The 57,671-nt window shown below is 53.9% G+C and carries 51 protein-coding genes and 6 tRNA genes (1 of these 57 only partly in view); 37 read left to right on the forward strand and 20 right to left on the reverse strand.

From position 1 onward, the window contains the following. Nucleotides 1–2 precede the first annotated feature (2 nt). Both OGW13_RS23140 and OGW13_RS23145 read left to right on the forward strand, forming a co-directional pair. A tRNA-Asp gene (locus OGW13_RS23140) sits at nt 3–79 on the forward strand. An 8-nt stretch (nt 80–87) separates the two neighbouring features. Continuing rightward, nucleotides 88–163: transfer RNA gene (locus OGW13_RS23145), tRNA-Trp, on the forward strand. A gap of 104 nt (nt 164–267) precedes the next feature. Here the strand turns inward: OGW13_RS23145 and hdfR are convergent. After that, entirely contained in the window at nt 268–1,101 is an 834-nt protein-coding gene (gene hdfR / locus OGW13_RS23150; protein WP_042998770.1) for an HTH-type transcriptional regulator HdfR, read from the reverse strand. A gap of 118 nt (nt 1,102–1,219) precedes the next feature. Here hdfR and maoP point away from each other — a divergent pair, with 118 nt between their 5' ends. Continuing rightward, on the forward strand, nt 1,220–1,558 hold the full coding sequence (maoP, locus tag OGW13_RS23155; RefSeq protein ID WP_042326051.1) for a macrodomain Ori organization protein MaoP: 339 nt from the start codon (nt 1,220–1,222) through the stop codon (nt 1,556–1,558). A gap of 24 nt (nt 1,559–1,582) precedes the next feature. Here the strand turns inward: maoP and OGW13_RS23160 are convergent, their stop codons facing one another. After that, nucleotides 1,583–3,103, reverse strand: coding sequence for a YifB family Mg chelatase-like AAA ATPase (locus OGW13_RS23160; RefSeq protein WP_109739685.1), 1,521 nt, complete (start codon nt 3,101–3,103; stop codon nt 1,583–1,585). 352 nt (nt 3,104–3,455) lie between these two features. On the opposite strand from OGW13_RS23160, the gene ilvL reads away from it, so the two are divergent. The 7 genes from ilvL to ilvA all read left to right on the forward strand — a co-directional run bounded on the left by ilvL (nt 3,456) and on the right by ilvA (nt 10,007). After that, nucleotides 3,456–3,554 (forward strand): ilv operon leader peptide, encoded by a 99-nt coding sequence (ilvL, locus tag OGW13_RS23165; protein WP_001311244.1) that lies wholly within the window; start codon nt 3,456–3,458, stop codon nt 3,552–3,554. 86 nt (nt 3,555–3,640) lie between these two features. After that, a complete protein-coding gene (ilvX, locus tag OGW13_RS23170) occupies nt 3,641–3,691 on the forward strand; it encodes a peptide IlvX (RefSeq protein ID WP_193762813.1) in 51 nt (16 codons plus the stop codon). 2 nt (nt 3,692–3,693) lie between these two features. After that, nucleotides 3,694–5,340, forward strand: a complete 1,647-nt coding sequence (gene ilvG / locus OGW13_RS23175; protein WP_044267343.1) for an acetolactate synthase 2 catalytic subunit — start codon at nt 3,694–3,696, stop codon at nt 5,338–5,340. After that, nucleotides 5,337–5,600 carry an acetolactate synthase 2 small subunit gene (gene ilvM, locus OGW13_RS23180; protein ID WP_042326055.1) on the forward strand — a complete coding sequence of 88 codons (264 nt, stop codon included), beginning with the start codon at nt 5,337–5,339 and terminating at the stop codon, nt 5,598–5,600. The genes ilvG and ilvM overlap by 4 nt, the downstream gene beginning before the upstream one ends. Before the next feature lie 18 nt (nt 5,601–5,618). After that, nucleotides 5,619–6,548 carry a branched-chain-amino-acid transaminase gene (gene ilvE, locus OGW13_RS23185; protein ID WP_042998773.1) on the forward strand — a complete coding sequence of 310 codons (930 nt, stop codon included), beginning with the start codon at nt 5,619–5,621 and terminating at the stop codon, nt 6,546–6,548. Between the two features lie 61 nt (nt 6,549–6,609). After that, on the forward strand, nt 6,610–8,460 hold the full coding sequence (gene ilvD, locus OGW13_RS23190) for a dihydroxy-acid dehydratase (RefSeq protein ID WP_181627981.1): 1,851 nt from the start codon (nt 6,610–6,612) through the stop codon (nt 8,458–8,460). Nucleotides 8,461–8,462: 2 nt separating this feature from the next. Next, entirely contained in the window at nt 8,463–10,007 is a 1,545-nt protein-coding gene (gene ilvA, locus OGW13_RS23195; protein WP_043001785.1) for a threonine ammonia-lyase, biosynthetic, read from the forward strand. Nucleotides 10,008–10,061: 54 nt separating this feature from the next. Here ilvA and OGW13_RS23200 read toward each other — a convergent pair whose 3' ends face one another. The 7 genes from OGW13_RS23200 to ilvY all read right to left on the reverse strand — a co-directional run bounded on the left by OGW13_RS23200 (nt 10,062) and on the right by ilvY (nt 18,334). Further along, nucleotides 10,062–11,783, reverse strand: a complete 1,722-nt coding sequence (locus OGW13_RS23200) for a DUF7055 domain-containing protein (RefSeq protein WP_287116534.1) — start codon at nt 11,781–11,783, stop codon at nt 10,062–10,064. Further along, nucleotides 11,764–12,918, reverse strand: coding sequence for a glycosyltransferase family 4 protein (locus OGW13_RS23205; RefSeq protein ID WP_287116535.1), 1,155 nt, complete (start codon nt 12,916–12,918; stop codon nt 11,764–11,766). The genes OGW13_RS23200 and OGW13_RS23205 overlap by 20 nt, the downstream gene beginning before the upstream one ends. A 95-nt stretch (nt 12,919–13,013) precedes the next feature. Further along, entirely contained in the window at nt 13,014–13,406 is a 393-nt protein-coding gene (locus OGW13_RS23210) for a GtrA family protein (protein WP_061069426.1), read from the reverse strand. Then, nucleotides 13,403–14,092 (reverse strand): methyltransferase domain-containing protein, encoded by a 690-nt coding sequence (locus OGW13_RS23215; protein WP_044267336.1) that lies wholly within the window; start codon nt 14,090–14,092, stop codon nt 13,403–13,405. Before OGW13_RS23215 ends, OGW13_RS23210 begins: the two co-directional genes overlap by 4 nt. Further along, nucleotides 14,089–15,378, reverse strand: coding sequence for a glycosyltransferase family 2 protein (locus OGW13_RS23220; protein ID WP_287116536.1), 1,290 nt, complete (start codon nt 15,376–15,378; stop codon nt 14,089–14,091). The genes OGW13_RS23215 and OGW13_RS23220 overlap by 4 nt, the downstream gene beginning before the upstream one ends. A 727-nt stretch (nt 15,379–16,105) precedes the next feature. Beyond that, on the reverse strand, nt 16,106–17,299 hold the full coding sequence (fabV, locus tag OGW13_RS23225; protein WP_042998779.1) for an enoyl-ACP reductase FabV: 1,194 nt from the start codon (nt 17,297–17,299) through the stop codon (nt 16,106–16,108). A gap of 132 nt (nt 17,300–17,431) precedes the next feature. Further along, the gene (gene ilvY / locus OGW13_RS23230) at nt 17,432–18,334 is read right to left on the reverse strand and encodes an HTH-type transcriptional activator IlvY (RefSeq protein WP_042998780.1); all 903 of its coding nucleotides are present in this window, start codon (nt 18,332–18,334) and stop codon (nt 17,432–17,434) included. Nucleotides 18,335–18,492: 158 nt separating this feature from the next. On the opposite strand from ilvY, the gene ilvC reads away from it, so the two are divergent. Next, the gene (ilvC, locus tag OGW13_RS23235; RefSeq protein ID WP_044267332.1) at nt 18,493–19,968 is read left to right on the forward strand and encodes a ketol-acid reductoisomerase; all 1,476 of its coding nucleotides are present in this window, start codon (nt 18,493–18,495) and stop codon (nt 19,966–19,968) included. A gap of 122 nt (nt 19,969–20,090) precedes the next feature. On the opposite strand, the gene ppiC is transcribed toward ilvC, so the two are convergent. The 4 genes from ppiC to OGW13_RS23255 all read right to left on the reverse strand — a co-directional run bounded on the left by ppiC (nt 20,091) and on the right by OGW13_RS23255 (nt 24,154). Continuing rightward, nucleotides 20,091–20,372 carry a peptidylprolyl isomerase PpiC gene (gene ppiC, locus OGW13_RS23240; protein ID WP_001140251.1) on the reverse strand — a complete coding sequence of 94 codons (282 nt, stop codon included), beginning with the start codon at nt 20,370–20,372 and terminating at the stop codon, nt 20,091–20,093. A gap of 101 nt (nt 20,373–20,473) precedes the next feature. Then, a complete protein-coding gene (locus tag OGW13_RS23245) occupies nt 20,474–21,619 on the reverse strand; it encodes a glycerate kinase (RefSeq protein ID WP_042998782.1) in 1,146 nt (381 codons plus the stop codon). A 7-nt stretch (nt 21,620–21,626) separates the two neighbouring features. Continuing rightward, nucleotides 21,627–22,895, reverse strand: a complete 1,269-nt coding sequence (locus tag OGW13_RS23250; protein WP_287116537.1) for a GntP family permease — start codon at nt 22,893–22,895, stop codon at nt 21,627–21,629. A gap of 119 nt (nt 22,896–23,014) precedes the next feature. Next, on the reverse strand, nt 23,015–24,154 hold the full coding sequence (locus OGW13_RS23255; RefSeq protein ID WP_044326851.1) for a sugar diacid recognition domain-containing protein: 1,140 nt from the start codon (nt 24,152–24,154) through the stop codon (nt 23,015–23,017). Nucleotides 24,155–24,535: 381 nt separating this feature from the next. On the opposite strand from OGW13_RS23255, the gene rep reads away from it, so the two are divergent. Continuing rightward, nucleotides 24,536–26,560, forward strand: a complete 2,025-nt coding sequence (gene rep, locus OGW13_RS23260; RefSeq protein WP_287116538.1) for a DNA helicase Rep — start codon at nt 24,536–24,538, stop codon at nt 26,558–26,560. Nucleotides 26,561–26,604: 44 nt separating this feature from the next. Here the strand turns inward: rep and gppA are convergent, their stop codons facing one another. Together gppA and rhlB are read right to left on the reverse strand one after the other, a co-directional pair. Next, nucleotides 26,605–28,089: a guanosine-5'-triphosphate,3'-diphosphate diphosphatase gene (gene gppA / locus OGW13_RS23265; protein ID WP_042998786.1), complete on the reverse strand. Its 1,485-nt coding sequence runs from the start codon at nt 28,087–28,089 to the stop codon at nt 26,605–26,607. A gap of 135 nt (nt 28,090–28,224) precedes the next feature. Continuing rightward, nucleotides 28,225–29,493: an ATP-dependent RNA helicase RhlB gene (gene rhlB, locus OGW13_RS23270; protein WP_042998787.1), complete on the reverse strand. Its 1,269-nt coding sequence runs from the start codon at nt 29,491–29,493 to the stop codon at nt 28,225–28,227. 239 nt (nt 29,494–29,732) lie between these two features. Between rhlB and trxA the strand changes: the two genes are divergently transcribed. From trxA to OGW13_RS23370, 20 genes are all read left to right on the forward strand, one after another. Next, on the forward strand, nt 29,733–30,062 hold the full coding sequence (trxA, locus tag OGW13_RS23275) for a thioredoxin TrxA (protein WP_001280776.1): 330 nt from the start codon (nt 29,733–29,735) through the stop codon (nt 30,060–30,062). A gap of 133 nt (nt 30,063–30,195) precedes the next feature. Beyond that, a complete protein-coding gene (locus tag OGW13_RS23280) occupies nt 30,196–30,315 on the forward strand; it encodes a rho operon leader peptide (protein ID WP_071887707.1) in 120 nt (39 codons plus the stop codon). 87 nt (nt 30,316–30,402) lie between these two features. After that, nucleotides 30,403–31,662, forward strand: a complete 1,260-nt coding sequence (gene rho / locus OGW13_RS23285; protein ID WP_002437993.1) for a transcription termination factor Rho — start codon at nt 30,403–30,405, stop codon at nt 31,660–31,662. 238 nt (nt 31,663–31,900) lie between these two features. Next, nucleotides 31,901–33,004 carry a UDP-N-acetylglucosamine--undecaprenyl-phosphate N-acetylglucosaminephosphotransferase gene (gene wecA / locus OGW13_RS23290; RefSeq protein ID WP_042998788.1) on the forward strand — a complete coding sequence of 368 codons (1,104 nt, stop codon included), beginning with the start codon at nt 31,901–31,903 and terminating at the stop codon, nt 33,002–33,004. Nucleotides 33,005–33,015: 11 nt separating this feature from the next. Beyond that, the gene (gene wzzE, locus OGW13_RS23295) at nt 33,016–34,062 is read left to right on the forward strand and encodes an ECA polysaccharide chain length modulation protein (protein ID WP_042998789.1); all 1,047 of its coding nucleotides are present in this window, start codon (nt 33,016–33,018) and stop codon (nt 34,060–34,062) included. Nucleotides 34,063–34,117: 55 nt separating this feature from the next. After that, nucleotides 34,118–35,248, forward strand: coding sequence for a non-hydrolyzing UDP-N-acetylglucosamine 2-epimerase (gene wecB / locus OGW13_RS23300; protein WP_042998790.1), 1,131 nt, complete (start codon nt 34,118–34,120; stop codon nt 35,246–35,248). Beyond that, nucleotides 35,245–36,507 carry a UDP-N-acetyl-D-mannosamine dehydrogenase gene (wecC, locus tag OGW13_RS23305; RefSeq protein WP_287116539.1) on the forward strand — a complete coding sequence of 421 codons (1,263 nt, stop codon included), beginning with the start codon at nt 35,245–35,247 and terminating at the stop codon, nt 36,505–36,507. Before wecB ends, wecC begins: the two co-directional genes overlap by 4 nt. Then, nucleotides 36,507–37,574, forward strand: a complete 1,068-nt coding sequence (gene rffG / locus OGW13_RS23310; RefSeq protein ID WP_054177001.1) for a dTDP-glucose 4,6-dehydratase — start codon at nt 36,507–36,509, stop codon at nt 37,572–37,574. Before wecC ends, rffG begins: the two co-directional genes overlap by 1 nt. A gap of 19 nt (nt 37,575–37,593) precedes the next feature. After that, the gene (rfbA, locus tag OGW13_RS23315; protein ID WP_042998793.1) at nt 37,594–38,475 is read left to right on the forward strand and encodes a glucose-1-phosphate thymidylyltransferase RfbA; all 882 of its coding nucleotides are present in this window, start codon (nt 37,594–37,596) and stop codon (nt 38,473–38,475) included. Next, nucleotides 38,453–39,130: a dTDP-4-amino-4,6-dideoxy-D-galactose acyltransferase gene (gene rffC, locus OGW13_RS23320; RefSeq protein WP_042998794.1), complete on the forward strand. Its 678-nt coding sequence runs from the start codon at nt 38,453–38,455 to the stop codon at nt 39,128–39,130. Before rfbA ends, rffC begins: the two co-directional genes overlap by 23 nt. Nucleotides 39,131–39,134: 4 nt before the next feature. Then, nucleotides 39,135–40,265 carry a dTDP-4-amino-4,6-dideoxygalactose transaminase gene (rffA, locus tag OGW13_RS23325; protein ID WP_044258283.1) on the forward strand — a complete coding sequence of 377 codons (1,131 nt, stop codon included), beginning with the start codon at nt 39,135–39,137 and terminating at the stop codon, nt 40,263–40,265. A gap of 1 nt (nt 40,266) precedes the next feature. Further along, nucleotides 40,267–41,517, forward strand: coding sequence for a lipid III flippase WzxE (gene wzxE / locus OGW13_RS23330; RefSeq protein ID WP_044258285.1), 1,251 nt, complete (start codon nt 40,267–40,269; stop codon nt 41,515–41,517). Beyond that, entirely contained in the window at nt 41,514–42,593 is a 1,080-nt protein-coding gene (locus OGW13_RS23335; RefSeq protein WP_104445866.1) for a TDP-N-acetylfucosamine:lipid II N-acetylfucosaminyltransferase, read from the forward strand. Before wzxE ends, OGW13_RS23335 begins: the two co-directional genes overlap by 4 nt. After that, on the forward strand, nt 42,590–43,942 hold the full coding sequence (gene wzyE / locus OGW13_RS23340) for an ECA oligosaccharide polymerase (protein WP_287116541.1): 1,353 nt from the start codon (nt 42,590–42,592) through the stop codon (nt 43,940–43,942). Before OGW13_RS23335 ends, wzyE begins: the two co-directional genes overlap by 4 nt. A 2-nt stretch (nt 43,943–43,944) precedes the next feature. Continuing rightward, entirely contained in the window at nt 43,945–44,685 is a 741-nt protein-coding gene (gene wecG / locus OGW13_RS23345) for a lipopolysaccharide N-acetylmannosaminouronosyltransferase (RefSeq protein WP_044267311.1), read from the forward strand. 203 nt (nt 44,686–44,888) lie between these two features. Beyond that, nucleotides 44,889–46,274 (forward strand): bifunctional threonine/serine APC transporter ThrP, encoded by a 1,386-nt coding sequence (thrP, locus tag OGW13_RS23350; protein ID WP_287116542.1) that lies wholly within the window; start codon nt 44,889–44,891, stop codon nt 46,272–46,274. A 102-nt stretch (nt 46,275–46,376) separates the two neighbouring features. Next, a tRNA-Arg gene (locus OGW13_RS23355) sits at nt 46,377–46,453 on the forward strand. A gap of 57 nt (nt 46,454–46,510) precedes the next feature. After that, nucleotides 46,511–46,586: transfer RNA gene (locus OGW13_RS23360), tRNA-His, on the forward strand. Between the two features lie 19 nt (nt 46,587–46,605). Further along, nucleotides 46,606–46,692, forward strand: a tRNA-Leu gene (locus OGW13_RS23365). A gap of 41 nt (nt 46,693–46,733) precedes the next feature. Then, nucleotides 46,734–46,810: transfer RNA gene (locus OGW13_RS23370), tRNA-Pro, on the forward strand. 683 nt (nt 46,811–47,493) lie between these two features. On the opposite strand, the gene hemY is transcribed toward OGW13_RS23370, so the two are convergent. Genes hemY through hemC form a run of 4 tightly spaced genes read right to left on the reverse strand, consistent with a single transcriptional unit; the run spans nt 47,494 to nt 51,583 of the window. Next, a complete protein-coding gene (gene hemY / locus OGW13_RS23375; RefSeq protein WP_044258291.1) occupies nt 47,494–48,690 on the reverse strand; it encodes a protoheme IX biogenesis protein HemY in 1,197 nt (398 codons plus the stop codon). A 2-nt stretch (nt 48,691–48,692) separates the two neighbouring features. Then, nucleotides 48,693–49,883 (reverse strand): uroporphyrinogen-III C-methyltransferase, encoded by a 1,191-nt coding sequence (hemX, locus tag OGW13_RS23380; RefSeq protein WP_061069432.1) that lies wholly within the window; start codon nt 49,881–49,883, stop codon nt 48,693–48,695. A gap of 21 nt (nt 49,884–49,904) precedes the next feature. Beyond that, nucleotides 49,905–50,645, reverse strand: coding sequence for a uroporphyrinogen-III synthase (hemD, locus tag OGW13_RS23385; RefSeq protein WP_142765461.1), 741 nt, complete (start codon nt 50,643–50,645; stop codon nt 49,905–49,907). Continuing rightward, a complete protein-coding gene (hemC, locus tag OGW13_RS23390) occupies nt 50,642–51,583 on the reverse strand; it encodes a hydroxymethylbilane synthase (protein ID WP_042998804.1) in 942 nt (313 codons plus the stop codon). The genes hemD and hemC overlap by 4 nt, the downstream gene beginning before the upstream one ends. 390 nt (nt 51,584–51,973) lie before the next feature. On the opposite strand from hemC, the gene cyaA reads away from it, so the two are divergent. Beyond that, nucleotides 51,974–54,520, forward strand: a complete 2,547-nt coding sequence (gene cyaA / locus OGW13_RS23395) for a class I adenylate cyclase (protein WP_042998805.1) — start codon at nt 51,974–51,976, stop codon at nt 54,518–54,520. Between the two features lie 33 nt (nt 54,521–54,553). On the opposite strand, the gene cyaY is transcribed toward cyaA, so the two are convergent. Next, nucleotides 54,554–54,874: an iron donor protein CyaY gene (gene cyaY, locus OGW13_RS23400; RefSeq protein WP_042998806.1), complete on the reverse strand. Its 321-nt coding sequence runs from the start codon at nt 54,872–54,874 to the stop codon at nt 54,554–54,556. 138 nt (nt 54,875–55,012) lie between these two features. Between cyaY and lptM the strand changes: the two genes are divergently transcribed. The 4 genes in view from lptM to xerC are tightly spaced (at most 36 nt apart) and all read left to right on the forward strand, a layout consistent with a single transcriptional unit that may run on beyond the window. Then, nucleotides 55,013–55,216, forward strand: a complete 204-nt coding sequence (gene lptM, locus OGW13_RS23405; RefSeq protein ID WP_042326113.1) for an LPS translocon maturation chaperone LptM — start codon at nt 55,013–55,015, stop codon at nt 55,214–55,216. Between the two features lie 36 nt (nt 55,217–55,252). After that, nucleotides 55,253–56,077 (forward strand): diaminopimelate epimerase, encoded by an 825-nt coding sequence (dapF, locus tag OGW13_RS23410; RefSeq protein WP_042998807.1) that lies wholly within the window; start codon nt 55,253–55,255, stop codon nt 56,075–56,077. Beyond that, nucleotides 56,074–56,781 (forward strand): DUF484 domain-containing protein, encoded by a 708-nt coding sequence (locus tag OGW13_RS23415; protein WP_042998808.1) that lies wholly within the window; start codon nt 56,074–56,076, stop codon nt 56,779–56,781. Before dapF ends, OGW13_RS23415 begins: the two co-directional genes overlap by 4 nt. After that, nucleotides 56,778–57,671, forward strand: the 5' portion of a protein-coding gene (xerC, locus tag OGW13_RS23420; protein ID WP_287116543.1) for a tyrosine recombinase XerC. It continues 3 nt past the right edge of the window; the window shows 894 of its 897 coding nt (coding positions 1–894); the start codon lies at nt 56,778–56,780; its stop codon lies off the right edge, out of view. The genes OGW13_RS23415 and xerC overlap by 4 nt, the downstream gene beginning before the upstream one ends.

Raw genomic sequence — 57,671 nt, forward strand, 5'->3', positions numbered from 1 at the left:
GTGGAGCGGTAGTTCAGTTGGTTAGAATACCTGCCTGTCACGCAGGGGGTCGCGGGTTCGAGTCCCGTCCGTTCCGCCACCCTAATTAGGGGCGTAGTTCAATTGGTAGAGCACCGGTCTCCAAAACCGGGTGTTGGGAGTTCGAGTCTCTCCGCCCCTGCCAGAAAATAATCCTTAGCATCTGCTAAGGATTTTTTTTGTCTGTAAAACGCGCCTCCAGATACCGATCTCTTCCTTTTCTGGCATCCTTGCCAAACTCATTTCTGCTTATTCTCCCAGTACATCTATCTTTAGAAGATCTTTGATCAGTACATGTTTATCACTATTTTGCAGCCAAATAGCGTATAACGGACGCGAAAGCGTTGCGCTGTCTGCAACAGTATGCAAACCTCCTTTCTCTTTTGCCCAACGTGTGGGTAACCATGTGCAGCCGTTCAGAGCATGAAGTTGCTGTCTGGCCAGTTCAGCAGAACTGGTGGTGAGTACCGGGACTTCATCGGCAGCAATCAATCCCACTTCGTTTTGTTGAAAGTCTGGCCCCCACTCCAGGCGCAGATAATTCAGAGCCTCTTTCATCGTTGAGGGGCTGGCGCAATATAACGCCAGGGTGAAATACCCCAGTAATTGACTGCTAAATTCATCCATTTTTGGGGCTTCTGTGGTGATAAGCAGATCAAGCTGACGTTCATGCAACTGTTTTACCAGTGACTGGCGCTGCGCAATACGGGCTTCGAATTGCAGGCCGTTCTGGGGCTCTTGTGACTGATACAAGCGTCCCAACCAGCCGTTGAGCATGCACTCCCACAGAGAGGCGCTGGCACCGATTGAAAATTCATTATGTCTGGATGTATGGGCGACCTCTTTACGTGCTGCCTGCCAAGTATTCATTAGCGTTTCCGCATAGGGCAGAAGCTTCTCGCCGGCCGCCGTTAAACGGATATTATTTCTGTGGCGGGTAAAAAGATTCACACCCAGTTGATTTTCCAACTGTCTGATGCGAAAGCTTACCGCCGACTGAGTCAGGTAGAGCGCTTCCGCAGCCCGGCCAAAGTGGCGCGTTCGGCTAACTTCCAGGAAAGTTTTTAACAATTCCGTATCCACAGTGCTCTCCGCAAAATTATTTGTCGTTATGATTTAAATGTTTTGTTTTACACTCTGTCAAGCGTAACTAATACTCCGCGCCATAAATAGATCGGCCAAAGAATTAGGAGCGTGCAGGATGGCGGAAAGCTTTACGACGACTAATCGATATTTCGACAACAAATATTATCCACGCGGATTCTCTCGTCATGGTGATTTCACCATCAAAGAGGCGCAACTGCTTGAACGTCACGGTTATGCCTTCAACGAGCTGGATCTCGGAAAACGCGAGCCGGTTACCGAAGAAGAGAAGCTCTTTGTTGCGGTATGTCGTGGTGAACGTGAGCCAGTGACCGAAGCGGAACGCGTCTGGTCCAAATATATGACGCGTATCAAGCGTCCAAAACGTTTCCATACCCTGTCCGGCGGTAAACCGCAGATGGAAGGTGCTGAGGACTACACAGAGTCTGATGACTAATAAAAAAGGGCGAAGGCCCTTTTTTTATGTCAGTTGTTTCTGCAGGTGAGCAAGCAGTCGATCTATCGCCCGGTAACTGACCGCTTCCTGCAAGTGTCTTCGTGAAATGTGTTCGGCTTGCGCGAGATCGGCAATAGTCCTCGATACCTTTAATAACCGCTGCCAGGCGCGTATAGACAATCCAAGATGGATGAGGGTCTCTTCAAGCCACTGCGCGTCTTCATCTGCTAATGGGCAGTGTTCACGTATCTCCTTGTTTTGCAAGTGCGCATTCAATTTTCCCTGGCGTTTATGCTGACGTTCCCGCGCAGCAATGACCCGATGTTTAACCGTAAAGCTGTTTTCTCCCTTTACACCGGGCTGGCTGAGTATGCCTGGCGGTGGGAGAGGGATCTCAAGAGAAAGATCAAAGCGGTCCAGAAAGGGGCCCGATAGCCGACTGAGATAGCGTAATGTCTGTTCAGGCGTATTGCGGTTATGGTTGCCCTGATAATGACCGGTGGGACTGGGATTCATTGCCGCTACCAATTGAAAGCGCGCAGGATAGGTGATCTTAGCGCGCGTACGCGAAAGGTGGATCTGACCAGACTCTATCGGTTCACGTAGAGCATCTAATGTGCGTCGTTCAAACTCAGGCAGCTCATCAAGAAACAGTATGCCGTTGTGTGCCAAAGAAATTTCGCCTGGTGCGGGGATAGTTCCGCCACCAACCATGGCGGTCAGGGATGCGCTGTGGTGTGGTGAGCGAAAAGGTCGTTGTTTCCATAATTTTTGCACGCTGGTCGAGTTAACCAGACTGAGGATAGCGGCGCTTTCCAGGGCTTCTTCGTTACTTAATGCCGGCAACAGGCCATTAAGACGGCTGGCAAGCATCGTTTTCCCCGTACCCGGTGGGCCAACTAATAGCAGATTGTGGCCACCTGCGGCGGTGATCTCAAGGCTGCGCTTCCCTTGCTCCTGACCAATAATATCGCTGAGATCATCAGATGACACACTGATAGTGTCGTTGTTAACAACAGGATGGCTAAGGTCATGTTTTCCTTCCAGGAAGGCACAGACAGCTTGTAGATGATCGGCAACCAGACATCCTTCACCCTCAATCAGCCCGACTTCATCTTCGTTCTCTTTTGCCACGATAATGCCCCTTCCCACCCGTATCGCCTCGGTTGCGCTGGATATGGCGCCGGGAACGCCGCGTAACGCACCTGTAAGCGCTAATTCACCCACTAACTCATATTGGTCGAGTTTATGGGTTGTAAGCTGCTCAGAGGCAACCAGAAGCGCCACAGCAATAGGTAAATCATATCTCCCGCCCTCTTTGGGAAGATCGGCAGGGGCGAGATTGATGGTAATTTTCTTTGCGGGAAAGTCATATCCGCTATTAATGATCGCGCTGCGTACCCGGTCGCGCGCCTCTTTGACGGTCGTTTCTGGTAACCCCACCAGTGTTAAACCGGGTAAACCGTTGCTGATATGCACTTCGATAGTAATCGCCGGTGCATTGACACCCAGCGCAGCGCGTGTATGAACAATTGACAGTGACATAGTCCCTCCAGATGCCACTATTATGTCTAATTTCCTCTGTGCAAGATCACTGCTAAATAATGTTTATTCGCAGAAGATTCCGCACTTTTAATGCAATTAGATTACGTCTTCTCTTTTTCTGGAAGGGCGCTCGCAATCCGTTTTCCTCTCCTGCGACGTTATGAAAAAGGGGTTTACTTCCGTCCAGATAGTGAATTTTTTTCAATTCCTGGTTTTTGTATATAAAACAAGGACTTTTCTTTAATCCGTTAGCTGAGTCAGAAAAATGAAAAGAAAAAAATCTTGTGCTATTGGCGAAATCTATGGTAACTCTTTAGGCATTCCTTCGAACAAGATGCCAGAAAAGACAAAAATGACAGCCCTTCTACGAGTGATTAGCCTGGTCGTGATTAGCGTGGTGGTGATTATTATCCCACCGTGCGGGGCTGCACTTGGACGAGGAAAGGCTTAAAAATCAAGCCTTAACGAACTAAGACCCCCGCACCGAAAGGTCCGGGGGTTTTTTTTGACCTTAAAAACACAACAGAGGAGCAGAAAATGAATAACAGCATAAAATTCTGTTTCTTCAGATTTATGACGGGGAACTAACTATGAATGGAGCACAGTGGGTGGTACATGCGTTGCGTGCACAGGGGGTCGACACCGTATTCGGCTATCCCGGTGGCGCAATTATGCCGGTCTACGATGCGTTGTACGACGGTGGCGTGGAACACCTGCTGTGCCGACACGAACAGGGGGCCGCGATCGCAGCCATTGGCTATGCCCGTTCCACCGGTAAAACGGGGGTCTGCATCGCTACTTCTGGTCCGGGGGCAACCAACCTGATCACCGGACTTGCAGATGCGCTGTTAGATTCGGTCCCTGTTGTCGCGATCACCGGACAGGTTGCTGCGCCGTTCATCGGCACTGATGCGTTTCAGGAAGTGGACGTACTGGGGTTGTCGTTGGCCTGCACCAAGCACAGTTTCCTGGTGCAGTCACTGGAAGAGCTGCCACGCATCATGGCGGAGGCGTTTGAGGTCGCTAACACGGGTCGTCCGGGTCCGGTTCTGGTTGATATCCCGAAAGATATCCAGTTAGCCAGCGGGGCGCTGGAACCGTATTTCACGACCGTCGAAAACGCGACTGTTTTCCCTCAGGCTGACGTAGAGCAGGCGCGTAACATGCTGGCTCAGGCGCAAAAACCGATGCTGTATGTGGGAGGAGGCGTAGGGATGGCGCAGGCGGTTCCGGCGCTGCGTGAATTTATTGCGGTAACGCAAATGCCGGTGACCTGCACGCTGAAAGGGCTGGGGGCTGTTGAGGCGGATTATCCCTACTATCTGGGGATGCTGGGCATGCATGGCACCAAAGCCGCGAATTTTGCCGTGCAGGAATGTGATTTGTTGATTGCCGTAGGTGCACGTTTTGATGACCGGGTGACCGGCAAACTGGATACTTTCGCGCCCCATGCCAGTGTTATCCACATGGATATCGATCCGGCTGAACTGAACAAACTGCGCCGGGCGCATGTCACCTTGCAGGGCGATTTGAATGCGCTGCTGCCTGCGCTGCAACAACCGGTCGACATCGATGAATGGCGTCAGCGTAATGCGGAACTGCGTACTGACCACACCTGGCGCTACGATCATCCAGGGGAGGCCATCTACGCGCCGCTGCTGCTGAAACAGCTGTCGGAGCGTAAGCCTGCCAACTGTGTTGTAACGACGGATGTCGGTCAGCATCAGATGTGGTCTGCACAACATATGACCTACAGTCGCCCGGAGAATTTCATCACCTCCAGCGGCTTAGGCACGATGGGCTTTGGTTTACCGGCTGCCGTTGGGGCGCAGGTTGCGCGACCGGACGACACCGTTATCTGTATCTCCGGTGACGGCTCCTTCATGATGAATGTTCAGGAGCTGGGCACCGTAAAACGTAAGCAGTTACCGTTGAAGATAGTTTTACTGGATAACCAACGGTTAGGTATGGTTCGACAATGGCAGCAGCTGTTTTTCCAGGAACGATATAGCGAAACCACCTTAACCGATAACCCCGATTTCCTCACGTTAGCCAGCGCCTTCGGCATCCCTGGCCAACACATCACCCGAAAAGACCAGGTTGAAGCGGCGCTCGATACCCTGCTGAACAGCGACGGGCCATACCTGCTTCATGTCTCAATCGACGAACTTGAGAATGTCTGGCCACTGGTGCCGCCTGGCGCCAGCAACGCTGAAATGCTGGAGAAATTATCATGATGCAACATCAGGTCGCCGTAGAGGCTCGCTTTAACCCGGAAACGCTGGAACGTGTTTTACGTGTGGTACGCCACCGTGGTTTTCAGGTATGTGCCATGAATATGGAAGCCGCCCGTGACGCGCAGAATATAAATATCGAATTGACCGTTGCCAGTCCACGGTCGGTCGACTTACTGTTTAGTCAGTTAAGTAAGCTGGTGGATGTGGCACATGTTGCCATCTGCCAGAGCACAACAACATCACAACAAATCCGCGCGTAAGCGTGACAGGAAGAAGAAATGACGACGAAAAAAGCTGATTACATTTGGTTCAATGGCGAGATGGTTCGTTGGGAAGACGCGAAAGTTCACGTGATGTCCCACGCGCTGCACTACGGTACGTCTGTCTTTGAAGGCATCCGTTGCTATGACTCGCACAAAGGCCCGGTGGTGTTCCGTCATCGTGAACATATGCAACGCCTGCATGACTCAGCCAAAATTTATCGTTTCCCGGTCTCTCAGAGCGTGGATGAGTTGATGGAAGCCTGCCGTGAGGTGATCCGTAAAAACAACCTGACCAGCGCTTATATTCGCCCGCTGGTGTTTGTTGGCGATGTAGGCATGGGCGTGAACCCGCCTCCGGGATACACCACCGACGTCATTATCGCTGCGTTCCCGTGGGGCGCGTACCTGGGCGCTGAAGCGCTGGAACAAGGGATCGATGCAATGGTTTCCTCGTGGAACCGTGCCGCACCTAACACTATCCCGACCGCCGCAAAAGCGGGCGGTAACTACCTTTCGTCACTTCTGGTGGGTAGCGAAGCGCGTCGTCATGGCTATCAGGAAGGTATTGCGCTGGATGTGAATGGTTACATCTCCGAAGGCGCCGGTGAAAACCTGTTTGAAGTGAAAGACGGTGTGCTGTTTACCCCGCCGTTTACCTCTTCCGCGTTGCCGGGGATCACCCGTGACGCCATCATTAAACTGGCGAAAGAACTGGGTATTGAAGTGCGCGAGCAGGTTCTGTCCCGCGAATCCCTGTATCTGGCGGATGAAGTCTTCATGTCTGGTACCGCGGCGGAAATCACCCCGGTTCGCAGCGTTGACGGCATTCAGGTGGGCGAAGGCCGCTGTGGTCCAGTCACCAAACGCATCCAGCAAGCGTTCTTCGGCCTGTTCACCGGCGAAACCGAGGACAAATGGGGCTGGTTGGATCAGGTAAATTCATAATTAAAGATAAATGGGACGGCACGCACCGTCCCGTTTTACAGACACCAGGAGTAAATAACGCATGCCTAAGTACCGTTCCGCTACCACCACTCATGGCCGCAATATGGCAGGAGCCCGCGCGCTGTGGCGCGCAACCGGAATGACGGATGCCGATTTTGGCAAACCGATCATTGCCGTCGTGAACTCATTCACCCAGTTTGTGCCAGGACACGTGCACCTGCGCGATCTCGGTAAACTGGTCGCTGAACAGATTGAAGCGTCCGGCGGCGTGGCGAAAGAGTTCAATACCATTGCCGTGGATGATGGTATCGCTATGGGTCACGGGGGCATGCTTTATTCACTGCCGTCGCGCGAGCTGATCGCAGATTCGGTGGAGTACATGGTGAATGCCCATTGTGCCGATGCAATGGTCTGTATCTCCAACTGCGACAAAATCACCCCAGGGATGCTGATGGCTTCCCTGCGTCTGAACATTCCGGTGATCTTCGTTTCCGGCGGTCCGATGGAAGCCGGGAAAACCAAGCTGTCTGATAAAATCATCAAGCTCGATCTGGTCGATGCCATGATCCAGGGCGCGGACCCGAAAGTCTCTGACGATCAGAGTAATCAGGTTGAACGTTCCGCCTGTCCGACCTGTGGCTCCTGTTCCGGGATGTTTACCGCGAACTCGATGAACTGTCTGACCGAAGCGTTGGGCCTGTCACAGCCGGGTAACGGTTCGCTGTTGGCGACTCACGCCGACCGTAAACAGTTGTTCCTCAATGCCGGTAAACGCATTGTTGAGCTGACTAAACGTTACTACGAGCAGGATGACGCCTCCGCGCTGCCGCGCAGCATAGCCAGCAAGGCAGCGTTTGAGAACGCCATGACGCTGGATATCGCGATGGGCGGTTCCACCAATACCGTTCTGCACTTACTGGCGGCGGCGCAGGAAGCGGAGATCGATTTCACAATGAGTGATATCGACAAACTTTCCCGTAAAGTGCCGCAGCTGTGCAAAGTGGCGCCGAGTACGCAGAAATACCATATGGAAGATGTTCACCGTGCGGGCGGGGTGCTGGGGATTCTGGGCGAGCTGGATCGTGCGGGCCTGTTGAACCGGGACGTGAAGAACGTGCTGGGGCTGACGTTGCCGCAAACCCTTGAGCAGTATGACATCACGGTGACGCAAGATGACGCCGTGAAGCAGATGTTCCGCGCAGGCCCTGCGGGTATTCGTACTACAGAAGCGTTCTCGCAGGATTGCCGCTGGGACTCGCTGGATGACGATCGCGCTGAAGGTTGTATCCGTTCGCTGGAACATGCCTACAGCAAAGATGGTGGTCTGGCGGTACTTTACGGTAACTTCGCGGAAAATGGCTGCATCGTCAAAACCGCCGGCGTGGATGACAGTATTCTGAAGTTCACTGGCCCGGCCAAAGTGTATGAAAGCCAGGATGAGGCGGTTGACGCGATCCTCGGCGGCGAAGTGGTGGCAGGCGATGTGGTCGTGATCCGCTACGAAGGGCCGAAAGGCGGACCGGGGATGCAGGAAATGCTCTACCCGACCACCTTCCTCAAGTCGATGGGCCTCGGCAAAGCGTGCGCACTGGTTACCGACGGTCGTTTCTCTGGCGGCACCTCTGGCCTCTCCATTGGTCACGTTTCACCGGAAGCGGCCAGCGGCGGCAATATCGCGATCATTGAAGACGGTGACATGATTGCTATCGATATTCCAAACCGTGGCATTCAACTGCAACTGAGCGATGCGGAAATTGCTGCGCGTCGTGAAGCACAGGAAGCACGCGGCGACAAAGCGTGGACTCCGAAAGATCGTCAGCGTCAGGTGTCGTTTGCGCTGCGCGCCTATGCCAGCCTGGCGACCAGCGCCGATAAAGGCGCGGTCCGCGATAAATCGAAACTGGGAGGCTGATGATGGCCGAATCACAACCTCTGTCAGCAGCCCCGGAAGGGGCAGAATATCTGCGTGCGGTGCTCCGCGCGCCGGTATACGAAGCGGCGCAGGTGACGCCGTTACAAAAAATGGAAAAGCTCTCATCGCGCCTTGATAACGTGATCCTCGTGAAGCGCGAAGACCGGCAGCCCGTTCACAGCTTCAAGCTTCGAGGCGCTTACGCGATGATGGCAGGGCTGACCGAGGCGCAAAAAGCTCACGGGGTGATCACCGCTTCTGCGGGCAACCATGCCCAGGGCGTGGCGTTTTCCTCCGCTCGTCTGGGCGTGAAGGCGCTGATCGTGATGCCTGTTGCGACGGCCGATATCAAAGTCGATGCCGTTCGCGGGTTTGGCGGCGAAGTGCTGCTGCATGGCGCAAACTTTGATGAAGCGAAAGCGAAAGCGATTGAACTGTCGCAGCAACAGGGTTTTACCTGGGTTCCGCCATTCGATCATCCGATGGTGATTGCCGGTCAGGGGACGCTGGCGCTGGAACTGCTGCAGCAGGATGCGCATCTTGATCGTGTATTTGTACCGGTCGGCGGCGGCGGTCTGGCGGCGGGCGTGGCGGTACTGATTAAGCAATTGATGCCGCAAATCAAAGTGATTGCGGTGGAGGCGGAAGACTCCGCCTGTCTGAAAGCGGCGCTGGATGCGGGCCATCCAGTCGATCTCCCACGCGTTGGCCTGTTCGCCGAAGGTGTCGCGGTAAAACGCATTGGCGATGAAACCTTCCGTCTGTGTCAGGAATATCTCGACGACATCATCACCGTGGATAGCGACGCGATATGTGCGGCGATGAAAGACCTGTTCGAAGATGTTCGCGCAGTCGCAGAGCCTTCCGGCGCGCTGGCGCTGGCGGGAATGAAAAAGTACGTCGCTCAGCACAATATCCGCGGCGAACGTCTGGCGCATATCCTTTCCGGCGCTAACGTCAATTTCCACGGTCTGCGCTACGTTTCCGAGCGTTGCGAGCTGGGCGAACAGCGTGAGGCGCTGCTGGCAGTGACCATTCCGGAAGAAAAAGGCAGCTTCCTGAAGTTTTGCCAACTGCTGGGCGGTCGCTCAGTCACTGAATTTAACTATCGCTTTGCCGATGATAAGAACGCCTGCATTTTCGTCGGTGTCCGGTTGAGCAGGGGGATGGAAGAACGCACGGAGATCCTGAATCTGTTGCGCGACGGTGGCTACAGCGTGGTTGACCTCTCTGACGACGAAATGGCGAAGCTGCACGTACGCTACATGGTTGGCGGTCGTCCGTCGAAACCGCTACAGGAACGTTTATTCAGCTTCGAATTTCCGGAATCACCCGGCGCGCTGCTCAAGTTCTTGCATACGCTGGGGACCCACTGGAATATCTCGTTGTTCCATTACCGCAGCCACGGCACGGACTATGGCCGCGTACTGGCCGCGTTTGAACTGGGCGATCACGAACCGGATTTCGAAACGCGTTTGCAAGAACTGGGCTATGAGTGTCACGACGAAACGCATAACCCGGCATTCCGCTTTTTTCTTGCAGGCTAACCGCGGCTTAACAGGAGATGACCTGACCGGGTTATCTCCTGTTTTTTTGTAAGCTCAACGGTAATACGTATGGGCAAACAGTTTTTTGTTATCATCTCCGTCTTTGAACAACCCATCATAATTTCCTTCCGGCAACAATAGCGCCTTCTCCGGACCATTAAGTAAGGTGATAGTTTTAGCGCCTGCCGACAAAGTAACTGGCGGGGCGAGTGTGATCCCTTCCACATTTATTTGTGCTGATACGGGGGTGCCGGTATCACTGTACAACTGATATCTTCCGGACAGCGGTATGTTAAATTTCTCCTGACGGCCAATGTGCAGTTGTCGCCCCGCCAATCTTATATTTGGCGCGACCTTGACGTAGCTGTTGTCGATGGCTTCTGCGATAGCAGAATAGATATTACTCAACCGGTAGGACCATATAATGACTTTCGGGGGGGACTGAGTCAGCACTTGCCAGGCTTCGGAATGTTTACCTTCTCGCCGTGTCTTTAAAACATACCAGGCATCGAGCCATAGCGTCGTCGGCTCCAGCCTGTTGGGCAGCATCCCTATACCATCAAAATACTTTTCGTCAGGTTTGAGCAGTGCTTCTGCTCTGGTAACCAGTTCAAGTTGTTGCACATTGTTAATTTTCAGGTAGCTGAGATTGAGACAGTAGCTTGAAACCAGGGTTACTGTTGTCACCGCCAGGATAAATAATCTCGTGGCTGGCCTGCGGTTTTGGGCGAGAAGGCTATCTAGCGGGATGAGGGACCAGAGCGATATAAACGGTAGCGCCATAATAAACACATAGGGCCAGGGCTGGTTATGAGTGAAAACTAACGTGGTAATGACGAATGAAAAAATCAGGGCGATGCGCGTTTTTTCATTCAAGGTTTTCCAGCGCTTTAATGCCATTATCATGCCGCTAAAACAGAGCAGATAGAGAAGCGTATTGTCTAAAAGGGTTTGCAAGACATATACGCGAATCCCGTTATAGGCTTCGCTGCTGTATATCGCCACTTCTACCGGACCGAAGATCAAACCTTCAGCGATACGTAACGGGTCGCTGCCGCCAAATATAAAGCAATAGGCAATTGCAGGAAGTAACCAACCGGCGGTTAAGTAAAAGCCGCGAACGATAGCATCGATGAAATGTTTGCGCAGCGTAGCGTCAATCACTAATCCAAGCCCAAGCGCCAGATTGAAGAACGCTGATTTTTGGGTAACTAAAAACGCCAGTCCGCTCAGGATACCGGCGATAAAAATCTTTCTTGCGTTGAGCGTATGGCCGCGCAGAATTACCAGAACGGCGGCAAGGGCGAAAAACAGCGCCAGGGGCTCTGAACGGGTGCGGAAGATACGCTCCATAAAATTCGTAAAACAGAGCAAAACAAGAATAATAAAAAGCGCCCGTAAGCGCTGCTCGCCCAGCGCACGCGCGCAGGCATAGACTAGCAGCAGGGTTCCACAAGCGAGGAGTGCCGTCTGCATCCGCGCGACGAGAATGATCGAAACCGCATCCCAGCCAATCAGGTGAGCCAGTTTATAAAACACCGCAAACCCTACGGCCTTAGGGGGGGGAATCGTGTCGAATAGTCCATTAGCAAAATACTTGGCGTAGCCAAGTTGGGCAAACTCATCCATGATCAAGAGAATATGCCAGGCAAAAACGAAAATAAGCGTAACTTTAATGGCAATACTCACACTAAGGAGGAGCGTTAACCTGCGCGGGCAGGCGCCAATAAAAAGCGTGCCGGAGGTATCCATTTTATTATCTTCTGTCTTTGCCATTGGCTTTATCTCCATCTCCATTTAGCACCAACTCCATGATTTCCTGCGCCATTTTTCGCCAGCTATAATGTTCTCTGGCATAACAAATCATGGCCTCACGTTCGTGGAGGGAGAGCACGCAGTTATCTATTGCGACAGAGCAGAACTGTGCCGAACGTTGTGGCTCGTTGAGGTCTATGTTCACACCATGTATCCAGCTTGCCGCTACGGGATCGGCTCTGTGAGCCGGGCTACCACAGATGACGGGTAATCCACAAGCCATTGCCTCCTGGATAACAAGGGGATAACCTTCTCCGACGGCCGGTAACAGAAGAACATCCGCACAGCGATAAAGCTCTGCCAGTGCGCGGGGGGCCTGAACGCCAAGATCGTAAACGTTGCTCAATCCCCATTCTGCGGGGCGAAGTGGGCCGTTTCCGGCCAGTAAAAACTGGCATTCCGGTCTGGTTATTGCCAGAGCGTGCAGTATCGACAACCCTTTCTTTTCAACATAACGACCCACGAATAGTATGCGCCGGGCACAAGGCGGGAGGTTGTATCTTGCCAGCGGAGTTTGACTGGATACTGAAGTCACGGGGGGATAGAAAATGGTGCTATCAACCCCGTTAAACAGCAATTTATACGGATAACGCGCAGGGGTCCCAAGCAGGTCGTGGCGGACAGTATCGCTAATAAATACCCTGGCATCGGCGGCCCATAACATCTGGCGTGTTACGACCAAATTAGCCAGCCGCATAAGCAGACGCAGTACGGGTGATCTGAAAGGAATGGCAGCAATATGTTGAATCAGAATGACGGGCTTCGCGTGGAGTTTGGCCATCATCATACCAAGGATTGATGTGGCATAGAGCGCATCGTGAATCACCACCACGTCGCTACGCCGTACGGCGTCGCTAAGTGCGCAAATGGCTGTAGGGCCAGGTAACGGCATTGGCAGACCGGTGAGTTTCTCCAACGGATCGACGCAGCGTAACGCGATAATGTTGAGATTATCGGTAGGTAACGCATCGCTGGCGCTGGCTGCCCAATACGGTATCGCTCCCAGGTGTGCGAACTGGCGGCACAAATGCCCGGCAACGCGTTCAATACCCCCGCCGTGTGCCTCGTAGAAATGGCTGATCGTCAAGATATTCACTGGCTAGACCCTCACCAGACGCATCGAATGGGGATAAACCACGAGATGGTGTGATACCGTCTTCTGTTGATAGTGCGGATTCAGGGGAACGTTAATCATATCTGTATAGCTTTACTGCGGCCTGACGTGCTGATAGCCCAACGGCTAAGGAGAAAATTCAGCACGAGCATGCAGAGCGAAGCAAGCGGCGCAGCGATGGTCATCGGAAATTCCAGCCAGTGATACCAAATCCAGGTGCTGATAAAGGCAAGAGGGATATTCAGCAACATGCTGATGGTATAACGGCCAAAGCCAGCAAATGAAAGCGGCTGTTTAAACGTGAATAAGCTGTGCAGGATATAACCGACGGTAGCGATGATGGCGAAAGACAACAGGATCGCTAACCAGAGCGCAACGCATAAACTTTCCGCCACGATCATGATGGCATTATGTCCCAGGAAACAGCAGCCAGAAATGCAGAGATAAGTAAAAGAGGTGCGAATTTTCATCGGGGTGCTTTCCGGGCACGAAGTAAAAATACGCAGGCGTTGTCATGCCGTACTTGCGCCGGCGTGACATAATCTTCGAACATGGCGCGCAGATTCATCATGACGGCCAGACCTGAGGCTAGAACGCCGCCGATGAGGGGGAGCCGACGGATGAAAAACGCAAAACCTGTCAGGCGAATAATGGTGGTTGTAGCCAATGGGCCAACCAGAGCGTCGACTTCTTCAACCACAAACCCGCGATCGGTAAGATCGGATATGAGACCGGTGCGGGTCCAGCGGCGGTGATCTTCCGGATGAGGATGATAGAGCCAGGTTCCGTGCGTGGAGAGTAACAAGAGACCATCATCATTTAACAAACGCCGAATTTCAGCGCAATACGCATCAAGATCTCTGACGTGTTCCAGTACCTGGACGGAAAGTATGGCTCCTGCGGCACCATCAGCTAAAGGGATACGTCCCTGTGGGTCAATTTTGAGTGTACCGCTGTCATCAAGATCGGCACCACAATAGTTAATATTCAACTGACGCATCATTTCAGCATAGGGGGAATCGCCGCAGCCAAAGTCGATCATGAAGGTATTTGGCTGAATGTGACGTTCTGCTTGCTCGCGTAATCGTCTCGCCAGTGCACGTAACAACAACCAGTCAGTGTGCCAAATTCGAGGGGTGGCCCTGTTTCTTTTCATACTCCGGGTCCTTGCGGTGAGGTATCTGAATCATGCCGGTTCAGGCTGTCCAGCAGGAGCTGTAGTACGAATCCGGCCAGGACCATCAGCACTCCAGCGATGCAGGCTGTGCTGATGGCAAAAACAATGTGTACCGACTGTTCCATTGAGCCACGGGTAAATATCCAGTGAAAAGCAAGGAGGAGGTCGGCAAAAAAACCGGCTATGGCAAGCACAGATCCGCTGAATACCAGCCACTCGAGAGGGTGCGAGCGCATGAGCCAGGGGATAACCCGGCTTTCCGCAATCGGGTGGTTAATGGCGATGGCGACCTTCGCTAACACGCCTAACAGGACCGCGATAAGACCAATAAGCGTCGACATTGTCGCCAGGGCAACGAAATGGATACCAAAATAGTAACCGTTGATTTCTATGGGGCCTGCGGCAAGTAGCGCAAGGCCGATAGCTCCGAGCAGTAGTAGCGTAAAGCCAGGGATCAAATAGAGCCTGTCCGGGGCATGAGCGATGAGAAGACGCAGATGTCTCCAGCCGTCACGAAATGAACGTAAATGAGGAGGGCGGTTGCGTTTGTCCGGATAGAGCTTGATAGGCACTTCATGAATGATGAGTCCTGCGCGGTGCGCGTTAATGATCATTTCAGAGGCAAATTCCATACCGGTAGAACGAGTGGCCATTTTTTGAAATGCTTCGCGGGTAAAGGCCCGCATCCCACAGTGGAAATCGCGAATGGGTGAGTGGTAAAGCAGCCTGGCTATGCCGGAAAGCAGTGGATTTCCCAGATAGCGATGCAGAGGAGGCATTGCCCCTGGTTCAATTCCTCCAGCAAATCGATTACCCATAACAAAGTCTGCACCGCTTTCCAGTGCATCGACGAAAATATCTAGCTGGCTCCAGTCATAGGAGTCATCGGCATCAGCCATAATGAGATATTTACCTTTTGCCGCACTGGCAGCCGCGCTTATTGCTGCGCCATAACCTTTGACGGACTGATGAATAACTCGGGCACCCAGTGATTTTGCAATTTCAACGGATTGGTCTGTTGAGCCATTATCACCGATGATAATTTCACCTTGAATACCCAGGCGAGTAAACGCTTCTGTTACTTTCTTAATACAGATAGCAAGCGTAAGTTCTTCATTCAGGCATGGAATGATTGCTGAAACCAGGGGCGCGGACTCTGCCGCCGGTATCTCAACAGGGGAGAAGGCAACCTGTCGAGAAATATAGTTGGCGGGAGTTAATAAATTATCTGAATAACCAAATCGATGAAAATGCGTTGAATGCATAATAGTAAGCTCCGATCCATGAGCAGGATTAAGAGTCTATCCCAATGGGCTATTACATTTGGCATTCTGAACCTGGGCAGGCGTTTGAACGACCATCAGAGCAGCCTGAAAGGCGTGTGAAGCGAGTCCTCCTCACGTATTCCGGCTATGAACCTTTTGTGCCGTGCCACCCGTGTTGCAACATGACTGTAAAAGTACACCTATTGGGATAGGCTCTATATATCTAATGGCAACTTCAATTTAATTCATATTCTGAATGATTTGGAATATGAATGGGTGCTAGTTAATATACCCTGTGTGGATAATATGCGTTAAGTTAATTCACAACTTAATTTGCGTTATATAGATCAAACATCAGATCGCATCGTACAGGAGTCGTCGTTATTAAGTCTACTGGTTTATGGCATGAAAAATGGTAACAGTTTATTCGTTATTTATTAATATCTATAAGGTGATGATTTACTTTGTGCGTCAGGCATTACACATAAATATATTTTCGTGTAGCAAGTGCCGATGCCTTTCACCCAATGTTATCGCCACAACGCCGTCTCTCACGCATCACTGGCTACTTGTTCTGTTTTTTGGGAACGGCTTAACAAGGGGAAGGTTTCATAGATTGCGGTAGGGAATATTCTTTACGCAGGGCGGCACTGCTCTGATTAGTTAAAGTCCTGACTTTTCAGCCAGGACTTTATCAGACGTCTGTTTTTGCTCTTACATCAGCAAATTACAGAGTCACCACATCAAATTCGACTTCGGGGTTCACATCAGCCTCGTAATCGACTTCGTCGAGGCCAAAACCGAACAGATTGAGAAATTCCAGCTTGTAGCCTGCATAATCGGTTTCTTGCGCCAGGTTTTCGGTGGTGATCAGCGGCCACAGATCGCGGCATGCCTGCTGAATATCTTCACGCAGTTCCCAGTCATCCATGCGGATACGCTGGTGGTCATCAAGCGCAGCCTTGTCACCGTACAGGCTGGTGGTCATCAGACGGTTAATCTGCTCAATGCATCCTTCATGAATCCCTTGTTCTTTCATCAGTTTGAAGACCATAGAGATATACAGCGGCATTACTGGAATGGCTGAAGAAGCCTGTGTGACTACCGATTTCAGGACCGCAACGTTGGCTGTGCCATTGATTGAAGACAGTTGATTACGCAGCGCACCTGCCGCACGGTCAAGGTCTTCTTTCGCTTTGCCCAGCGCGCCATGCCAATAGATTGGCCACGTCAGGTCGGTACCGATGTAAGAGTAAGCAACGGTTTTCACGCCGTCGGCCAGCACATTGGCCTGGCGCAGGGCATCTATCCACAGCTCCCAGTCTTCTCCGCCCATTACGGTCACGGTGTTCTGAACTTCTTCTTCCGTTGCGGGCTCAATGCTGGCCGTCGTGATCTGATCCTTATTGGTATCAATTGCTTTAGAGGTGTAAACCTCACCAATAGGTTTCAGCGCCGAACGGACAACTTCACCCGTTTTCGGCATTTTACGAACCGGGGAAGCGAGTGAATAAACGACTAAATCAATTTGGCCCAGGTCTTCTTTGATGAGCTTGATGACTTCATCACGACATTCGTCGGAGAACGCATCACCGTTAATGCTTTTGGAATACAGACCTTCCCGCTTTGCAGCTTCATCGAAAGCCGCGGCGTTATACCAGCCTGCTGAACCTGGTTTAGATTCGGTACCCGGTTTTTCGAAAAATACGCCGATAGTGGCGGCTCCGCTGCCAAACGCTGCGGAGATTCTTGATGCCAGTCCATAGCCGGTTGAAGCACCGATGACCAGCACGCGGGAAGGACCGTTTTCGATTTTCCCGTTTTGTTTAACGTACTCGATCTGCTTTTCCACATTGACTTTACAGCCAGTCGGATGGGTCGTTGTACAGATGAATCCACGGATTTTTGGCTTGATTATCATAATGATGGCTAATTTAGTTTGTGTTTCGCTGTCATAGGGGCAATGACACCGTCTGTGTATTATGGCGGGTCATTATACAGAAAAGATTCCGCAAAACTGAATCTACCTCTGATTTTAGACCTGACGCTGATACTACTCGGCAATTTTGCGCTCCAGCACAATTTTCCAGAACGCATCAATAAGCGGCTCATGCAGCCGTTTTTTCGGCGCGCAGACGCCCAGTTCGAACGGAGTTTTCTCGTCGCTACGCTCTAAAATCATGACGCGATTGCGCACCGGTTCGGGGCTGTTTTCCAGCACCACTTCGGGCAGTAGCGCCACGCCACAGCCGAGTGCGACCATCGACACCATCGCTTCGTGCCCCCCCACGGTGGCGTAAATCTGCGGGTTGCTGATTTTATGGCGACGAAACCACAGTTCAATGCGGCGGCGCACAGGCCCCTGATCGGCCATGATGAATGGCACCGTAGACCAGTCGGGTTTCTCCACCGAAACCTGATTGCGTACCGGGCAGGGCAGGGCCGGGGCAATGAGTACCACCGCCAGATTTTCCAGCATCGAAAACGCCACCGCGCCCGGCAGCGTTTCAGGCTTACCGGCAATCGCCAGATCCGCTTCGCCGGTCACCACCTTTTCCATGGCATCGGCGGCGTCGCCGGTAGTGAGTTTAATTTCTACTGAGGGATGCTCAGCGCGAAAGCGATCGAGGATTGGCGGCAGATGGCTGTAGGCGGCGGTCACCGAGCAGAAAATATGCAGTTCGCCCGATAGCGACGGACCTTGCTGATCGAGGGTGTGACGCAGTTGCTGATACTGCAACAGCGTCTGCTGGGCAAACGTTCGCAGCTCTTCACCCGCTTCGGTCAGCGTGACTGTGCGATTATCGCGGACAAACAACGGCTGCCCGAGGTCTTCCTCAAGGCGCTGGATCTGCCGTGACAGCGTAGAAGGACTGACGTGCATCGCCCGCGCGCTGCGGCCAAAGTGGCGGCTTTCCGCCAGATGCAGGAACATTTTCAGATCGCGTAAATCCACCGGCGAACCTCTTAATTTTTACGTTGCAGTTATTGCAATGTGACGTTGTGAATATATCAATTTCCGCAATAAATTTCCTGTTGTACTGTGGAGTCATTCTCGCTGAACAGCGAACCGAATAATAAGCACCACAACACAACATCACGGAGTACACCACCATGGCTAACTACTTTAATACACTGAACCTGCGCCAGCAGCTGGCACAGCTGGGTAAATGTCGCTTTATGGGCCGCGATGAGTTCGCCGATGGCGCGAGCTACCTTCAGGGTAAAAAAGTGGTCATTGTCGGCTGTGGCGCGCAGGGCCTGAACCAGGGCCTGAACATGCGTGATTCCGGTCTGGATATCTCCTACGCCCTGCGTAAAGAGGCGATTGCTGAGAAGCGCGCATCCTGGCGTAAAGCGACTGAAAACGGCTTCAAAGTCGGCACGTATGAAGAGCTGATCCCGCAGGCGGATTTGGTGGTTAACCTGACGCCAGACAAACAACACTCTGACGTAGTGCGTTCCGTACAACCGCTGATGAAAGACGGCGCGGCGCTGGGTTACTCTCACGGCTTCAACATCGTTGAAGTGGGCGAGCAAATCCGTAAAGACATCACCGTAGTGATGGTGGCACCGAAGTGTCCGGGTACTGAAGTGCGTGAAGAATACAAACGTGGTTTCGGTGTGCCGACGCTGATCGCGGTTCACCCGGAAAACGATCCGAAAGGCGAAGGCATGGCGATTGCTAAAGCCTGGGCTGCAGCGACCGGCGGTCACCGTGCGGGCGTGCTGGAATCTTCCTTCGTGGCGGAAGTGAAATCCGACCTGATGGGCGAGCAGACCATTCTGTGCGGTATGCTGCAGGCTGGTTCTCTGCTGTGCTTCGATAAGCTGGTGGAAGAAGGGACTGACCCGGCATATGCCGAGAAACTGATTCAGTTCGGCTGGGAAACGATCACTGAAGCGCTGAAGCAGGGCGGTATCACGCTGATGATGGACCGTCTGTCCAATCCGGCAAAACTGCGTGCTTACGCGCTGTCCGAACAGCTGAAAGAAATTATGGCGCCGCTGTTCCAGAAACACATGGACGACATCATTTCCGGTGAGTTCTCTTCCGGCATGATGGCTGACTGGGCTAACGACGATAAGAAACTGCTGACATGGCGTGAAGAGACTGGTAAAACCGCGTTCGAAACCGCGCCGCAGTATGAAGGCAAAATCGGCGAGCAGGAGTACTTCGATAAAGGCGTACTGATGATCGCGATGGTAAAAGCGGGCGTTGAGCTGGCGTTTGAAACCATGGTGGATTCCGGCATCATCGAAGAGTCCGCGTACTACGAATCCCTGCACGAGCTGCCGCTGATCGCCAACACCATTGCGCGTAAGCGTCTGTACGAAATGAACGTGGTGATCTCTGATACTGCAGAATACGGTAACTACCTGTTCTCTTATGCCTGCGTACCGCTGCTGAAAGAGTTCATGACCACGCTGCAGACCGGCGACCTGGGTAAAGCGATTGCTGAAGGCGCAGTGGATAACGCTCAGTTACGCGATGTAAATGACGCGATTCGCAGCCATGCTATCGAGAAAGTCGGCCAGAAACTGCGTGGTTATATGACCGATATGAAGCGCATTGCCGTTGCGGGTTAAACCGACATTGTCGGGTGGCGGCTACGCCTGACCCGACCTACAAAAGTGCAAAGCCGAAGGCCGGATAAGCATCGTGCCATCCGGCAAAAAAAGCCCAGAGTCTGAACGCTCTGGGCTTTTGCTTAGTTACGGTACAGCACTTTGATGATGTGGTAGCCGAACTGGGTGTGCAGCGGGCCGGTCGGTTCCAGCACCGGGCAGGAAAAGACCACTTTATCGAACGCCGGAACCATCTGGCCCTGGCGGAATTCGCCTAAGTCACCGCCTCGTTTGCCTGACGGGCAGATGGAATGTTTCTTCGCCAGTTTGCCGAAGTCGGCGCCGTTTTTAATCTGCTCCAGAAGATCCAGTGCCAGTTTCTCTTCTTTAACAAGGATATGCAGTGCTGCTGCGGTTTTTGCCATGATCGTGCCTTGAGTCGGGGAAATGAAGGGGGCGATTTTAGCATGTGGGGAGAGGGAAAGAATATCCAGGCCAGCGGTTGGTGACTGGCCTGGATATAGGATTAGTGAATTTGCTGCTGCGACAGCTTCCAGACGCTGGCAATATTACGTGCCGAAATGCGCAGATTGTATTCCGCGTCCTCTAAGGCTTCCGGTAGCGTGGCGATGCGCGTCAACACAGAGAAAACGGCATCCAGCCCATGCTCATGAACAATCTGATGATCCTGGGTCAAACCGCCGGCAAGCGCAATAACCGGTTTTTGATAGCGTTTGGCGCAGCGGGCAACGCCAATCGGCGTTTTGCCGCAGATGCTCTGGCTGTCGAGGCGACCTTCTCCGGTGATCACCAGACTGGCATCGGCTACCAGGCGCTCCAGTTGCAGCGCGTTAATCACAATCTCCACACCGGGTTTTAAATCAGCGCCCAGTAGACCGAGTAATGCGGCTCCCATTCCGCCTGCTGCGCCAGCGCCCGGCGCATTCATTACATCCCGACCGGTAAACTCCTGTAGTCGCTTGCCATAAACCGCCAGCGCACCGTCTAACGCTGCAACCATCGCTTCCGTCGCCCCCTTTTGTGGGCCGAAAATGGCAGAGGCCCCCGTCGGACCGCACAGCGGATTGTTGACGTCGCAGGCCACGGTGATGGAGACCGTCTTTAGACGCGGGTCGGCGTGGGAAGTGTCGATTGTTGCCAGTTTACTGAGCGCACCGCCGCCTTCGGGAAGCGCGTCTCCTTTTTCATCCAGGAGGTCGATGCCCAGCGCCTGTAGCATGCCCGCGCCTCCGTCATTCGTCGCGCTGCCTCCGATGCCAAGAATAATGTGCTCAACGCCCCGATCGAGTGCGGCAAGGATGAGCTCGCCCGTTCCATAGCTGGTGGTCAGCAGTGGGTTACGATGCTCTGGCGGCACATGGTGGAGACCTGACGCCGCAGCCATTTCGATCACCGCCGTCTTCCCGTCACCCAGCATTCCCCAGCGTGCCTGGACCGGTGTTCCCAGAGGGCCCGTGACATCGATAAAGTGGTAATGGCCCTCAGTGGCCTCCACCATCGACTCAACGGTGCCTTCGCCGCCGTCCGCCATAGGGAGTTTGACATACTGGGCATCGGGATATATTTCGCGAAACCCCTGTTCGATAGCCGTCGCCACCTGCATGGCAGACAAACTTTCTTTAAATGAATCTGGTGCGATAACTATTTTCATTGTGTGCTTACCCGGCGAGTCCGAAGACACCAAACAGCAGTGTCGAAATCAATGCGATGACGAAACCAACAAGGGTTTCATAAGGCAGAAGTTTTAAGCGTTCATGGATTTGCATACTGACGCTACCGCCAGTGGCGTGGAAAAAACTGCCGTGAGGGAGATGATCCAGAACCGTCGCCCCGGCATGAATCATGACTGCACCGGCAAGCGCAGAGACGCCAAGTCCCAGCAGCGTTTGACTGAACACGCCTGCTGCAACGGCGGTTCCGGCCGTTGTCGACGCGGTGGCCATCGACATAATTGCGCCAGAGATGGGGGCCAGGAGATAAGAAGGGAGACCGGAAGAGGTTAATCCGTCGATCAGGACCTCTTTTAACGCTGAGTTGGCAATGATGCCAGCCAGCGTGCCGGTACCGAGCAGCATAATGGCGACAGGTGCCATGCGCGTCAGCCCGGACATCATAAAGGCGTTACTTTGTTTAAATCGGCCCATCAGGATTGCGCCGACTAATCCTCCCACTGGCAGAGCAATGAGCGGATCGATAGCAATGCCCGCCACAGGACGCAGCGCTAACAGAATAATGGCAACAAGGGGGGCGCTGATGGCCGCCAGGAATCCGGGTTGTGTGCCGTGCGTGTCCTGAGAAATGATCTCTTCCGTTGTGACCATCGAGCCTTTTTGGCTCAGACGCTTCGCCAGAAAATAGGCGATTGCCAGGCCGAACAATCCGGGAATAATCCCCCCCATCATGACGGATGTGAGCGGGACATGGAATGAATCCGAAGCGGCAATGGCATTGGGATTCGGCGACATGACGTTACCCGCTTTGCCCCCGCCAATCATCGCCAGCAAAATGGCGAGTTTTGAAAGCCCGGCGCGTCGGGCTATCGAAAGCGCAATCGGCGCGACGGTAATCACCGCGACATCGATAAAAACGCCAACAGCCGTCAGAATCATCGTGGCGATGGCTAAGGCAAGCAGGGCGCGACTTTCGCCCACTTTTTTCACCACCGTTTCCGCGATTGTGTTCGCGGCGCCGGATTCGATCAGTACACCAGCCAGTACGCCTGCTGCGAGAATGCGCAGTACGGCATTGGTGATGCCCTGCGCACCCGTGACCATCAGCGTGACGGTCTGGACCAGGTCTGCCCCGCCGACGAGACCACCGACCAGCGCACCCACCATCATGCCGTACGCGGGAGAGACTTTGCGTATTATTAAGACGATCGCCACCACGAGTGCGATGATGGCGCCTGTTGCGGATATTGAAACCATCTTCTGCTTTCTCCATTAAATTGACTGGGGCAGTATGGAGAAGCCGCCGGGAATAGCCTTGTGAGGATCCGCTAAAAAATACGCGTCTGACAGGATGTAAATTTGGAGGAAAATACAGACTACCGTTGCAGCTCCATGCCAATGTACAACCAAAGGAGTTGTTTCAAGTTGTTGATTTTTATTCCCGTTATCTCTTCAACGCGTTGCAGTCGATAGCGCAGGGTGTTTACGTGAATATGCAGACTGGTGGCAGTTTGCGAAAGATCACAATTATGTTCGAAATAGTGCTGCAATGTTTTTTGCATGACGCCTTTACTGTCCTGAGCAACCAACTCGCACCATATTTTTGATAACTCTTCCGCTTGCCAGGTGCCGGAAAGTCCCCCCAGCAATGAGGCCAGCGCGTAGTCATCGTGAAAGATAAACTGGTGCTTAAGCTTCAGCCTTTTCACCATCGCCTGGGTTGATTTCGCCGTCTGATAGGAGCGTCGCAGGCCATTTTCTCCCGCAAAATAGCCGCCGACGATGAGACGTGAAAAGCCGCAGGACTGTGCGTAATGCTTAAATTTCTGTAGCTCGTGCTGCTCCAGCGATTTATTGAGAGTCCCATTTTTCAGGGTGACGGGTTTGAGGATAATCAGCTCGTTAAAGTCGGAAAATGTCACAAGATGGTCGCGGGCGCTGTATTCAAAATAATCCATCAGCGTACGTAGCGCATCGCGATCCGGCTGCTGCAATTCCATGATAAGCACCACGCGCGGCAGCTGGAGATTAACGCCTAACCATGAGACCACGGCGCTTAACGATGACGGAGGCGGGTCGCGTAAAATAAGCTGGTTGATTAGCTCTTCGCGGTAGCGTTTATCCCACTGTTTTTGTTCAAGTAACGCCATTTGTTCAATGATGAGTTCCGACGCCATCTTGACGAGTTGCGCATAAGCCTTCACCTCACCCGGCTCTCCGGTGATACCCAGTACGCCGATAAGCTGATCGCGAAAATTTATTGGCAAATTAATACCGGGCTTCACACCTTTGAGTTTGTCAGCCGTCGCCGAATCGATTTCAACAATCCGGTTTTCAGTTAACGCCAGCACCGCACCTTCATGGCGCTGATGTAAACGGGACGCCTCACCTGAGGCAATGATCATGCCGTGCTCGTTCATAACGTTAACCGAATAGGGGATAATCCCCATCGTGCGTTGGACTATCTGGCGAGCGGTTGAGTCTTGTAGGTAGTAAGTGGCCTGGATCTTATTCATTGTATGCTCAGCATAAGAGGAGGTGCGGTACGTGGCAGCACCTGATTTATTAGCGTATTTGGTTCAGAAATGTTTCGGTTGAATAAACAAAGAAAGTGGGATGAACGGTCTTCTTTTTTGTCGGTTTATACAAGCCAAAGCAGCTTAGTCCGACTATTGTTACTGTTTTTCTTTTATACTCAATATGTTAATTAAACCTCTTGTGCAGGCGTTGTGTAATTTTTTCCGTGTGATCGGCGTTCAGGATTGTTCAGAATCTGGACAGCAGCACAAGCTTACTTACCCTCACAGGCAGCGTTACGCGCGGTTACGGAAAGCTCAATCTCGACCTCGCTTTCTGCTACAATTCGTCCCCCGTTCGAAGATTGAGCACTTTTACCTATGCGTTTAAACCCCGGCCAACAACAAGCTGTCGAATTCGTCACCGGACCGTGCCTGGTGCTGGCGGGGGCGGGTTCCGGTAAGACACGCGTGATCACCAACAAGATCGCCCATCTGATCCGTGGCTGCGGCTACCAGGCGCGACACATTGCGGCGGTGACTTTTACTAATAAAGCGGCGCGCGAAATGAAAGAGCGTGTCGGACAGACGCTGGGACGCAAAGAAGCGCGCGGGTTGATGATCTCCACTTTCCATACGTTAGGGCTGGAGGTGATTAAACGCGAATACGCCGCGCTGGGGATGAAGTCGAATTTTTCGCTGTTTGATGACACGGACCAGGTTGCGCTGCTCAAAGATCTGACGGAAGGGCTGATTGAAGACGACAAAGTGATACTGCAACAGCTGATCTCGACGATCTCGAACTGGAAGAACGATCTCAAAACGCCCGCACAGGCGGCCGCCGGTGCGAAAGGCGAGCGCGATCGTATCTTTGCGCACTGCTACGGGCTGTACGACGCGCATATGAAAGCCTGCAATGTCCTCGACTTTGATGATTTGATTCTGCTACCGACGCTGCTGTTGCAACGTAATGAAGAGGTGCGTGAGCGCTGGCAGAACAAGATTCGCTATCTGCTGGTGGATGAATATCAGGACACCAACACCAGTCAGTACGAACTGGTGAAATTGCTGGTGGGAAACCGGGCGCGATTCACCGTCGTAGGGGACGACGATCAGTCGATTTACTCCTGGCGCGGGGCGCGTCCGCAAAACCTGGTGTTGTTAAGTCAGGATTTTCCGGCGTTACAGGTGATCAAACTGGAGCAGAACTACCGCTCCTCCGGGCGGATCCTGAAGGCGGCGAACATCCTCATTGCCAATAACCCGCACGTCTTTGAAAAACGGCTTTTTTCCGAGCTGGGATATGGCGCGGAACTCAAAGTTCTGAGTGCGAATAATGAGGAGCACGAAGCCGAGCGGGTGACCGGGGAACTCATCGCCCATCACTTTGTAAATAAAACGGAATACAAAGATTACGCCATTCTGTATCGCGGCAACCACCAGGCGCGAGTATTCGAAAAATTCCTCATGCAGAACCGGATCCCCTACAAAATCTCCGGTGGAACGTCGTTCTTCTCGCGTCCGGAAATTAAAGACTTGCTGGCCTATCTGCGGGTGTTGACCAATCCGGATGATGACAGCGCGTTCCTGCGTATTGTGAATACGCCAAAGCGTGAAATCGGCCCCGCCACGCTGCAAAAGCTGGGTGAATGGGCGATGACGCGGAACAAAAGCCTGTTTACCGCCAGTTTTGATCTGGGGCTTAGCCAGACGCTCACCGGGCGCGGCTATGACTCGCTCACCCGTTTTACCCACTGGCTGGGCGAGGTTCAGCGGTTGGCAGAACGTGAGCCGATTGCCGCTGTTCGCGATCTCATCCACGGAATTAATTACGAATCATGGCTTTACGAAACGTCGCCCAGCCCAAAAGCCGCTGAAATGCGCATGAAAAACGTCAACCAGCTGTTTAGCTGGATGACCGAAATGCTGGAAGGCAGCGAACTGGATGAGCCGATGACGCTCACTCAGGTTGTCACCCGCTTCACGCTACGTGACATGATGGAGCGCGGCGAGAGTGAGGAAGAGCTGGATCAGGTGCAACTGATGACGCTGCATGCCTCGAAAGGGCTGGAGTTCCCGTATGTGTTTATGGTGGGTATGGAAGAAGGCTTCCTGCCACACCAGAGCAGCATCGATGAAGACAACATTGATGAAGAGCGCCGCCTGGCTTATGTCGGCATCACCCGCGCGCAGAAAGAGCTGATTTTTACGTTGTGTAAAGAGCGACGTCAGTACGGTGAACTGGTGCGTCCGGAGCCGAGCCGCTTCCTGCTGGAGTTACCGCAGGACGATCTGATCTGGGAGCAGGAGCGTAAAGTGGTGAGCGCTGAAGAGCGAATGCAGAAAGGGCAAAGCCATCTGGCGAATCTGAAAGCGATGATGGCGGCGAAAAGAGAGAAATCGTAGGCTGGAGGCCGGATTAGGCATTTACGCCGCCCTCCGGCAGTGAATCATTCACGCACTGCTAAAGGCCAGTGGACATAGCTCTGCCACTGGCTTTCTTGTTCAATCAACTCTTTCCCCAACGGATGCTGTTCCAGCCAGTCCGGCGGTAGCGCCAGGGTGAGAATTTCATTCGATGCCTGTAGCGTAATAGCTGGCACCAGATCGTCACGACGGCGGCTGGCGAAGATAATCGCCAGTCTGAGCAGACGACAAAGATGCTCCGCCACACGCGGCGGTACGGCATTTTGCTGATGCAACGACGAGAGATCGACCGGGTTGGTCTGATTTAACAATAGCGTGGCGAGCAGTTTTTTCTGTGCGGGCGTGAAACCCGGCAGATCCAGATTACGGACCAGATAGGCGGCATGCTGAGGCGCTTGCTTAAAATCAACGCTCAGGCCTATCTCGTGCAGCTGGCAGGCGCTGATCAGCAGTTCGCGGCTGATCGGCTCAAGATGCCACTCATTTTCTACCTGATCGAGAAAACTCACCGCCAGATTCGCAACGCGATGCGCCTGTTCGGTATCCACCATAAACCGGCGCTGAATATTACGCAGCGTGCGGCTGCGAATATCCTGATCCACCGCAAGATGCAGCATCCCGTAGACCAGCCCTTCACGTAATGCCCCACCGGCCAGGGTCATACACTGAATATTGAGTTCGGTGAAGATGGCGATAAGAATAGCCAACCCGCTGGGGAACACCAGCGCTCGTTCCAGGGTTAAGCCTTCAATTTCAAGCTCTTCCAGACGACCGCAGTGAATCGCCCGCTGTTTCAACTGCTGCAGTTTCGCCAGCGTGATGCGCTCATCCATCCCCTGCGCCATCATGATTTCCTGTAACGCCTGAACGGTACCGGAGGCACCGACGCAGACTTTCCAGCCGTGATAGCGAAGTTCATCGGCGACCGGGCGCAGCACATCGCGCGCCGCTTTTTCCGCTTCGTCGAAATTCTCTTGTGCCAGATTGCGATCGGTAAAGTAGCGTTCGAGCCAGGTGACGCAGCCCATTGACAGGCTGAACAGGGAGGTGGTTTGCGCACCTGTTCCGGTGACCAGTTCGGTGCTGGCACCGCCGATATCGACGACCAGACGCTGATCCGCTCCGCCAGTGGTGTGCGCCACGCCCTGATAAATCAGGCGCGCTTCTTCTTCACCGCTGATGACCTGAACCGGACAACCGAGGATTTCCTGCGCTTTAGCGATAAACTCGCTGGCGTTTACCGCGATACGTAACGTAGCCGTAGCGACCACGCGAATTTGCGGCTGCGGAATATCCTGAAGGCGCTCGGCAAACAGACGCAGGCATTGCCAGCCGCGTTCCATTGCTTCAGCAGAAAGGACATTGTTGCTGTTCAGACCGGCGGCCAGACGCACTTTGCGTTTAATGCGCGTGAGCGTCTGGATGCTGCCCGCTACCTCGCGTACGACCAGCATATGAAAACTATTGGAACCGAGATCGATAGCGGCGTACAACGAGGTAGAATTCATACACTTCATCCTTCAACCGGTATCTGTGCTGGCTGCGTTTTTTCACCCGAATCACTGGCTAAAGTAAGTTCATCAAGATTCGTTTTCTTGCCGCCCTGATACAGGCTGAATGATGTTGTGTATGGCATAACTTTCTTAACCTGAACGACGACGATTACGCGGAGCACCGCCAGAGCGGCGCGGGCCATTGCCAGGGCGCGTACGCGTCAGGCGCAGCGGCTTCGGCAGATTGTTCATCAACGCTTCCGGGTTGTATTTACTCACCGGAATCGAGTGACCAATGTAGGTTTCAATCGCTGGTAGGTTCAGGGCGTACTCTTCACAGGCCAGGCTGATCGAGTGACCGCTTGCACCAGCACGGCCCGTACGACCGATGCGGTGTACGTAGTCTTCGCAATCGTCCGGCAGATCGTAGTTAAATACGTGCGTCACGGCAGGAATGTGCAGGCCGCGCGCGGCAACGTCGGTTGCGACCAGAATATCCAGATCGCCACGGGTAAATTCGTCGAGAATACGCAGACGTTTTTTCTGCGCCACATCGCCAGTCAGCAAACCAACGCGATGACCATCGGCGGCCAGATGACCCCAGATATCTTCGCAGCGGTGTTTGGTGTTCGCGAAGATGATGGCGCGATCCGGCCACTCTTCTTCGATCAGCGTTTGCAGTAAGCGCATTTTCTCTTCGTTAGACGGATAGAAAAGCTCTTCTTTAATACGGTGACCCGTTTTTTGTTCCGGCTCGACTTCAACGTATTCGGCGTTGTTCATCTGTTCGAACGCCAGTTCACGCACGCGGTAAGAGAGGGTAGCAGAGAACAACATGTTCAGGCGTTGGTTGGCCGGCGGCATGCGGCGGAACAGCCAGCGAATATCTTTAATAAAGCCCAGATCGTACATGCGATCGGCTTCATCGAGGACCACCACCTGGATGGCGCCCAGGTTGATGTGATTCTGTTTCGCGTAATCGATCAGACGACCCGTGGTGCCGATGAGAATATCGACGCCGCTTTCCAGCACTTTTAGCTGTTTGTCGTATCCGTCACCGCCGTAAGCGAGACCCAGCTTCAGACCGGTCGTCTGTGCCAGCGGCTCGGCATCAGCGTGGATCTGCACGGCTAACTCACGCGTCGGCGCCATAATTAAGGCGCGTGGCTGGTTCACCTTGCGATCGTCAATCGCGGGATGAGAGAGAAGATAATGAAACGTTGACGTCAGGAACGCCATCGTTTTTCCGGTACCGGTTTGCGCCTGCCCTGCAACATCGCGACCAGCCAGCGTAAGCGGCAGTGCGAGGGCCTGAATGGGCGTGCAGTTATGAAAGCCTTTATTTTCAAGGGCTTCGATAACCTTTGGGTGCAGGGCGAAGTCGGAAAACTTCTGTTCTGTTAAATGTGTTTTGCTCATAGTGTGGTAGAATATCAGCTTACTATTGCTTTACGAAAGCGTATCCGGTGAAATAAAGTCAACCTTTAGTTGGTTAATGCTGTACACAAATCATTCATGATGCGTCGAGGCGGCAAGCGAACGCGTCCACAAGAACGTACAGAGTACGTGACCTGGACGATGAGTGAAGCCAACAAAGAGGCAGCTTAAAGGATGATGTGTATACACCAACACACCAGGCTTATTCCTGTGGAGTTTATATGAGCGATAAAATTATTCACCTGACTGACGACAGTTTTGACACGGATGTACTCAAAGCGGACGGGGCGATCCTCGTTGATTTCTGGGCAGAGTGGTGCGGACCGTGCAAAATGATCGCCCCGATTCTGGATGAAATCGCTGACGAATATCAGGGCAAATTGACGGTTGCTAAACTGAACATTGACCAAAACCCAGGCACTGCGCCGAAGTATGGTATCCGTGGCATCCCGACCCTGCTGCTGTTCAAGAACGGTGAGGTTGCAGCGACCAAAGTGGGCGCACTGTCCAAAGGTCAGCTGAAAGAGTTCCTCGACGCGAACCTGGCGTAAGCCGGACGTCTCATGTTCGGGCGACCTGAATCCTAATTGATTCGGATGACTGGACGCCCGACTTGAGTCGTGCTAAGTTAGTGTTGACTTCGTATTAAACATACCTTATTAAGTTTGAATCTTGATAACTCCAATACTTCCCGTTTTTTCTCGCACGCGAAGTGGACAGATTCCTGGCTTATCATTCAATCCGTCTTGTCGTTTCAGTTCTGCGTACTTTCCTGTGACCAGACAGCGAACAGACATGAGTTGATGGCCGTAAACAGGCATGGATGACCCTGCCATACCATTCACAACATTAAGTTCGAGATTTACCCCAAGTTTAAGAACTCACACCACTATGAATCTTACCGAATTAAAGAATACGCCGGTTTCTGAGCTGATCACTCTCGGCGAAAATATGGGGCTGGAAAACCTGGCTCGTATGCGTAAGCAGGACATTATTTTTGCCATCCTGAAGCAGCACGCAAAGAGTGGCGAAGATATCTTTGGTGACGGTGTGCTGGAGATATTGCAGGATGGATTTGGTTTCCTCCGTTCTGCAGACAGCTCCTACCTCGCCGGTCCTGATGACATCTACGTTTCCCCCAGCCAAATCCGCCGTTTCAACCTCCGCACTGGTGATACCATCTCTGGTAAGATTCGCCCGCCAAAAGAAGGCGAACGCTACTTTGCGCTGCTGAAAGTTAACGAAGTTAACTACGACAAACCGGAAAACGCCCGTAATAAAATTCTCTTCGAAAACTTAACCCCGCTGCACGCAAACTCTCGTCTGCGTATGGAACGTGGTAACGGCTCTACCGAAGACTTAACGGCGCGCGTTTTGGATCTGGCTTCACCAATCGGTCGTGGTCAGCGTGGTCTGATCGTCGCGCCGCCTAAAGCCGGTAAAACCATGCTGCTGCAAAACATTGCGCAGAGCATCGCTTACAACCACCCTGACTGTGTGTTGATGGTGCTGCTGATTGACGAACGTCCGGAAGAAGTGACCGAGATGCAACGTCTGGTGAAAGGTGAAGTTGTTGCTTCTACCTTTGACGAACCGGCATCCCGTCACGTTCAGGTAGCGGAAATGGTGATCGAGAAAGCGAAACGTCTGGTTGAACACAAAAAAGACGTTATCATTCTGCTCGACTCCATCACCCGTCTGGCACGTGCATACAACACCGTGGTTCCGGCTTCCGGTAAAGTGCTGACCGGTGGTGTGGACGCTAACGCTCTGCATCGTCCGAAGCGTTTCTTCGGTGCGGCGCGTAACGTGGAAGAGGGCGGCAGCCTGACCATCATCGCAACGGCGTTGATCGATACCGGATCTAAGATGGATGAAGTCATCTACGAAGAGTTTAAAGGCACCGGTAACATGGAACTGCACCTCTCTCGTAAGATTGCTGAAAAACGCGTCTTCCCGGCTATCGACTACAACCGTTCCGGTACCCGTAAAGAAGAGCTGCTCACCACTCAGGAAGAGCTGCAGAAAATGTGGATCCTGCGCAAGATTATTCACCCGATGGGCGAAATCGACGCAATGGAATTCCTCATTAATAAACTGGCGATGACCAAGACTAACGACGACTTCTTCGACATGATGAAGCGCTCGTAAACGAGCTCTCAGCCGAAAACGCCACGTTTTTACGTGGCGTTTTGCTTTTATGTCTGTAATCTTAACGACAAGTTAACAAATCAGGGGTTATTGTCCTCCGCTGCACGTGCGTCAGCCATCAAGTGCGACACGTGGTTAATAATTATACAAAACAGACGGTTCGGAGTGGAGTTTCCCTTCTGAATACAGGCCTTCGTGGTTATACTTCTGCTTATAATTTTCTCTGAGAGCACGCATTGTGAATTTACTGACAGTCAGTACTGATCTCATCAGTATTTTTTTATTCACGACACTGTTCCTGTTTTTTGCACGGAAGGTCGCAAAAAAGGTCGGTTTAGTGGATAAACCCAACTTCCGTAAACGCCACCAGGGATTGATACCGTTGGTTGGGGGCATCTCAGTTTATGCGGGGATTTGTTTCACATTTAGCATTGTGAATGTCTATATCCCCCACGCTGCTCTCTATCTGGCTTGTGCCGGTGTCCTGGTCTTTATCGGTGCACTGGACGATCGCTTTGATATTAGCGTAAAAATACGTGCCACCATTCAGGCTGCTATCGGCGTAATTATGATGGCGGTGGGCAAGCTTTATCTCAGCAGCCTCGGTTATATCTTTGGCCCGTGGGAGATGGTGCTCGGCCCGTTTGGTTATTTCCTCACGCTCTTCGCCGTATGGGCCGCGATCAATGCCTTCAACATGGTGGATGGTATCGATGGCTTATTAGGCGGGCTCTCCAGCGTCTCATTTGCCGCAATGGGGCTTATTCTGTGGTTTGATGGACAGACCAGTCTGGCTATCTGGTGCTTTGCCATGATCGCCGCCATCCTGCCCTATATTCTCTTGAACCTCGGTGCGCTTGGCCGTCGCTATAAAGTGTTTATGGGTGACGCCGGCAGTACGCTGATTGGTTTTACCGTTATCTGGATCCTGCTTGAAACTACCCAGGGTAAAACGCACCCGATAAGCCCGGTTACCGCGCTATGGATCATCGCCATTCCGCTGATGGACATGGTGGCCATCATGTATCGTCGTCTGCGTAAAGGGATGAGCCCGTTCTCGCCAGACCGTCAGCATATTCATCATTTGATCATGCGTGCAGGGTTTACTTCACGTCAGGCGTTTGTCCTGATCACGCTAGCCGCCGCAATACTGGCCTCGATTGGCGTGCTGGCGGAATATTCTCATTTTGTCCCGGAATGGGTCATGCTGGTGCTCTTTTTGCTAGCATTCTTCCTCTACGGTTACTGCATTAAACGTGCCTGGAAGGTGGCGAGGTTCATTAAGCGCATGAAGCGCAGATTACGAAGAAACCGTGATAACAATCCAAAATTAACCAAGTAAATGAGGGTGCGATGACTCAACCATTACCGGGGGCACACGTTGTGAGCGCTGAAAATGAACTGGATATTCGTGGGTTGTTTCGTACCTTATGGGCCGGGAAGGTGTGGATTGTCGGTATCGCGCTGTTATTCGCGCTGATCGCGCTGGCGTATACTTTTTTTGCTCGTCAGGAGTGGAGCGCGACCGCGATCTCCGATCGCCCCACGGTGAATATGCTGGGGGGTTACTATTCCCAACAGCAGTTTTTGCGGAATCTGGATGCGAAAGCGGACAACGCGTCAGGTGATCAACCTTCGGTTATGGACGAAGCCTATAAAGAGTTTGTGATGCAACTGGCCTCCTGGGATACGCGTCGCGACTTCTGGCTGCAAACTGACTATTACAAGCAGCGGATGGTTGGCAACAGCAAGGCCGATGCCGCCATGCTGGATGAGATGATCAACAACATTCAGTTCACCCCCGGTGATTTTGCCCGTGCCATTAACGACAGCGTCAAGCTGATTGCCGAAACCGCACCTGATGCGAACAATCTGCTGCGTCAGTATGTGGCGTTCTCCAGCCAGCGTGCGGCAAGCCATCTCAATGAAGAACTGAAAGGCGCGTGGGCCGCGCGGACCGTGCAAATGAAGGCGCAGGTCAAACGTCAGGAAGAGGTGGCGAAAGCAATTTTCTCCCGCCGCGTGAGCAGTATTGAACAGGCGCTTAAAATCGCTGAACAGCACAATATCTCCCGCAGTGCGACCGATGTGCCAGCGGATGAATTACCGGATTCGGAGCTGTTTCTGCTCGGACGTCCCATGCTCCAGGCACGCCTTGAAAATTTACAGGCGGTCGGCCCCTCTTTCGATCTGGACTACTTCCAGAATCGAGCCATGCTAAATACATTGAATGTGGGCCCCACGCTGGACCCGCGTTTTCAGACCTATCGCTATTTGCGTACACCGGAAGAACCGGTAAAACGCGATAGCCCGCGCCGTGCCTTCCTGATGGTGATGTGGGGCATCGTGGGGGGGCTTATCGGCGCAGGTGTTGCGTTAACCCGCCGCCGCACGATTTAGCACGACTGCCGCAGTGAGGGGCTGGGCCCTCACTGACTATTCGAAGAGAATCGATGTGAAAGTACTGACTGTATTTGGCACGCGACCGGAAGCCATAAAAATGGCACCTCTGGTGCATGCGCTGGCAAAGGATCCTGATTTCGACGCAAAAGTCTGCGTCACCGCGCAGCACCGGGAGATGCTCGATCAGGTATTGAATCTCTTTTCTATTGTTCCTGATTACGATCTCAATATTATGCAACCGGGTCAGGGATTGACAGAGATAACCTGTCGGATACTGGAAGGGCTGAAGCCTATCCTCGCTGACTTCAAGCCAGATGTGGTACTGGTACACGGAGATACCACCACCACGATTGCGACCAGTCTGGCCGCGTTTTATCAACGTATACCGGTCGGCCATGTCGAGGCCGGGTTACGCACTGGCGATCTCTATTCCCCGTGGCCGGAAGAGGCAAACCGTACGCTGACCGGGCATCTGGCGATGTATCACTTTGCGCCGACGGAGAACTCGCGGCAAAACCTGTTGCGCGAGAATATTGCCGACAGCCGCATCTTTGTCACCGGCAATACGGTGATCGATGCGCTGATCTGGGTGCGCGACCGCGTTCTGGCTAGTGATACGTTGCGTTCAGAACTGGCCGAGCAGTATCCGTTCCTCAGTTCGGATAAAAAACTGATCCTGGTGACCGGTCATCGTCGCGAAAGTTTTGGCCGTGGATTTGAGCAGATTTGCCATGCGCTGGCGGAGATTGCGGCCGCCAATCAGGATGTGCAGATTGTCTATCCAGTGCACCTGAACCCGAACGTCAGCGAGCCGGTCAACCGCATTCTCGGTCATGTTGAAAACGTGACGCTGATTGAACCGCAGGACTATCTGCCCTTTGTCTGGCTGATGAATCACGCCTGGCTGATTCTGACGGACTCCGGCGGGATTCAGGAAGAGGCACCGTCACTGGGCAAACCGGTGCTGGTGATGCGTGAAACAACCGAACGACCCGAGGCCATTACCGCCGGGACCGTGCGTCTGGTGGGGACAGACCCACAGCGCATTGTTGAAGAAGTCACGCGTTTGCTGCATGACGAAAACGAATATCAGGCTATGAGCCGCGCCCATAACCCTTACGGTGACGGGCAGGCCTGCGGCCGCATTTTACACGCATTAAAAAACAATCGGGTATCGCTATGAGTTTTTCTACCATTTCTGTTATTGGGCTGGGATATATCGGTTTGCCGACGGCGGCTGCCTTTGCTTCGCGCCAAAAGCAGGTGATTGGGGTGGACGTTAACCCGCATGCGGTGGAGACCATCAACCGCGGTGAAATCCATATTGCTGAGCCGGACCTCGATAACGTCGTGAAAACGGCGGTGGAAGGCGGTTTTCTGCGCGCCACCACGACCCCTGTCGATGCCGATGCGTATCTGATTGCAGTACCGACGCCGTTTAAAGGTGAGCATGAGCCGGATATGACCTATGTCGAAGCGGCGGCGAAATCCGTTGCGTCAGTGCTGAAAAAGGGCGCGCTGGTGATCCTCGAGTCGACCTCTCCGGTTGGCGCGACCGAACAGATGGCGGCGTGGCTGGCCGAAATGCGTCCGGATCTCACTTTCCCGCAGCAGGCGGGCGAGCAGGCGGATGTGAATATCGCCTATTGTCCTGAGCGCGTTCTGCCGGGTCAGGTGATGGTTGAACTGATCAAGAATGACCGGGTCATCGGCGGCATGACGCCGGTGTGCTCGGCGCGTGCCAGCGAGCTGTACAAAATATTTCTTGAAGGCGAGTGCGTGGTGACCAATTCCCGTACGGCCGAAATGTGCAAGCTGACGGAAAACAGCTTCCGCGACGTCAATATCGCCTTTGCGAACGAACTGTCGCTGATTTGCGCCGAGCAGGGGATTAACGTCTGGGAACTGATCCGCCTGGCGAACCGTCATCCACGTGTCAACATTCTCCAGCCTGGACCGGGTGTGGGCGGGCACTGTATTGCTGTCGACCCGTGGTTCATTGTGGCGCAGAATCCGTTGCAGTCGCGTCTGATCCGTACCGCGCGTGAAGTAAACGACGGTAAACCACACTGGGTCGTCGATCAGGTCAAAGCCGCCGTTGCGGACTGCCTGGCGGCGACGAATAAGCGCGCCAGCGAGGTGAAAATCGCCTGCTTTGGCCTCGCATTCAAACCCAATATCGACGATTTGCGTGAAAGCCCGGCAATGGGGATCGCAAAAAGTATCGCCCAGTGGCACAGCGGTGAAACGCTGGTGGTGGAACCGAATATTCACCAGTTGCCGAAAAAGCTGGACGGTCTTTGTACTCTTGCCGCCCTGAACGACGCGCTGGCGACGGCCGACGTGCTGGTGATGCTGGTCGATCATAGCCAGTTTAAAGCCATTCAGGGCGATGCTGTGCAGCAGCAGTACGTCGTGGATACCAAAGGAGTGTGGCGTTAATGAAACGGATTCTGGTGACGGGTGGCGCAGGTTTCATCGGCTCAGCGGTGGTACGGCATATCATTAATGAGACGGCAGATGCGGTGGTGGTGGTGGATAAACTCACCTACGCCGGCAATCTGATGTCGCTGGCTCAGGTTGCGCAGAACGATCGCTTTGCTTTCGAGAAAGTGGATATTTGCGATCGCGCCTCGCTGGATCGGGTTTTTCAACAATATCAGCCAGACTGCGTGATGCACCTGGCCGCCGAAAGCCATGTCGATCGTTCCATCGACGGACCGGCGGCGTTTATCGAAACCAACATTGTTGGCACCTACACGCTGCTGGAAGCGGCGCGGGCGTACTGGAGTGAACGGGCTGACGAGAAGAAATCGGCGTTTCGCTTCCACCATATCTCGACGGACGAGGTGTATGGCGATCTGCACTCGACGGATGATTTCTTTACTGAGACGACGCCCTACGCCCCTAGCAGCCCCTATTCCGCGTCGAAAGCCAGCAGCGATCACCTGGTGCGCGCTTGGTTGCGCACTTACGGTCTTCCAACCCTTATCACCAACTGCTCTAACAACTATGGCCCTTACCACTTCCCGGAAAAACTGATCCCGCTGATGATTCTTAATGCGCTGGCGGGCAAACCGCTGCCGGTGTATGGCAACGGACAGCAGGTCCGCGACTGGCTGTATGTGGACGATCACGCGAGAGCGCTGTACTGCGTGGCGACCACCGGAGAAGTCGGTGAAACGTATAACATCGGCGGTCATAACGAGCGTAAGAATCTGGACGTGGTTGAGACGATTTGCGAGCTGCTGGAAACGCTGGCGCCGAACAAACCACAGGGTATCGCACATTACCGCGACCTGATTACCTTTGTGGACGATCGTCCTGGTCACGACTTACGTTACGCCATTGATGCGTCAAAAATCGCCCGTGAGCTTGGCTGGACGCCGCAGGAAACCTTTGAAAGCGGCATGCGTAAAACCGTGCAGTGGTATCTGGCGAATGAGGCCTGGTGGAAGCCCGTACAAGACGGCAGTTATCAGGGGCAACGTTTAGGTCTGAAGGGCTAATTTCCCGGAGGAGGAAGGCATGAAAGGTATCATTCTGGCGGGCGGCTCTGGCACCCGTTTGCATCCTATCACGCGTGGCGTGTCGAAACAGCTGCTCCCCATTTACGATAAGCCGATGATTTATTACCCGTTATCGGTGCTCATGCTGGCCGGCATTCGTGAGATCCTGATTATCACCACGCCGGAAGACAAAGGATATTTTCAGCGTCTGTTAGGCGACGGTTCTGAATTTGGCATTCATTTGCAGTATGCCGAACAACCGAGTCCGGATGGCCTGGCGCAAGCGTTTATCATCGGTGAGACGTTCCTGAACGGCGAACCTTCCTGCCTGGTGTTAGGCGACAATATTTTCTTCGGTCAGGGGTTCAGTCCTAAATTGCGCCATGTCGCCGCGCGTACCGAAGGGGCGACCGTGTTTGGCTATCAGGTGATGGATCCAGAACGGTTTGGCGTGGTGGAGTTTGATGACAATTTCCGCGCCATCTCGTTAGAAGAGAAACCGAAGCAGCCAAAATCTAACTGGGCGGTGACCGGGCTCTATTTCTACGACAGCAAGGTGGTGGAGTACGCAAAGCGCGTGAAACCATCTGAACGCGGCGAACTGGAGATCACCTCTATCAATCAGATGTACCTTGACGCAGGCAATCTGACCGTTGAGCTGCTGGGCCGCGGTTTTGCCTGGCTCGATACGGGAACGCATGACAGCCTGATTGAGGCGAGCACCTTTGTGCAGACGGTTGAAAAGCGTCAGGGATTCAAAATTGCCTGTCTGGAAGAGATTGCCTGGCGCAATGGCTGGCTGGATGATGACGGCGTGAAACGTGCCGCCAGCGCTCTGGCGAAAACAGGTTATGGCCAATATTTACTGGAGCTGCTTCGTGCACGTCCACGCCAGTATTGAGCCGCTGGGCTGGGAAAACCGCTTCTTTGGCATCAACAGCGCCATTGTCCGGCTGGATCCGGCGGCGCCATTATTGACCGCAGAAGCCTTACAGCCCTGGTCGCGGGTGCAGGCCAAAATCCCGGCGGCCAATACCCGCGAGCTGGATGCTCTGCAACAACTGGGTTTCGCGCTGGTGGAAGGGGAAGTCGATTTTGTTCTTCCTGTCGGGAAAAACAACGGTCAAACTGGCGCAGAAATTGCACAACTGACGGACATTCCGGCCTTGCGCCAGCTCGCTGCGGCGGCCTTTGCGCAAAGCCGCTTTCGCACGCCGTGGTATGCGCCTGACGCCAGCGCTCGCTTTTATGCGCAGTGGATTGAAAACGCGGTGCACGGCACGTTTGATCATCAGTGTCTGGTTCTTCGCACCTCAAATGGGGATATTCGCGGCTATGTCTCGCTGCGTGAACTGGATGACCGCGAGGCGCGAATCGGCTTGCTCGCCGGGCGTGGCGTTGGGGCAGAGCTGATGCAGGCGGCGCTGGGATGGGCGCAGGCGCGCGGCAAAACAACATTGCGGGTGGCGACCCAGATGGGCAACACCGCCGCGCTTAAACGTTATATACAAAGCGGTGCGAATGTAGAAAGCACCGCGTACTGGTTATACAGGTGACAACATGATTCCGTTTAACGCACCGCCGGTGGTGGGTACCGAACTTGAGTATATGCAGTCTGCAATGGGCAGCGGCAAACTGTGTGGCGATGGGGGCTTTACTCGTCGTTGTCAGCAGTGGCTTGAGCAGCGTTTTGGCAGTGCGAAGGTACTGCTGACGCCTTCCTGTACCGCCTCACTGGAGATGGCGGCACTGCTGCTGGATATCCAGCCGGGTGATGAAGTGATCATGCCGAGTTACACCTTCGTGTCGACCGCGAATGCCTTTGTGCTGCGCGGCGCTAAAATCATCTTTGTGGATATCCGTCCGGATACCATGAACATTGACGAAACGCGCATTGAAGCGGCGATCACCGAAAAAACGCGGGCGATTGTGCCGGTGCATTATGCGGGTGTGGCCTGTGAGATGGACACCATCATGGCGCTGGCGGATAAGTACAACCTGTTTGTGGTAGAAGACGCCGCGCAGGGGGTGATGTCGACTTACAAAGGCCGGGCGCTGGGAACGATCGGCCACATCGGCTGCTTTAGTTTCCATGAAACCAAAAACTACACCGCCGGTGGCGAAGGCGGCGCAACGCTGATTAACGATCGCAGCCTTATTGAGCGAGCCGAAATCATTCGTGAAAAAGGGACTAACCGCAGCCAGTTCTTCCGTGGTCAGGTCGACAAATATACCTGGCGTGATATTGGTTCCAGCTATTTGATGTCCGATCTACAGGCCGCTTATCTCTGGGCACAGTTGGAAGCGGCGGACCGCATTAATCAGCAGCGTCTGGCGCTGTGGCAGACCTACTACGATGCCCTCGCACCGCTGGCGCGTGCGGGCAGAATTGAATTGCCATCCATTCCGGATGACTGCAAACAGAACGCCCATATGTTTTATATCAAGCTGCGCGACATTGACGATCGTAGCGCGCTGATTAACTTCCTGAAAGAAGCCGAGATTATGGCGGTGTTCCACTACATTCCGCTGCATGACTGCCCGGCTGGCGACAAGTTTGGTGAATTCTCCGGCGAGGACCGCTACACCACCAAAGAGAGCGAACGTCTGCTGCGCCTGCCGCTGTTCTATAACCTGTCGGCAGTGAATCAGCGCACGGTGATTACGACATTGCTGAACTATTTCGCCTGATATGTCGCTTGCGAAAGCGTCCTTGTGGACGGCGGCCAGCACGCTGGTCAAAATTGGCGCGGGGTTACTGGTCGTTAAGCTGCTGGCGGTGTCATTCGGCCCGGCGGGTGTCGGGCAAGCGGGAAATTTCCGTCAGATGGTCACCGTGCTTGGCGTCCTGGCGGGGGCCGGCATTTTCAACGGCGTCACCAAATACGTTGCGCAGTCTCACGATAACCCCGAACAATTGCGGCAGGTGGTCGGGACATCCTCGGCGATGGTGCTGGGTTTTTCGACGCTGCTGGCGCTGGTGTTTCTGCTTGCGGCGGCACCGATTAGCCAGGGACTGTTTGGTCATACGCAGTATCAGGGGTTAGTACGCTTAGTGGCGCTGGTGCAGATGGGGATTGCCTGGGCCAACCTGCTGCTGGCGTTAATGAAAGGATTTCGTGATGCGGCCGGGAATGCGCTGTCACTGATTGTCGGCAGCCTGGTGGGCGTTGTCGCCTATTATGGCTGTTACCGGCTGGGCGGCTATGAAGGTGCGCTCCTCGGCCTGGCGCTGGTGCCCGCATTGGTGGTGATCCCGGCGGCAGCCATGCTGCTGAAACGCGGAATGATCCCTCTGTGCTATCTCAAGCCATCCTGGGATAACGGGCTGGCGGGCCAGCTCAGCAAGTTTACCCTGATGGCGCTGATCACCTCCGTCACGCTGCCAGTGGCGTATGTGATGATGCGAAACCTGCTGGCGGCGCACTACAGTTGGGATGACGTCGGAATCTGGCAAGGGGTGAGCAGTATCTCGGATGCTTACCTACAATTTATTACCGCGTCGTTTAGCGTTTACCTGTTGCCGACGCTGTCGCGCCTTACCGAAAAGCGGGACATCACACGGGAAGTGGTGAAGTCGCTGAAGTTTGTTCTGCCTGCGGTGGCCGCTGCGAGCTTCTCCGTCTGGCTGCTGCGTGACTTTGCTATCTGGCTGCTGTTCTCTGAGAAATTCACCGCCATGCGCGATCTGTTTGCCTGGCAGTTGGTTGGAGATGTGCTGAAAGTTGGGGCATATGTCTTCGGTTACCTGGTGATCGCCAAAGCGTCACTGCGGTTTTATATTCTGGCGGAAATCAGCCAGTTCTTTTTATTGACGGCATTTGCGCACTGGCTGATCCCGGCACATGGCGCGCTGGGTGCGGCACAGGCCTATATGGCAACGTATGTCGTCTATTTTTCTTTATGTTGTTGTGTATTTTTACTCTGGCGTAGGCGGGCATGACTGTACTGATTCACGTACTGGGATCGGATATCCCTCACCATAATCAAACCGTGCTGCGGTTTTTCAACGATACGCTGGCATCGACCAGTGAGCATGCCCGTGTCTTTATGGTCGCCGGTCAGGATGCCGGGTTGACGGAAAGTTGCCCGGCGCTCTCCATCCGTTTCTACAGCGGTAAAAAATCGCTGGCGCAAGCGGTGATAGCGCAAGCTAAAGCGAACAGACAGCAGCGTTTCTTCTTCCACGGTCAGTTTAATATGGCGCTGTGGCTGGCGTTACTGAGCGGTGGAATTAAGCCCAGTCAGTTTTACTGGCACATCTGGGGCGCGGATCTGTATGAAGTCTCCAGTGGACTGAAATTCAAACTGTTTTATCCGCTTCGCCGTCTGGCGCAAAGCCGTGTTGGGGGCGTTTTTGCCACCCGTGGCGATCTGAACTATTTCGCCCAACAGCATCCGCGCGTGCCGGGAGAACTGCTCTATTTCCCGACGCGAATGGATCCCGCGCTCAACAATATGGTGAACGATCGTCAACGCAGCGGAAAAATGACCATTCTGGTGGGCAACTCAGGCGATCGCAGCAACGAACATATCGCCGCGCTGCGGGCGGTGCATCAGCAGTTTGGCGACAACGTAAATGTGGTTGTCCCGATGGGCTATCCGGCGAATAACGAGGCGTATATCGCGGACGTTCGTCAGGCGGGGCTAAGACTGTTCAGTGCAGATAACCTGCAGATCCTCAGCGACAAGCTGGCGTTCGACGACTATCTGGCGCTGCTTCGTCAGTGCGATCTCGGGTACTTTATTTTTGCCCGTCAGCAGGGAATTGGCACCTTGTGTTTGCTGATTCAGGCAGGCGTGCCCTGCGTGCTGAACCGCGAAAATCCCTTCTGGCAGGACATGGTGGAACAGCATCTTCCGGTGCTGTTTACGACCGATGAACTTAACGAACAGGTGGTGCGCGAGGCGCAGCGCCAGCTGGCGTCAGTGGATAAAAATACCATTACCTTCTTTAGCCCGAACTATTTGCAGCCCTGGCATCACGCGTTGCAGGTTGCCGCAGGGGAGGCGCTATGAGTCTGATGCAGTTCAGCGGCCTGTTTGTCGTCTGGCTCCTCTCCACGTTGTTTATCGCCACGCTAACTTGGTTTGAGTTTCGCCGCGTGCGCTTCAATTTCAACGTTTTCTTCTCGCTGCTGTTTTTGCTGACCTTCTTTTTTGGCTTTCCGCTGACCAGCGTGCTGGCGTTCCGCTTTGACGTCGCCGTCGCACCGCCGGAAATCCTGCTACAGGCGCTGCTTTCCGCCGCCTGTTTCTACGCGATCTACTATGTGACCTATAAGACCCGCTTACGCAAACGGGTTGCGGACGCGCCGTGCAAACCGCTGTTCACGATGAATCGGGTGGAAACCCATCTCACCTGGATGATTCTGATGGGGATTGCGCTGATCAGCGTGGGCATCTTCTTCATGCATAATGGTTTCTTACTGTTCCGCCTGCAGTCGTATAGCCAGATTTTTTCCAGTGAAGTTTCCGGCGTGGCGTTAAAACGCTTCTTTTACTTTTTCATCCCGGCCATGCTGGTGGTCTATTTCCTGCGTCAGGACAGTAAAGCGTGGCTGTTCTTCCTGGTCAGCACCGTCGCATTTGGCCTGCTGACGTATATGATTGTCGGCGGCACTCGCGCCAATATCATCATTGCCTTCGCCATCTTCCTGTTTATCGGCATTATTCGCGGCTGGATCTCGCTGTGGATGCTGGCGGCAGCAGGCGTGCTGGGGATTGTCGGGATGTTCTGGCTGGCATTGAAGCGCTACGGGCTGAACGTCAGCGGTGACGAGGCGTTCTATACGTTTCTCTATCTCACCCGTGACACGTTTTCTCCGTGGGAGAACCTGGCGCTGCTGCTGCAAAATTACGACAAAATCGACTTTCAGGGGCTGGCGCCAATTGCCCGTGATTTCTACGTCTTTATTCCTTCCTGGCTTTGGCCAGGGCGGCCGAGTGTGGTGCTGAATACGGCGAACTACTTTACGTGGGAAGTGCTGAACAACCATTCCGGTCTGGCGATTTCGCCAACGCTGATTGGTTCGCTGGTGGTGATGGGCGGCGCGCTGTTTATCCCGCTGGGCGCGGTTGTGGTAGGGCTTATCATCAAATGGTTCGACTGGCTGTACGAGCTGGGTAATCGTGAGGCCAACCGCTACAAGGCCGCGATTTTGCATAGTTTTTGCTTTGGCGCGATTTTCAATATGATCGTGCTGGCGCGAGAGGGACTGGACTCGTTTGTCTCGCGTGTTGTTTTTTTCCTGGTGGTTTTTGGTGCCTGTTTGCTGGTGGCAAAACTTCTGTTCTGGCTGTTTGACCAGGCCGGACTGATCCATAAACGTTGGCGAGCCCTGCCAGACAAACAGGTTGAAGGATAGCAATGACTGATAATACAACAGCACCAATTTACGATCTGCGCGGACTCCAGCTGATTGGCTGGCGTGATATGCACCATGCGCTGGATTATCTCTATGCTGGCGGCCAGCTTAAACAAGGTACGCTGGTGGCGATTAACGCAGAAAAGGTCCTGACGGCGGAAGATAACCCAGAAGTCCGTACCCTGATTGAGGCAGCAGAGTATAAATATGCCGACGGGATCAGCGTCGTGCGCTCGGTACGCAAAAAATTTCCGCATGCCCAGGTTTCTCGCGTAGCGGGTGCCGATCTCTGGGAAGCGTTGATGGCCCGCGCGGGAGAGGAAGGCACGCCGGTATTCCTTGTGGGCGGAAAGCCGGAAGTGCTGGCACAAACACAAGCGAAACTGCGCGCCCAGTGGAATGTGAACATTGTCGGCAGCCAGGACGGTTATTTTACGCCGGAGCAGCGTCCTGCGCTATTTGAGCAAATCCACGCCAGTGGGGCGAAAATCGTCACCGTGGCGATGGGATCGCCGAAACAGGAAATCTTTATGCGCGATTGCCGGCAGGTGCATCCGCATGCGCTCTATATGGGCGTCGGCGGTACCTATGATGTTTTCACCGGTCATGTAAAACGCGCGCCGAAGGTGTGGCAAAATCTGGGGCTGGAGTGGCTGTATCGCTTGCTGTCGCAGCCGAGCCGCATTACCCGTCAACTCCGTTTACTGCGTTACCTGCGCTGGCACTACAGCGGTAATATCTAAAAACCCCTTCTTCATGCAGGTAGCGCATTCTGCTCCATGCGCTACCATGTTGCCTCATTTTTGCACTGTTTTTACAAAAAAAAGCAATTTTTTAATGCTTCGTTTGCCATTTCGCCAAATTTGCGAAAACATGCGCCCCCAGCGATGTACCCATAACAATAACCGGCAATGCCGGAAAGCATGTAAACACGACAAGAGGATTTATGGCAGAGAATAAACCGGAGCTGCAGCGTGGGCTGGAGGCTCGTCATATCGAATTGATTGCCCTCGGGGGCACCATTGGCGTCGGCCTGTTTATGGGGGCGGCAAGCACCCTGAAATGGGCAGGACCATCGGTACTGCTGGCATATATTGTCGCCGGCCTGTTCGTCTTTTTCATTATGCGTTCAATGGGCGAGATGCTGTTCCTGGAGCCGGTTGCCGGTTCTTTCGCCGTTTACGCTCACCGCTACATGAGCCCGTTCTTCGGTTATCTCACCGCATGGTCATACTGGTTTATGTGGATGGCGGTCGGTGTTTCGGAGATCACCGCGATCGGCGTCTATGTCCAGTTTTGGTTTCCGGAAATGGCGCAATGGATACCGGCGCTAATTGCCGTTGGACTGGTGGCGCTGGCAAACCTGGCGGCCGTTCGTCTGTATGGCGAAATTGAGTTCTGGTTTGCGATGATCAAAGTCACCACCATCATCGTGATGATTGTGGTGGGTCTGGGCGTGATTTTCTTCGGCCTTGGCAACGGCGGGCAGCCGATTGGCTTTGGTAACCTGACCGGGCACGGCGGTTTCTTTGCCGGTGGCTGGAAAGGCTTCCTCACCGCGTTGTGTATTGTGGTCGCCTCTTATCAGGGCGTGGAGCTGATCGGGATTACGGCGGGCGAAGCCAAAAACCCGCAGGTCACGCTGCGTAGCGCGGTAGGTAAAGTGCTGTGGCGTATTCTGATCTTCTACGTGGGAGCGATTTTCGTGATCGTCACTATCTTCCCGTGGAACGAAATTGGTAGCAACGGCAGTCCGTTCGTCCTGACCTTTGCCAAAATTGGTATCACTACCGCGGCGGCGATTATCAACTTTGTCGTGCTGACCGCCGCGCTGTCTGGCTGTAACAGCGGAATGTACAGTTGTGGGCGTATGCTTTACGCGCTGGCGAAGAATCGTCAACTGCCGGCGGCGATGGGGAAAGTTTCCCGTCACGGCGTTCCGGTGGCGGGCGTGGCGTTGTCGATTGCGATTCTGCTGGTCGGTTCGTGCCTGAACTACATCATTCCTAATCCGCAGCGCGTCTTCGTCTATGTTTATAGTGCAAGCGTGCTGCCGGGGATGGTGCCGTGGTTTGTGATCCTGATTAGCCAGTTGCGTTTTCGTCGGGCGCATAAAGCGGCGATGGCCAGCCATCCGTTCCGTTCAATTCTGTTCCCGTGGGCAAACTATTTGACGATGGCTTTCCTGGTTTGCGTACTGATCGGCATGTACTTTAATGAAGATACCCGTATGTCGCTGTTTGTCGGCATCATCTTCCTGCTCTCCGTGACGGCTGTTTACAAGGTTTTTGGCCTCAACCGTCAGGGTATCGCCCAGAAAACGGGGGAATAAGCGACAAAACGCGCAAAGCGTAACCAAACGCGCATTTTATTTAAAAAGGCACTAGACAGCGGGGTGTGAAGTCCGTATTATCCACCCCCGCAACGGCGCTAAGCGCCCGTAGCTCAGCTGGATAGAGCGCTGCCCTCCGGAGGCAGAGGTCTCAGGTTCGAATCCTGTCGGGCGCACCATTTACCCGGTGCTGGAGCTGCGGTGGTTTTGATACCGCGTAACAAAGATTTGCAGTGGTGGCTATAGCTCAGTTGGTAGAGCCCTGGATTGTGATTCCAGTTGTCGTGGGTTCGAATCCCATTAGCCACCCCATTATTAAAAGTTGTGAAATGCGAAGGTGGCGGAATTGGTAGACGCGCTAGCTTCAGGTGTTAGTGTCCTTACGGACGTGGGGGTTCAAGTCCCCCCCCTCGCACCACGACTTAACGAATTGAACTAAAAATTCAAAAAGCAGTACATCGGCGAGTAGCGCAGCTTGGTAGCGCAACTGGTTTGGGACCAGTGGGTCGGAGGTTCGAATCCTCTCTCGCCGACCAATTTTGAACCCCGCTTCGGCGGGGTTTTTCTTTTTCTACGCCACACTTTCTTCTTTTCCCCTGTTGCTTCCCTGAGACAACCCTGTTTGCCATTGTCGCCATTTGGTGACGATTAACATTCTGATATTTCTCCACTTTTGTATATCGGGCGAGATCTGTCTCTGCTGAGCGACAATGAGGTGTATTTCCGGCTGGCAGAAAAAGGCAAAATCGCCGACAACCCGCACCAGTACAGGGATAGCGAATTATCTTAATCCCTATTTTTAGCGGTGCAATCCTGGCATGCAATGTGCAATAATAGTCGGGTAGATGCTCATTCCATCTCTTATGCTCGCCATAGTGCCTCATAAACTCAGGAATGATGCAGAGCCGTTTACGGTGCTTATCGTCCACAGACAGATGTCGCTTCGGCCTCATCAAACACCATGGACATAACGTTGAGTGAAGCACCCATTTATGTTGTCATAAAGACCTGTTTAACGCCTGCTCCAAAAGAGCGGGCGTTTTTTTATTCATATACGTCATCCTCCAGGCTGCCCCTTTGTTGGCTGCGCCTGCTCACCCCGGTCACTGACTTATGTAAGCTCCCGGGGATCCTCAGACTTGCCGCCTCGATGCATCCCGAATGATTTTGTGTATGCGATTAATGCCCGGAGCGCGAAGCGTCACCGGGCGTCAGGGCGTTATTGCGGGGGATTATTCTGCAACGTCAGCATCAGACCGTCACGGCGCATGGTGGCCGCTTCTTCCGGTTGATGCAGGCGGTCGAGCGCGTCGGCAAGCCAGGCATAATCGTACGCGTCCGGGCGCTGCTTCAGCGCGGCGCGGAAGGCAACGGTCGCTTCCTGCCATTCGCCGTGCTTCATCAGCGACTGACCCAGCGTACTCCACAGCAGCGGGCGATCGCCGACGGTCTTGATTTGCTGACGCAGGACTTTCTCCAGCTGTTCCGGATTATTGGTTTTCAGACGCGGAATTGGCAGCACGAGGCGATCGTCATACTGACGCTTCAGACCGTCGATAATGATTTGCTGCGCCATGTCGTGATCGTCGCATTCAATCAGATGCTCGGCCATGGCCACCTGCAGGGCGACCTGATGACGGGTTTTACGGCTCTGGTTTTTCCACCATTCGCGTAGACCATCGCTGCCCTGATCGGCGCGCGCCTGATCCATCAGACCAATCCACGCCTGCTGTTCCAGCATCGCACGATGCTCTTCATCACCGACGTTCGCTTTCGCCATTGACGGGATGATATCCAGCAGCGAGCTCCAGGCACCGGTGCGAATGTAGGCCTGTTCTGCCAGACGCAGTACTTCCGGATGGCGCGGCGTTACCTCCAGCAATTTATCCACGCCGTGGCGCGCGGCATGGTTCTCATTGCGCGCCAGTTGCAGGCGGACACGCGCGATCTCAACCGGGATCGTGTCGTTGCCCGCGAGTTCTGCCGCACGTTCCAGATGTTGGTTTGCGCGCGCTTCGTCACCACGCTGTTGCGCTGCTTCAGCGGCGAGCAGGTAGTTCACTACCGGCTGTTCAGCATGATCGGCATTTTTCGCCATCAGCTTCTCAACCTGCTGATAGTCACCTTCCGCCAGTTTCAACAGCGCCTGTTCGGTCTGCTTGCGGGCACGACGACGTTTGCGACCCACAAACCAGCCGCGCGTATGTGCGCCGGTTCGGAAGAGGCGGCGCAGCAGCCATTCGATGGCAAACAGTACCACCATCGCAAGGATCAGGATAATGACCAGCCCGGTCACGCTGGTTTCAATGTTGTACGTGTCGGTCTGGATCAGGACATAACCCTGGTGACCGGCAATCATCGGGCCGATCACGATACCCGCGATCAACAGCACAAAGAGCAATAATACTTTTAGCATCATTATTCTCCTTGCGGCGCGGCTGCCGGGGTTTCTGCCTGCGGTGCTTCAGACGCAGGGGCGGGGGCCGCTTCAGATGGCGCGGCGCCCGGTTGTGCCAGCAGGTTACGCACGCGGGTTTGCATCAATTTTTCGAGGATCGCCTGGCTTTGTAGCGTTTCCGGTACGTCCATCGTGATGCTCTGCTGACTCAACTTGTCCACTTCTTCAAGGAAGGCTTTTGTCGTGGCGTCGTCGGTATCGTAGTAGGCACGCACCCAGGTGGAGACGTTATCCAGCGCCTGACGGTAAGTCTCTTCCTGATGGCGCGGCACAGCCTGGGCGGCAACCAGCAGACGAGAGCGGATGTTTTCCCGCAGATAGACATCCTGATTCGGCGCTAACAGCGGGACCGCAGTATCATCGCGGCGGCGGATGGTGATAAAGCTGTCCATAAAGTTCTGCCAGCTTTTTTGTAGATTGACGCGCCATTCGCTGATTGAACTGGAAAGCTCAGGGCTATCGGCGTCCATCGGTGAACCGTCGCTGTCGTTATCCGCCAGACGCAGGTTATCGATCTGATTAGAAAGCTGATTAATTTTCAGGATGATACCGTCGTAATCCACCTGAGCGACGGAGGAAAGACTGGCGATATCATCGGTGATAGCCCGGCGTGCGGTAATCAGGCTGGGATCGTTCATGTCCGCGAGGCTGGCATCTGCGCTCTTCAGTAGCGCGGCCGCCGTCGTCACATCCTGATCGCTCCACAGCTTACGTCCGGCTAGCTTGACCAGAAAATCGGCCTGCGCAAGCAGCCACGTTTTGGCATCGCTACCGGAAATCGTGGCGACTTTCTGTTGGACTTCATCCAGCTGTTTCGCCAGTTCAGTTTGCTGACGGTTGGCCTGCTCAAGCTGCGCCGCCTGCTGTTTAATGACGCCTTCCAGCTCCGCCTTCTGGCTTTCCTGCGCTTTTTGCAGCGCGGTCAGTTGATTAGCCAGTGCATCGCTGGTGGCGGTCTGTGTGGTCGCCTGTTGTTTTCCCCAGCCATAGAGTCCAACACCGGCTGCCAGCGCGATGGCGATTGCCACCGCACTCAGGATGAGCGCAGTGCCGTTTTTACTCTTTTTTTCAGCAGTAGCTGGCTGTGGCTGAGTTTCCACGGCCTCCCTGGTCTCTTCAACCACGGCGGAGGATTTTTCTTGTTCCGTCATTATGGCTTCCCATTATGAGAGTTATTGTAATGCGCGCAGTAGCGCATCGTTGTCGGCGTTATCAGCGACCTTAATATCTTGCCAGCCCAGTTCCCGGGCGAGGTGCGCCAGACGCTCGCTGACGACAATAAGCCGACAGCGTAGTAACCAGTTTTCGCGATACCACTGCGGGATTAGTGCGTTAAGCTGTTGCAGCATTTCCCCGCTGGTGACCACTATCGTTGTCACGCCGCGCAACTGCCAGCGCATCGCTTCTTGTGCCCCATCGTAAGGTTTAGCACTACGTTGATAACATTCATAAAACGTGACATCTGCACCGCGTGCCGCCAGGGTTTCGCCTAATAGCTCCCGACCGCCGTTGCCGCGTAAGATCAGCGCACGTTTGCCCGCAATATTTTGTAATTCAGGTAATTGTAGCAAGACTTCGCTGATTTCCCGATCCAGTGGATAGCGAATGTCATATCCGCTGACGGTATGCAGCGCCAGGGCGGTCGTGCGACCAATAGCAAAATAGTGCGCGGCGGCCGGCCACTTCAGCCCTTCACGTTCCAGTTGCGCATGGGCAAAAGAGACCGCGTGCTGTGACAGCACAAAGAGCAGATCGTTATCAGTGATCGTCGAAAACACCCCGGCCAGTCGCGATAAATCCTGACCCGGGGTAAATTCGATGAGCGGAAAACTCCAGGCCTCCTGCCCCAGTGTGCGCAGACGGCTCACTAACGCTTCCCCTGCGGGAGACGGGCGGGTGACCAGGATACTCATGCGGGGGATTCTCCGTTATAAACCTCGGTCAGAATCGCGCGCGCGCCGTTATCCAGCAGCTCTTCGGCCAGCGAAATGCCCATCTGCTCCGCCTGATCGGGCGAGCCACGGCGCTCTCCGCGTACCATTTGTGAACCGTCTGGCGCACCGACCAGCGCGCGTAGCCAAATCTCACCATCAATGATTTCAGCATAGCTGCCAATTGGCACCTGACAGCCCCCTTCCAGGCGGGTGTTCATGGCGCGCTCGGCTTTGACGCGAAGGGCGGTCATTTCATCATTCAGCGGGGCCAGCAGCGCCTGAGTCCGGCTATCGTCGAGGCGGCATTCGATGCCAACTGCGCCTTGCCCCACGGCAGGCAGCGACACTTCTGGTGGTAGCGCCGTGCGGATACGCGATTCCAGTCCTAAGCGTTTTAAACCGGCAACGGCCAGGATAATGGCATCATAGTCGCCGTTATCCAGCTTGCTCAGGCGGGTTCCAACGTTGCCGCGCAGTGAACGAATGACGAGATCCGGACGGCGTTCTGCCAGCTGACACTGGCGACGCAAACTGGAGGTGCCCACGATGCTGCCGGCAGGCAGTTCATCAAGGGTGTTATATGTGTTCGAGACAAAGGCGTCGCGCGGATCGTCGCGCTCACAGATAGTAACCAGTCCCAGACCTTCCGGAAATTCAACCGGAACATCTTTCATTGAGTGCACCGCGATGTCGGCACGTTTTTCGAGCAGCGCAACTTCCAGCTCTTTTACGAACAGACCTTTGCCGCCTACTTTCGCAAGTGGGGTATCAAGAATGACATCACCACGCGTCACCATAGGCACCAGCTCCACGACCAGGCCGGGATGGCTCGCCATCAGAGCGTCTTTGACATAATGTGCCTGCCAGAGCGCGAGGGGGCTTTGGCGTGTGGCAATTCTTAAAACATTGTCTAACATGCTTGTTACCGTCATTATCGTCCGTGGTTCATCCTAACATCCTTACAAGTGGGATGTCAGTGTTACGGTCAAAGGTAAGTCAAGGATAAGACGCTGTGTTGCGGCTGGCAGTATTTAATGACGAGAAACCGTCCGGGCGTACTTCAGAATTTACGCGAAGCGATTGGTGCTACACTTGTATGTAGCGCATCTTTCTTTACGGTCAATGAGCAAGGTGTTAAATTGATCACGTTTTAGGCCATTTTTTCGACTGAACGCACAAAAAAAAGGTCGTAAAAGGTAACGGTTATTTTTGTCATTTGGTTTATCCCGAATGGTGAAGGTTGTTGGTAAGCGGATCGCGCTGCGACAATCGACGGCATGACGGGTAGCAACATCAGGCGATACGTCTTGTACCTCTATATTGAGACTCTGAAACAGAGACTGGATGCCATTAATCAACTGCGTGTGGATCGCGCGCTTGCTGCCATGGGACCTGCTTTCCAGCAGGTGTACAGTCTTCTGCCGACATTATTGCACTATCACCATCCGCTGATGCCGGGATACCTCGATGGTAACGTTCCCAGAGGCATTTGCTTTTACACGCCTGATGAAACCCAACGCCACTATCTGAACGAACTGGAACTGTATCGCGGTCTGGCGCCGCAGGATCCACCAAAAGGTGAATTGCCGATTACCGGCGTTTACTCCATGGGCAGCACCTCCTCTGTCGGACAAAGCTGTTCGTCGGATCTTGATATCTGGGTGTGTCACCAGTCCTGGCTGGACAGCGAAGAACGACAACTGCTGCAGCGTAAATGTAGCCTGCTGGAAAGCTGGGCCGCTTCGCTGGGTGTGGAAGTCAGCTTCTTCCTGATTGATGAAAACCGTTTCCGCCATAACGAAAGCGGCAGTCTGGGTGGTGAAGACTGTGGTTCGACGCAGCATATCCTGCTGCTTGATGAATTCTATCGCACCGCGGTGCGTCTCGCCGGTAAGCGTATTCTGTGGAATATGGTGCCGGGCGATGAAGAAGAGCATTACGACGACTACGTTATGACGCTCTACGCTCAGGGTGTGCTCACGCCAAATGAATGGCTGGACCTGGGCGGATTAAGCTCGCTCTCCGCTGAAGAGTACTTCGGCGCCAGCCTCTGGCAACTGTATAAAAGTATCGATTCACCGTACAAGGCGGTGCTGAAAACGCTGTTGCTGGAAGCCTACTCCTGGGAATACCCCAATCCACGCCTGTTGGCGAAAGACATTAAACAGCGCCTGCATGACGGCGAGATCGTCTCGTTTGGTCTTGACCCGTACTGCATGATGCTGGAACGCGTGACGGAATACCTCACGGCGATTGAAGATCCGACGCGCCTGGATTTAGTGCGCCGATGTTTTTACTTAAAAGTTTGCGAAAAACTGAGCCGCGAACGCGCCTGCGTCGGCTGGCGTCGTGAAGTGCTCAGTCAGTTAGTAAGCGAGTGGGGATGGGACGAAAATCGTCTGGCCATGCTCGACAACCGGGCGAACTGGAAGATTGATCAGGTACGTGAAGCGCACAACGAACTGCTCGATGCCATGATGCAGAGCTACCGTAATCTGATCCGCTTTGCGCGTCGTAATAATCTCAGTGTCAGCGCCAGCCCGCAGGATATTGGCGTTCTGACCCGTAAGCTGTACGCCGCGTTTGAAGCGTTACCCGGTAAAGTTACGCTGGTGAACCCACAGATTTCGCCGGACCTCTCTGAACCGAACTTAACCTTTATCCACGTTCCGCCAGGTCGCGCCAACCGTTCAGGTTGGTATCTCTACAACCGTGCGCCAAACATGGATTCCATCATCAGCCATCAGCCGCTGGAATATAACCGCTATCTGAATAAGCTGGTGGCCTGGGCGTGGTTTAACGGTCTGCTGACGTCGCGCACGCATCTGTTTATTAAGGGCAACGGCATTGTCGATCTGCCGAAATTGCAGGAGATGGTGGCCGATGTGTCGCACCATTTCCCGCTGCGTTTGCCTGCGCCGACGCCGAAAGCGCTCTACAGCCCGTGTGAAATTCGCCATCTGGCGATCATCGTTAACCTCGAATATGACCCGACGGCGGCATTCCGCAATCAGGTGGTCCATTTTGACTTCCGTAAGCTGGATGTTTTCAGCTTTGGCGAAGAGCAAAATTGCCTGGTGGGCAGCGTAGATCTGCTGTACCGCAACTCGTGGAATGAAGTGCGTACGCTGCATTTCAACGGCGAACAGGCGATGATAGAAGCACTGAAAACGATTCTGGGCAAAATGCACCAGGACGCCGCGCCGCCGGACAGCGTGGAAGTGTTCTGCTACAGCCAGCATCTGCGTGGTTTGATTCGTACCCGCGTGCAGCAACTGGTTTCAGAGTGCATCGAGCTGCGTCTCTCCAGTACCCGTCAGGAGACAGGGCGCTTTAAGGCACTGCGCGTTTCCGGTCAGACATGGGGCCTGTTCTTTGAACGCCTGAATGTGTCGGTACAGAAGCTGGAAAACGCCATTGAGTTCTACGGCGCAATTTCGCATAACAAATTGCACGGCCTGTCAGTTCAGGTGGAAACCAATCAGGTGAAACTGCCGTCGGTCGTGGATGGCTTCGCCAGCGAAGGGATCATTCAGTTCTTCTTTGAAGAGACTGGTGATGAGAAGGGCTTTAACATCTACATTCTGGACGAGAGTAACCGGGCGGAAGTGTATCATCACTGCGAAGGCAGCAAAGAAGAGCTGGTGCGCGACGTCAGCCGTTTCTACTCCTCGTCGCACGACCGCTTTACCTACGGCTCCAGTTTCATCAACTTCAACCTGCCGCAGTTCTATCAGATTGTGAATACGGACGGGCGCGCACAGGTGATCCCGTTCCGCGCACAATCACTCGGCAACGTTCCGCCAGCCAATCAGGATAACGACACGCCGCAGTTGCAGCAGTATTTCTCGTGATAGTTTTGCCGGATGTTATCCGGCAAATAAGACTTAACGGAAGCTGACTTCTTCGCCCGCCTGATGCGTTGCCGCCTGTTCCAGCAGATCCCAGAAGGTTTCTCCGCTCCGGTCGCAAACCCATTCGTCCCCTTTCAGGTCAAAATGGTAGCCGCCCTGTTTGGTCGCCAGCCACACCTGGTGCAGCGGTTCCTGACGGTTAATAATGATTTTGCTGCCGTTTTCAAAGCTAATGGTCAGTACGCCGCCATTGATTTCGCAGTCGATATCGCTGTCGCCGTCCCAGTCGTCCAGACGTTCTTCGATGGTCATCCACAAGGTATCGGCCAGGCGATGAAATTCACTGTCGTTCATTGTCGTTTCCCGTTTTTTCGTGATGGCGGCAGTATAACCTGAAACAAATCGCGTTGCAGATTACAGGCAAACTCTTGCTTTTACGCCTTCTCCTGCGATGATAGAAAACAGAAAGTATGAACTTACAGGCAATCCATAATGAAAAACGTGTTTCAGGCACTCGCTGTTCTTCTCACTCTGTTCAGCCTGACGGGTTGTGGCCTTAAAGGGCCGCTCTATTTCCCTCCGGCTGATAAAAATGCACCGCCGCCGACTAAACCGGTTGATACACAAACGCAATCCACCACGCCCGATCAAAACGATCGTGCCACGGGAGATGGGCCTTCCCAGGTGAACTACTGACGGTGTGTTTCTGTACCCGCGTGAACGGAGTGAATAATGCAATTCTCTAAAATGCATGGCCTTGGCAACGATTTTATGGTCGTCGACGCGGTAACGCAGAATGTCTTTTTTTCGCCAGAATTGATCCGTCGTTTATCTGACAGGCATCTGGGGGTGGGGTTTGATCAACTGCTGGTGGTTGAACCTCCGTACGATCCTGAGCTGGATTTTCATTACCGCATTTTTAATGCCGACGGCAGTGAAGTGTCGCAGTGTGGTAACGGCGCGCGCTGTTTTGCCCGTTTTGTGCGCCTCAAGGGGTTAACCAACAAACGTGATATTCGCGTCAGTACGGCGAATGGGCGGATGGTGTTGAGCGTGACGGACGATGAGTTGGTGCGCGTCAACATGGGTGAACCCAATTTTGAGCCATCGCAGGTGCCTTTTCGCGCTAACAAAGCGGAAAAGACCTATATTATGCGAGCGGCGGAACAGACAATATTGTGCGGTGTCGTTTCAATGGGTAATCCGCACTGTGTGATTCAGGTCGACGATGTTGATACGGCGGCGGTGGAAACGCTGGGACCGGTTCTGGAAAGTCACGAACGTTTTCCTGAACGGGCTAATATCGGTTTTATGCAGATCATGAAACGCGAGCATATTCGCCTACGCGTTTATGAGCGCGGCGCGGGAGAGACACAGGCCTGTGGGAGCGGCGCGTGCGCGGCCGTCGCCGTCGGCATTCAGCAAGGTTTGCTGGCGGAAGAGGTCCGCGTGGAATTACCGGGCGGTCGCCTTGATATCGCCTGGAAAGGTCCGGGTCATCCGTTATACATGACTGGCCCGGCGGCACATGTCTATGACGGGTTTATCCATCTATGAAGCAGCCAGGGGAAGAACTACAGGAAACGCTTACGGAACTCGATGACCGGGCGGTCGTCGACTATCTGCAGAAAAACCCTGAGTTTTTTATCCGCAATGCGCATGCCGTGGAAGCGATGCGGGTGCCGCACCCGGTGCGGGGCACCGTCTCGCTCGTTGAGTGGCACATGGCCCGCGCGCGTAATCACATTAACGTCCTTGAAGAAAATATGTCGCTGTTGATGGCGCAGGCGAATGCCAACGAAAGCCTGTTTTATCGCCTGTTGCATTTGCAGGGACGTCTGGTTGCCGCGACCAGCCTGGACGATATGCTGATGCGCTTTCATCGCTGGGCGCGTGAACTGGGCCTTGCCGGTGCCACGGTGCGCCTGTTTCCCGATCGCTGGCGTCTCGGCGCGCCGTCAAGCTATACCCATCTGGCGTTAAGCCGCCAGGCCTTCGAACCGCTGCGTATTCAGCGGCTGGGGCAGGAGCAGCACTATCTGGGCACCTTAAACGGTCCGGAATTGCTGGTGGTGTTGCCGGAGGCGAAGGCGATTGGTTCGGTGGCGATGTCGATGCTGGGACGTGACGGCGATTTGGGCGTCATTTTGTTCAGCAGCCGCGACACGCATCACTATCAGGCAGGCCAGGGAACGCAACTCCTGCATGAAATCGCGCTGATGATGCCGGATCTGCTGGAGCGCTGGATTGAACGCGTATGACGGACTTTGCCACCGATGTCGCCCGATTTCTGCGCTATCTGGGCGTAGAACGCCAGCTTAGCCCCATCACGCTGAAAAACTATCAGCGTCAGCTTGATGCCATCATCGCTTTAGCCGGCGAAACCGGACTACAAAGCTGGCAACAATGTGACGCTGCAATGGTGCGCAGTTTCGCGGTGCGCAGCCGCCGTAAAGGACTTGGCCCTGCGAGTCTTGCGCTACGCCTCTCTGCTCTGCGCAGCTTCTTCGACTGGATGGTTAGCGAAGGCAAGCTGAAAGCCAATCCGGCGAAAGGGGTACAGGCACCCAAAGCGCCGCGCCATTTGCCGAAAAATATCGATGTTGATGATGTGAACCGTCTGCTGGATATCGACCTTAACGATCCGCTCGCCGTGCGCGACCGCGCGATGCTGGAGGTGATGTACGGTGCGGGTCTGCGTTTGTCGGAGCTGGTGGGGCTGGACATCAAACATCTGGATCTCGACACCGGTGAAGTGTGGGTGATGGGGAAAGGCAGCAAAGAGCGTCGCCTGCCCATTGGTCGCAATGCGGTGGCGTGGATTGAGCACTGGCTGGATCTGCGCGGGTTGTTTGGCAGCGAGGAAGACGCGCTGTTCCTGTCGAAGCTGGGCAACCGTATTTCCGCGCGCAACGTGCAAAAGCGTTTTGCCGAGTGGGGCATTAAGCAGGGGTTAAACAGCCACGTGCATCCGCATAAGCTGCGCCACTCGTTTGCCACGCATATGCTGGAATCGAGCGGTGACCTGCGAGGCGTACAGGAACTGCTGGGACACGCCAACCTCTCGACCACGCAAATCTATACTCATCTTGATTTTCAACACCTGGCCTCGGTGTACGATGCGGCGCATCCACGCGCCAAACGGGGGAAA

Source organism: Citrobacter sp. Ca225 (assembly GCF_030337175.1).
Lineage (GTDB): Bacteria > Pseudomonadota > Gammaproteobacteria > Enterobacterales > Enterobacteriaceae > Citrobacter_A > Citrobacter_A amalonaticus.

What these genes read in the sequence shown, in the direction of transcription:
- fabV (WP_042998779.1), bottom strand. Translation starts at nt 17,299, where the DNA reads ATGATAATCAAGCCAAAAATCCGTGGATTCATCTGTACAACGACCCAT.
- gppA (WP_042998786.1), bottom strand. Translation starts at nt 28,089, where the DNA reads ATGAATTCTACCTCGTTGTACGCCGCTATCGATCTCGGTTCCAATAGT.
- OGW13_RS23255 (WP_044326851.1), bottom strand. Translation starts at nt 24,154, where the DNA reads ATGAATAAGATCCAGGCCACTTACTACCTACAAGACTCAACCGCTCGC.
- ilvG (WP_044267343.1), top strand. Translation starts at nt 3,694, where the DNA reads ATGAATGGAGCACAGTGGGTGGTACATGCGTTGCGTGCACAGGGGGTC.
- rfbA (WP_042998793.1), top strand. Translation starts at nt 37,594, where the DNA reads ATGAAAGGTATCATTCTGGCGGGCGGCTCTGGCACCCGTTTGCATCCT.
- wzzE (WP_042998789.1), top strand. Translation starts at nt 33,016, where the DNA reads ATGACTCAACCATTACCGGGGGCACACGTTGTGAGCGCTGAAAATGAA.
- rho (WP_002437993.1), top strand. Translation starts at nt 30,403, where the DNA reads ATGAATCTTACCGAATTAAAGAATACGCCGGTTTCTGAGCTGATCACT.
- dapF (WP_042998807.1), top strand. Translation starts at nt 55,253, where the DNA reads ATGCAATTCTCTAAAATGCATGGCCTTGGCAACGATTTTATGGTCGTC.
- OGW13_RS23160 (WP_109739685.1), bottom strand. Translation starts at nt 3,103, where the DNA reads ATGTCACTGTCAATTGTTCATACACGCGCTGCGCTGGGTGTCAATGCA.
- rffA (WP_044258283.1), top strand. Translation starts at nt 39,135, where the DNA reads ATGATTCCGTTTAACGCACCGCCGGTGGTGGGTACCGAACTTGAGTAT.
- ilvA (WP_043001785.1), top strand. Translation starts at nt 8,463, where the DNA reads ATGGCCGAATCACAACCTCTGTCAGCAGCCCCGGAAGGGGCAGAATAT.
- thrP (WP_287116542.1), top strand. Translation starts at nt 44,889, where the DNA reads ATGGCAGAGAATAAACCGGAGCTGCAGCGTGGGCTGGAGGCTCGTCAT.
- OGW13_RS23335 (WP_104445866.1), top strand. Translation starts at nt 41,514, where the DNA reads ATGACTGTACTGATTCACGTACTGGGATCGGATATCCCTCACCATAAT.
- lptM (WP_042326113.1), top strand. Translation starts at nt 55,013, where the DNA reads ATGAAAAACGTGTTTCAGGCACTCGCTGTTCTTCTCACTCTGTTCAGC.
- wzyE (WP_287116541.1), top strand. Translation starts at nt 42,590, where the DNA reads ATGAGTCTGATGCAGTTCAGCGGCCTGTTTGTCGTCTGGCTCCTCTCC.
- ilvC (WP_044267332.1), top strand. Translation starts at nt 18,493, where the DNA reads ATGGCTAACTACTTTAATACACTGAACCTGCGCCAGCAGCTGGCACAG.
- ilvD (WP_181627981.1), top strand. Translation starts at nt 6,610, where the DNA reads ATGCCTAAGTACCGTTCCGCTACCACCACTCATGGCCGCAATATGGCA.
- maoP (WP_042326051.1), top strand. Translation starts at nt 1,220, where the DNA reads ATGGCGGAAAGCTTTACGACGACTAATCGATATTTCGACAACAAATAT.
- hemX (WP_061069432.1), bottom strand. Translation starts at nt 49,883, where the DNA reads ATGACGGAACAAGAAAAATCCTCCGCCGTGGTTGAAGAGACCAGGGAG.
- ppiC (WP_001140251.1), bottom strand. Translation starts at nt 20,372, where the DNA reads ATGGCAAAAACCGCAGCAGCACTGCATATCCTTGTTAAAGAAGAGAAA.
- wzxE (WP_044258285.1), top strand. Translation starts at nt 40,267, where the DNA reads ATGTCGCTTGCGAAAGCGTCCTTGTGGACGGCGGCCAGCACGCTGGTC.
- OGW13_RS23210 (WP_061069426.1), bottom strand. Translation starts at nt 13,406, where the DNA reads ATGAAAATTCGCACCTCTTTTACTTATCTCTGCATTTCTGGCTGCTGT.
- hemY (WP_044258291.1), bottom strand. Translation starts at nt 48,690, where the DNA reads ATGCTAAAAGTATTATTGCTCTTTGTGCTGTTGATCGCGGGTATCGTG.
- OGW13_RS23245 (WP_042998782.1), bottom strand. Translation starts at nt 21,619, where the DNA reads ATGAAAATAGTTATCGCACCAGATTCATTTAAAGAAAGTTTGTCTGCC.
- OGW13_RS23215 (WP_044267336.1), bottom strand. Translation starts at nt 14,092, where the DNA reads ATGAAAAGAAACAGGGCCACCCCTCGAATTTGGCACACTGACTGGTTG.
- cyaY (WP_042998806.1), bottom strand. Translation starts at nt 54,874, where the DNA reads ATGAACGACAGTGAATTTCATCGCCTGGCCGATACCTTGTGGATGACC.
- OGW13_RS23250 (WP_287116537.1), bottom strand. Translation starts at nt 22,895, where the DNA reads ATGGTTTCAATATCCGCAACAGGCGCCATCATCGCACTCGTGGTGGCG.
- rhlB (WP_042998787.1), bottom strand. Translation starts at nt 29,493, where the DNA reads ATGAGCAAAACACATTTAACAGAACAGAAGTTTTCCGACTTCGCCCTG.
- OGW13_RS23200 (WP_287116534.1), bottom strand. Translation starts at nt 11,783, where the DNA reads ATGGCAAAGACAGAAGATAATAAAATGGATACCTCCGGCACGCTTTTT.
- OGW13_RS23220 (WP_287116536.1), bottom strand. Translation starts at nt 15,378, where the DNA reads ATGCATTCAACGCATTTTCATCGATTTGGTTATTCAGATAATTTATTA.
- rep (WP_287116538.1), top strand. Translation starts at nt 24,536, where the DNA reads ATGCGTTTAAACCCCGGCCAACAACAAGCTGTCGAATTCGTCACCGGA.
- ilvE (WP_042998773.1), top strand. Translation starts at nt 5,619, where the DNA reads ATGACGACGAAAAAAGCTGATTACATTTGGTTCAATGGCGAGATGGTT.
- rffG (WP_054177001.1), top strand. Translation starts at nt 36,507, where the DNA reads ATGAAACGGATTCTGGTGACGGGTGGCGCAGGTTTCATCGGCTCAGCG.
- hemD (WP_142765461.1), bottom strand. Translation starts at nt 50,645, where the DNA reads ATGAGTATCCTGGTCACCCGCCCGTCTCCCGCAGGGGAAGCGTTAGTG.
- ilvL (WP_001311244.1), top strand. Translation starts at nt 3,456, where the DNA reads ATGACAGCCCTTCTACGAGTGATTAGCCTGGTCGTGATTAGCGTGGTG.
- wecC (WP_287116539.1), top strand. Translation starts at nt 35,245, where the DNA reads ATGAGTTTTTCTACCATTTCTGTTATTGGGCTGGGATATATCGGTTTG.
- OGW13_RS23415 (WP_042998808.1), top strand. Translation starts at nt 56,074, where the DNA reads ATGAAGCAGCCAGGGGAAGAACTACAGGAAACGCTTACGGAACTCGAT.
- trxA (WP_001280776.1), top strand. Translation starts at nt 29,733, where the DNA reads ATGAGCGATAAAATTATTCACCTGACTGACGACAGTTTTGACACGGAT.
- wecG (WP_044267311.1), top strand. Translation starts at nt 43,945, where the DNA reads ATGACTGATAATACAACAGCACCAATTTACGATCTGCGCGGACTCCAG.
- ilvM (WP_042326055.1), top strand. Translation starts at nt 5,337, where the DNA reads ATGATGCAACATCAGGTCGCCGTAGAGGCTCGCTTTAACCCGGAAACG.
- hemC (WP_042998804.1), bottom strand. Translation starts at nt 51,583, where the DNA reads ATGTTAGACAATGTTTTAAGAATTGCCACACGCCAAAGCCCCCTCGCG.